General features: G+C 67.7%; 59 protein-coding genes and 1 tRNA gene (1 of these 60 cut by a window edge). 25 read left to right on the top strand and 35 right to left on the bottom strand.

Translation table 11 applies throughout. The features are described 5' to 3' along the window. On the bottom strand, window positions 1-733 hold the 5' portion of the coding sequence (locus AC07U0_RS05735) for a UbiH/UbiF/VisC/COQ6 family ubiquinone biosynthesis hydroxylase (RefSeq protein WP_494719047.1). Its footprint begins 521 nt before the window's first position; 733 of the gene's 1,254 nt are visible here — the first part of the coding sequence; the start codon lies at window positions 731-733; its stop codon lies beyond the left edge, outside the window. Between the two features lie 147 nt (window positions 734-880). Between AC07U0_RS05735 and AC07U0_RS05730 the strand changes: the two genes are divergently transcribed. After that, on the top strand, window positions 881-3,355 hold the full coding sequence (locus AC07U0_RS05730; protein WP_494719046.1) for an FtsK/SpoIIIE family DNA translocase: 2,475 nt from the start codon (window positions 881-883) through the stop codon (window positions 3,353-3,355). An 85-nt stretch (window positions 3,356-3,440) separates the two neighbouring features. Here AC07U0_RS05730 and acnA read toward each other — a convergent pair whose 3' ends face one another. Next, the gene (gene acnA, locus AC07U0_RS05725; protein WP_494719045.1) at window positions 3,441-6,173 is read right to left on the bottom strand and encodes an aconitate hydratase AcnA; all 2,733 of its coding nucleotides are present in this window, start codon (window positions 6,171-6,173) and stop codon (window positions 3,441-3,443) included. A 189-nt stretch (window positions 6,174-6,362) separates the two neighbouring features. Here acnA and ccmA point away from each other — a divergent pair, with 189 nt between their 5' ends. From ccmA to truA, 8 genes are all read left to right on the top strand, one after another. Then, complete coding sequence (gene ccmA / locus AC07U0_RS05720; RefSeq protein ID WP_494719044.1) at window positions 6,363-6,986, top strand: heme ABC exporter ATP-binding protein CcmA; 624 nt, start codon at window positions 6,363-6,365, stop codon at window positions 6,984-6,986. A gap of 80 nt (window positions 6,987-7,066) precedes the next feature. Next, on the top strand, window positions 7,067-7,735 hold the full coding sequence (gene ccmB, locus AC07U0_RS05715) for a heme exporter protein CcmB (RefSeq protein WP_494719192.1): 669 nt from the start codon (window positions 7,067-7,069) through the stop codon (window positions 7,733-7,735). A 73-nt stretch (window positions 7,736-7,808) separates the two neighbouring features. After that, the gene (locus AC07U0_RS05710; protein WP_494719043.1) at window positions 7,809-8,216 is read left to right on the top strand and encodes an acyl-CoA thioesterase; all 408 of its coding nucleotides are present in this window, start codon (window positions 7,809-7,811) and stop codon (window positions 8,214-8,216) included. 46 nt (window positions 8,217-8,262) lie between these two features. Then, complete coding sequence (locus AC07U0_RS05705) at window positions 8,263-8,523, top strand: hypothetical protein (RefSeq protein ID WP_494719042.1); 261 nt, start codon at window positions 8,263-8,265, stop codon at window positions 8,521-8,523. Between the two features lie 68 nt (window positions 8,524-8,591). Then, window positions 8,592-9,182 (top strand): peptide deformylase, encoded by a 591-nt coding sequence (gene def, locus AC07U0_RS05700; RefSeq protein ID WP_494719041.1) that lies wholly within the window; start codon window positions 8,592-8,594, stop codon window positions 9,180-9,182. Next, a complete protein-coding gene (locus AC07U0_RS05695) occupies window positions 9,179-9,397 on the top strand; it encodes a hypothetical protein (RefSeq protein WP_494719040.1) in 219 nt (72 codons plus the stop codon). Before def ends, AC07U0_RS05695 begins: the two co-directional genes overlap by 4 nt. Window positions 9,398-9,531: 134 nt before the next feature. Further along, complete coding sequence (gene fmt, locus AC07U0_RS05690) at window positions 9,532-10,449, top strand: methionyl-tRNA formyltransferase (RefSeq protein WP_494719039.1); 918 nt, start codon at window positions 9,532-9,534, stop codon at window positions 10,447-10,449. Then, the gene (truA, locus tag AC07U0_RS05685) at window positions 10,449-11,189 is read left to right on the top strand and encodes a tRNA pseudouridine(38-40) synthase TruA (RefSeq protein ID WP_494719038.1); all 741 of its coding nucleotides are present in this window, start codon (window positions 10,449-10,451) and stop codon (window positions 11,187-11,189) included. The genes fmt and truA overlap by 1 nt, the downstream gene beginning before the upstream one ends. Window positions 11,190-11,203: 14 nt before the next feature. Here truA and AC07U0_RS05680 read toward each other — a convergent pair whose 3' ends face one another. Together AC07U0_RS05680 and AC07U0_RS05675 are read right to left on the bottom strand one after the other, a co-directional pair. Beyond that, on the bottom strand, window positions 11,204-11,596 hold the full coding sequence (locus tag AC07U0_RS05680) for a YidB family protein (protein ID WP_494719037.1): 393 nt from the start codon (window positions 11,594-11,596) through the stop codon (window positions 11,204-11,206). Between the two features lie 129 nt (window positions 11,597-11,725). Beyond that, on the bottom strand, window positions 11,726-11,863 hold the full coding sequence (locus tag AC07U0_RS05675) for an entericidin A/B family lipoprotein (protein ID WP_494719036.1): 138 nt from the start codon (window positions 11,861-11,863) through the stop codon (window positions 11,726-11,728). A 103-nt stretch (window positions 11,864-11,966) separates the two neighbouring features. On the opposite strand from AC07U0_RS05675, the gene AC07U0_RS05670 reads away from it, so the two are divergent. After that, window positions 11,967-13,637, top strand: coding sequence for a thiamine pyrophosphate-binding protein (locus AC07U0_RS05670; RefSeq protein ID WP_494719035.1), 1,671 nt, complete (start codon window positions 11,967-11,969; stop codon window positions 13,635-13,637). Window positions 13,638-13,653: 16 nt separating this feature from the next. Further along, window positions 13,654-14,121, top strand: a complete 468-nt coding sequence (locus AC07U0_RS05665; protein ID WP_494719034.1) for a hypothetical protein — start codon at window positions 13,654-13,656, stop codon at window positions 14,119-14,121. Here AC07U0_RS05665 and AC07U0_RS05660 read toward each other — a convergent pair. Then, a complete protein-coding gene (locus AC07U0_RS05660) occupies window positions 14,118-14,837 on the bottom strand; it encodes a hypothetical protein (RefSeq protein WP_494719033.1) in 720 nt (239 codons plus the stop codon). The genes AC07U0_RS05665 and AC07U0_RS05660 overlap by 4 nt on opposite strands. Window positions 14,838-14,969: 132 nt before the next feature. Between AC07U0_RS05660 and AC07U0_RS05655 the strand changes: the two genes are divergently transcribed. The 3 genes from AC07U0_RS05655 to rplS all read left to right on the top strand — a co-directional run bounded on the left by AC07U0_RS05655 (window position 14,970) and on the right by rplS (window position 16,717). Continuing rightward, the gene (locus AC07U0_RS05655; RefSeq protein ID WP_494719032.1) at window positions 14,970-15,314 is read left to right on the top strand and encodes a GIY-YIG nuclease family protein; all 345 of its coding nucleotides are present in this window, start codon (window positions 14,970-14,972) and stop codon (window positions 15,312-15,314) included. Between the two features lie 220 nt (window positions 15,315-15,534). Beyond that, window positions 15,535-16,284, top strand: a complete 750-nt coding sequence (trmD, locus tag AC07U0_RS05650) for a tRNA (guanosine(37)-N1)-methyltransferase TrmD (RefSeq protein ID WP_494719031.1) — start codon at window positions 15,535-15,537, stop codon at window positions 16,282-16,284. Window positions 16,285-16,288: 4 nt separating this feature from the next. Then, entirely contained in the window at window positions 16,289-16,717 is a 429-nt protein-coding gene (rplS, locus tag AC07U0_RS05645) for a 50S ribosomal protein L19 (RefSeq protein ID WP_492946334.1), read from the top strand. A gap of 80 nt (window positions 16,718-16,797) precedes the next feature. On the opposite strand, the gene AC07U0_RS05640 is transcribed toward rplS, so the two are convergent. From AC07U0_RS05640 to AC07U0_RS05625, 4 genes are all read right to left on the bottom strand, one after another. After that, window positions 16,798-17,277: a PA2169 family four-helix-bundle protein gene (locus AC07U0_RS05640; RefSeq protein WP_494719030.1), complete on the bottom strand. Its 480-nt coding sequence runs from the start codon at window positions 17,275-17,277 to the stop codon at window positions 16,798-16,800. A gap of 119 nt (window positions 17,278-17,396) precedes the next feature. Further along, on the bottom strand, window positions 17,397-18,191 hold the full coding sequence (locus AC07U0_RS05635; protein ID WP_494719029.1) for a tryptophan 2,3-dioxygenase: 795 nt from the start codon (window positions 18,189-18,191) through the stop codon (window positions 17,397-17,399). 37 nt (window positions 18,192-18,228) lie between these two features. Next, window positions 18,229-19,065, bottom strand: coding sequence for a glutaminyl-peptide cyclotransferase (locus AC07U0_RS05630; RefSeq protein WP_494719028.1), 837 nt, complete (start codon window positions 19,063-19,065; stop codon window positions 18,229-18,231). A 7-nt stretch (window positions 19,066-19,072) separates the two neighbouring features. After that, window positions 19,073-19,915 (bottom strand): TerC family protein, encoded by an 843-nt coding sequence (locus tag AC07U0_RS05625; RefSeq protein ID WP_494719027.1) that lies wholly within the window; start codon window positions 19,913-19,915, stop codon window positions 19,073-19,075. Between the two features lie 278 nt (window positions 19,916-20,193). On the opposite strand from AC07U0_RS05625, the gene AC07U0_RS05620 reads away from it, so the two are divergent. The 6 genes from AC07U0_RS05620 (at window position 20,194) to AC07U0_RS05595 (ending at window position 25,695) form a co-directional block, all read left to right on the top strand. Then, complete coding sequence (locus AC07U0_RS05620; protein WP_494719026.1) at window positions 20,194-20,748, top strand: F0F1 ATP synthase subunit delta; 555 nt, start codon at window positions 20,194-20,196, stop codon at window positions 20,746-20,748. Between the two features lie 103 nt (window positions 20,749-20,851). Beyond that, window positions 20,852-22,387: a F0F1 ATP synthase subunit alpha gene (atpA, locus tag AC07U0_RS05615; protein WP_494719025.1), complete on the top strand. Its 1,536-nt coding sequence runs from the start codon at window positions 20,852-20,854 to the stop codon at window positions 22,385-22,387. Window positions 22,388-22,421: 34 nt separating this feature from the next. Further along, a complete protein-coding gene (locus AC07U0_RS05610; RefSeq protein WP_494719024.1) occupies window positions 22,422-23,300 on the top strand; it encodes a F0F1 ATP synthase subunit gamma in 879 nt (292 codons plus the stop codon). Window positions 23,301-23,343: 43 nt separating this feature from the next. After that, window positions 23,344-24,894 carry a F0F1 ATP synthase subunit beta gene (gene atpD, locus AC07U0_RS05605; protein WP_494719023.1) on the top strand — a complete coding sequence of 517 codons (1,551 nt, stop codon included), beginning with the start codon at window positions 23,344-23,346 and terminating at the stop codon, window positions 24,892-24,894. A 3-nt stretch (window positions 24,895-24,897) separates the two neighbouring features. After that, window positions 24,898-25,167 carry an ATP synthase F1 subunit epsilon gene (locus AC07U0_RS05600; RefSeq protein ID WP_494719022.1) on the top strand — a complete coding sequence of 90 codons (270 nt, stop codon included), beginning with the start codon at window positions 24,898-24,900 and terminating at the stop codon, window positions 25,165-25,167. Window positions 25,168-25,446: 279 nt separating this feature from the next. Next, window positions 25,447-25,695 (top strand): CBU_0592 family membrane protein, encoded by a 249-nt coding sequence (locus tag AC07U0_RS05595; protein WP_494719021.1) that lies wholly within the window; start codon window positions 25,447-25,449, stop codon window positions 25,693-25,695. Between the two features lie 39 nt (window positions 25,696-25,734). Here the strand turns inward: AC07U0_RS05595 and AC07U0_RS05590 are convergent, their stop codons facing one another. Continuing rightward, entirely contained in the window at window positions 25,735-26,223 is a 489-nt protein-coding gene (locus AC07U0_RS05590) for an RNA pyrophosphohydrolase (protein ID WP_494719020.1), read from the bottom strand. 42 nt (window positions 26,224-26,265) lie between these two features. Here AC07U0_RS05590 and AC07U0_RS05585 point away from each other — a divergent pair, with 42 nt between their 5' ends. Beyond that, complete coding sequence (locus AC07U0_RS05585) at window positions 26,266-26,610, top strand: ribonuclease E inhibitor RraB (RefSeq protein ID WP_494719019.1); 345 nt, start codon at window positions 26,266-26,268, stop codon at window positions 26,608-26,610. On the opposite strand, the gene AC07U0_RS05580 is transcribed toward AC07U0_RS05585, so the two are convergent. The 12 genes from AC07U0_RS05580 to AC07U0_RS05525 all read right to left on the bottom strand — a co-directional run bounded on the left by AC07U0_RS05580 (window position 26,607) and on the right by AC07U0_RS05525 (window position 38,689). Next, the gene (locus AC07U0_RS05580; protein WP_494719018.1) at window positions 26,607-27,821 is read right to left on the bottom strand and encodes a divergent polysaccharide deacetylase family protein; all 1,215 of its coding nucleotides are present in this window, start codon (window positions 27,819-27,821) and stop codon (window positions 26,607-26,609) included. The two genes, AC07U0_RS05585 and AC07U0_RS05580, sit on opposite strands and share 4 nt — an antisense overlap. 109 nt (window positions 27,822-27,930) lie before the next feature. Then, a complete protein-coding gene (locus AC07U0_RS05575; protein WP_494719017.1) occupies window positions 27,931-29,352 on the bottom strand; it encodes a S41 family peptidase in 1,422 nt (473 codons plus the stop codon). A gap of 169 nt (window positions 29,353-29,521) precedes the next feature. Then, a complete protein-coding gene (locus tag AC07U0_RS05570; RefSeq protein WP_494719016.1) occupies window positions 29,522-30,610 on the bottom strand; it encodes a murein hydrolase activator EnvC family protein in 1,089 nt (362 codons plus the stop codon). A 26-nt stretch (window positions 30,611-30,636) separates the two neighbouring features. Further along, a complete protein-coding gene (gene rlmH, locus AC07U0_RS05565) occupies window positions 30,637-31,101 on the bottom strand; it encodes a 23S rRNA (pseudouridine(1915)-N(3))-methyltransferase RlmH (protein ID WP_494719015.1) in 465 nt (154 codons plus the stop codon). A gap of 1 nt (window position 31,102) precedes the next feature. Then, on the bottom strand, window positions 31,103-31,531 hold the full coding sequence (gene rsfS / locus AC07U0_RS05560) for a ribosome silencing factor (RefSeq protein ID WP_494719014.1): 429 nt from the start codon (window positions 31,529-31,531) through the stop codon (window positions 31,103-31,105). A 143-nt stretch (window positions 31,532-31,674) separates the two neighbouring features. Further along, entirely contained in the window at window positions 31,675-32,334 is a 660-nt protein-coding gene (locus AC07U0_RS05555) for a nicotinate-nucleotide adenylyltransferase (protein WP_494719013.1), read from the bottom strand. Between the two features lie 92 nt (window positions 32,335-32,426). After that, window positions 32,427-33,479 (bottom strand): GTPase ObgE, encoded by a 1,053-nt coding sequence (gene obgE / locus AC07U0_RS05550; RefSeq protein ID WP_494719012.1) that lies wholly within the window; start codon window positions 33,477-33,479, stop codon window positions 32,427-32,429. 402 nt (window positions 33,480-33,881) lie between these two features. Next, window positions 33,882-35,375: a histidine--tRNA ligase gene (gene hisS, locus AC07U0_RS05545; protein ID WP_494719011.1), complete on the bottom strand. Its 1,494-nt coding sequence runs from the start codon at window positions 35,373-35,375 to the stop codon at window positions 33,882-33,884. 48 nt (window positions 35,376-35,423) lie between these two features. Then, entirely contained in the window at window positions 35,424-36,674 is a 1,251-nt protein-coding gene (locus tag AC07U0_RS05540) for a DUF418 domain-containing protein (protein ID WP_494719010.1), read from the bottom strand. Window positions 36,675-36,780: 106 nt separating this feature from the next. Then, complete coding sequence (locus AC07U0_RS05535) at window positions 36,781-37,350, bottom strand: phthalate transporter (RefSeq protein ID WP_494719009.1); 570 nt, start codon at window positions 37,348-37,350, stop codon at window positions 36,781-36,783. Then, complete coding sequence (locus AC07U0_RS05530; RefSeq protein ID WP_494719008.1) at window positions 37,347-38,225, bottom strand: 3-hydroxybutyryl-CoA dehydrogenase; 879 nt, start codon at window positions 38,223-38,225, stop codon at window positions 37,347-37,349. The genes AC07U0_RS05535 and AC07U0_RS05530 overlap by 4 nt, the downstream gene beginning before the upstream one ends. A gap of 158 nt (window positions 38,226-38,383) precedes the next feature. Continuing rightward, entirely contained in the window at window positions 38,384-38,689 is a 306-nt protein-coding gene (locus tag AC07U0_RS05525) for a YggT family protein (RefSeq protein WP_494719007.1), read from the bottom strand. 178 nt (window positions 38,690-38,867) lie between these two features. Here AC07U0_RS05525 and AC07U0_RS05520 point away from each other — a divergent pair. Continuing rightward, window positions 38,868-38,943 (top strand) — tRNA-Ala (locus tag AC07U0_RS05520). Window positions 38,944-39,066: 123 nt separating this feature from the next. Further along, window positions 39,067-39,552, top strand: coding sequence for a peptidase S1 (locus AC07U0_RS05515; protein WP_494719006.1), 486 nt, complete (start codon window positions 39,067-39,069; stop codon window positions 39,550-39,552). Window positions 39,553-39,626: 74 nt separating this feature from the next. Here the strand turns inward: AC07U0_RS05515 and typA are convergent, their stop codons facing one another. Together typA and AC07U0_RS05505 are read right to left on the bottom strand one after the other, a co-directional pair. Next, entirely contained in the window at window positions 39,627-41,459 is a 1,833-nt protein-coding gene (typA, locus tag AC07U0_RS05510) for a translational GTPase TypA (RefSeq protein WP_494719005.1), read from the bottom strand. Between the two features lie 206 nt (window positions 41,460-41,665). Next, window positions 41,666-41,920: a DUF1674 domain-containing protein gene (locus tag AC07U0_RS05505; RefSeq protein WP_494719004.1), complete on the bottom strand. Its 255-nt coding sequence runs from the start codon at window positions 41,918-41,920 to the stop codon at window positions 41,666-41,668. A 124-nt stretch (window positions 41,921-42,044) separates the two neighbouring features. Between AC07U0_RS05505 and AC07U0_RS05500 the strand changes: the two genes are divergently transcribed. Beyond that, the gene (locus AC07U0_RS05500; RefSeq protein ID WP_494719003.1) at window positions 42,045-43,295 is read left to right on the top strand and encodes an NAD-dependent epimerase/dehydratase family protein; all 1,251 of its coding nucleotides are present in this window, start codon (window positions 42,045-42,047) and stop codon (window positions 43,293-43,295) included. Between the two features lie 13 nt (window positions 43,296-43,308). Next, a complete protein-coding gene (locus AC07U0_RS05495; protein ID WP_494719002.1) occupies window positions 43,309-44,169 on the top strand; it encodes a Rossmann-fold NAD(P)-binding domain-containing protein in 861 nt (286 codons plus the stop codon). Here AC07U0_RS05495 and AC07U0_RS05490 read toward each other — a convergent pair. From AC07U0_RS05490 to infC, 11 genes are all read right to left on the bottom strand, one after another. Beyond that, the gene (locus tag AC07U0_RS05490) at window positions 44,166-44,369 is read right to left on the bottom strand and encodes a hypothetical protein (protein WP_494719001.1); all 204 of its coding nucleotides are present in this window, start codon (window positions 44,367-44,369) and stop codon (window positions 44,166-44,168) included. The two genes, AC07U0_RS05495 and AC07U0_RS05490, sit on opposite strands and share 4 nt — an antisense overlap. A gap of 10 nt (window positions 44,370-44,379) precedes the next feature. Next, window positions 44,380-45,015 carry a DUF1134 domain-containing protein gene (locus AC07U0_RS05485; RefSeq protein ID WP_494719000.1) on the bottom strand — a complete coding sequence of 212 codons (636 nt, stop codon included), beginning with the start codon at window positions 45,013-45,015 and terminating at the stop codon, window positions 44,380-44,382. A gap of 176 nt (window positions 45,016-45,191) precedes the next feature. Continuing rightward, window positions 45,192-47,618: a phenylalanine--tRNA ligase subunit beta gene (gene pheT / locus AC07U0_RS05480; protein WP_494718999.1), complete on the bottom strand. Its 2,427-nt coding sequence runs from the start codon at window positions 47,616-47,618 to the stop codon at window positions 45,192-45,194. Beyond that, window positions 47,615-48,019 (bottom strand): hypothetical protein, encoded by a 405-nt coding sequence (locus tag AC07U0_RS05475; RefSeq protein WP_494718998.1) that lies wholly within the window; start codon window positions 48,017-48,019, stop codon window positions 47,615-47,617. The genes pheT and AC07U0_RS05475 overlap by 4 nt, the downstream gene beginning before the upstream one ends. A 60-nt stretch (window positions 48,020-48,079) precedes the next feature. Further along, on the bottom strand, window positions 48,080-48,490 hold the full coding sequence (locus AC07U0_RS05470) for a hypothetical protein (protein ID WP_494718997.1): 411 nt from the start codon (window positions 48,488-48,490) through the stop codon (window positions 48,080-48,082). Next, entirely contained in the window at window positions 48,490-49,566 is a 1,077-nt protein-coding gene (gene pheS / locus AC07U0_RS05465; RefSeq protein ID WP_494718996.1) for a phenylalanine--tRNA ligase subunit alpha, read from the bottom strand. Before pheS ends, AC07U0_RS05470 begins: the two co-directional genes overlap by 1 nt. A 126-nt stretch (window positions 49,567-49,692) precedes the next feature. Next, window positions 49,693-50,046 carry a 50S ribosomal protein L20 gene (rplT, locus tag AC07U0_RS05460; RefSeq protein ID WP_492946372.1) on the bottom strand — a complete coding sequence of 118 codons (354 nt, stop codon included), beginning with the start codon at window positions 50,044-50,046 and terminating at the stop codon, window positions 49,693-49,695. Window positions 50,047-50,101: 55 nt separating this feature from the next. Further along, a complete protein-coding gene (gene rpmI / locus AC07U0_RS05455; RefSeq protein WP_003166435.1) occupies window positions 50,102-50,299 on the bottom strand; it encodes a 50S ribosomal protein L35 in 198 nt (65 codons plus the stop codon). A 183-nt stretch (window positions 50,300-50,482) separates the two neighbouring features. Continuing rightward, complete coding sequence (locus tag AC07U0_RS05450) at window positions 50,483-52,465, bottom strand: alpha/beta hydrolase family protein (RefSeq protein ID WP_494718995.1); 1,983 nt, start codon at window positions 52,463-52,465, stop codon at window positions 50,483-50,485. A gap of 84 nt (window positions 52,466-52,549) precedes the next feature. Next, entirely contained in the window at window positions 52,550-53,794 is a 1,245-nt protein-coding gene (locus AC07U0_RS05445; protein ID WP_494718994.1) for an MFS transporter, read from the bottom strand. Window positions 53,795-53,932: 138 nt separating this feature from the next. Further along, entirely contained in the window at window positions 53,933-54,454 is a 522-nt protein-coding gene (gene infC, locus AC07U0_RS05440; protein WP_492034557.1) for a translation initiation factor IF-3, read from the bottom strand. Window positions 54,455-54,532 lie beyond the last annotated feature (78 nt).

The following is a 54,532-nucleotide window of genomic DNA, read 5'->3' as shown; positions in this document are numbered from 1 at the left end:
GGCGGGTGGTCTCGGTCCAGACCAGACTGGCGCGCTGGTCGGTCAGGGGCAGGATCGCGAAGGGACCGCCGGGCAGGAAATATTCGTGGGCGACGCCACCGTGGGGCCGGCCCAGACGCACTGTGGCCACGACGCCGCTCTGGCCATAGCCCCAACCGACCGTGCCGATCCCGGCGGCGCGACGCACGACCGAGCCGCGGCCTTCGGCGCCCACGACCAGCGGCGCCTTCAGCACTACGCCGTCGCTAAGGGTCACGGTCGCGCCGAAGCCGTCGGTCTCCACCGAGGCGACGGAAACCGGCGCGCGCACCTCGATCCCGACCTCCGTGACGGCGCGGGCCAGCGCCGTGCGGATCTGCCGGTTCTCGACCATATAGCCGAGCGGTTCATCACCGTTCTGGTCACCGATCTCGGCCGCGTCGAATCGAAGGTAGGCGGGCAGGGGCCTGTGCGAGGCCGCGCCGGGCCGATGGCCGTCAGTCACCAGAATATGGTCCATGCGGCAGGCGTGGGGACGCAGGCCCTCGCCGACGCCCAGCGCATCCCACATGCGGAAGGTGGCGTAGGCGATGGCGGTCGAGCGACCGTCGAAGGTCGGGGCCAGCTGGGCCGAGAAGGGCTGCGGATCGACCAGAACCACCTTCAGTCCGCCCTGTGCCGCCGCCAGCGCGAATGTCGCCCCGGCCAGACCGGCGCCGGCGATGATGACGTCATGCGTAAAGGGCGTACTCATGCCCCGCTTGTCGCGCCGCGAAGGGTCCACGTCCAGAGGTCAGAAGGTCCACAGACCCGCCTCTGCAAGCGACGCTTGGTAAACGCCCCTTAACCACCCTCGGGCGATAACGGCGGAGAGACCGTTTCGTCCGGAGTAAGCCGTTCCATGTCCGCCGTTCTGATTATCGGCAATCGCGCCTGGTCGAGCGCCCGCATCCTGTGGGACGCGCCCTTCGTGGTGCGCTTCCGGGGCGTGCTTCAGGCCCTGCTGGCGGCGCTGCTGCTGGTCGCCCTGATCTCGTGGAATCCGGCCGATCCGAGCCTGAACGCGGCCTCCTCGACGAGCGCGACCAACTGGCTGGGTTCGAACGGCGCCCTGTTCGCCGATCTGGCCATGCAGTCCGTGGGTCTGGCCGCCTGGCCGATGACGGTGCTGCTGATCGCCTTCGGCCTCGCCACGGCCATCGGGGAGGCGATCCAGCAAAGGCTCAAGCCGACGCCGCTGAAGGCCCTGTCCGCCTCGGCGGGCGTGCTCCTGCTGTCCGGGGCCCTGTCGGCCCTCGCCGCGCCCGCCGCATGGCCTCTGGCGACCGGAATGGGCGGTCTGTGGGGCGACGCCTTCACCGGCCTGCTCGCGGGCGGCCTGCATGCGCTGAAATTGCCCGGCGCCCGGGTCATCGTCGGCCTGCTGTTCGCGGGTCTGGGCCTGTGGGCCTGCGCCTATGCCGTGGGCGTGCGCCTGACCGACTTCTCCGAAGCCCTGCACTGGGGTTCGACCCTGCGTCGCCAGCCCGATCCCCAGCCGGTCCCGGCGCCGCGCAAGCCGCGCGCGCCCCGGCCCAAACCGATGACCGAAGCCGCCGCCATCCAGTCCGAACAGCGGATGGCCTCCCCGGGCCCTGAGGTCGCGACCCGCGCCCCCACGGCGCCCGAGCCTGTTCCGGAAGCCGCCTGGGCTCACGACGCGGATACGGATGGCGCCTGGGCAGACGACGGCCCGCCGTGGGACGAGGCGCCGATGGCGCCGACCTCTCTCGCCGCCGCCGTCGAGCCGCGCGTCGCCGCGCCCAAGACACCCAAACCCGCGAAAAGCAACGCCGACCCGGATCAGGGCGCCTTCGTCTTCGACCGGCCGGAAGGCGACTTCGACCTGCCGCCGCTGGGCATGCTGGCCAAGCCCCAGGCCCGCGTCGGTATGATCGACGAGGATTCGCTCAAGCAGAACGCCAAGATGCTGGAAGGCGTGCTGGCCGAGTTCGGGGTCAAGGGCGTCATCGACCAGATCCGCCCGGGTCCGGTCGTCACCCTGTACGAACTGGTGCCCGCCGCCGGGGTCAAGCACGGCCGGGTCGTGGCCCTGTCCGACGACATCGCCCGCTCCATGTCGGCCCGCGCCTGCCGCATCTCGGTGGTCCAGGGCCGCAACGCCATCGGCATCGAACTGCCCAACGCCAAGCGCGAGACCGTCTATCTGCGCGACCTGCTGGCCTCGGGCGAATACGCCAAGCCTTCGCACATCCTGCCCCTGGCGCTCGGCGAAAGCATCGGCGGCGAGCCCTATGTCGCCGATCTGGCGCGCATGCCCCACCTGCTGATCGCGGGCACCACCGGCTCCGGCAAGTCGGTCGGGGTCAACGCCATGATCCTGTCGATCCTCTACCGCCTGACGCCGGCCGAGTGCCGCTTCATCATGATCGACCCCAAGATGCTGGAACTGTCGGTCTATGACGGCATCCCGCACCTGCTGGCCCCCGTCGTCACCGATCCGAAGAAGGCCGTCGTCGCCCTGAAGTGGACGGTGCGCGAGATGGAGGACCGCTATCGCCGCATGTCCAAGCTCGGCGTCCGCAACGTCGCCAGCTACAACGAGCGCGCGGTCGAGGCCCAGAAGAAGGGCGAGCATTTCGAACGCACGGTCCAGACCGGCTTCGACGAACAGGGCCGCCCGATCTACGAGAGCGAGAAGATCCGCCCCGAGCCCATGCCCTATCTGGTCGTGGTCATGGACGAGATGGCCGACCTGATGCTGGTCGCGGGCAAGGACGTCGAGGGCGCCGTCCAGCGTCTGGCCCAGATGGCCCGCGCCGCCGGCATTCATTTGATCATGGCCACGCAGCGCCCGTCGGTCGACGTCATCACCGGCACCATCAAGGCGAACTTCCCGACCCGGATCTCCTTCCAGGTCACCTCCAAGATCGACAGCCGCACCATCCTGGGCGAGCAGGGCGGCGAACAGCTGCTGGGTCAGGGCGACATGCTCTATATGGCCGGCGGCGGCCGCATCACCCGCCTGCACGGCCCGTTCGTGACCGACGGCGAGGTCGAAAGCGTCTGCGCCCATCTGCGCGCCCAGGCCGAGCCCGACTACCTCGACCTGATCACCGACGATCCGGACGGTGACGGCGACAACGCCATGGGCGGCGATGAGGGCGGCTCCTCCGGCGACGACCTCTATGACCGCGCCGTCGCCGTGGTCACCCGCGACCGCAAGGCCTCGACCTCCTACGTCCAGCGCCGCCTGCAGATCGGCTACAACCGCGCCGCCTCCCTGATCGAGCGGATGGAGCAGGAGGGCGTCGTCTCCCCCGCCAACCACTCCGGCAAGCGCGACGTCCTTGCAGGCCCGCCGCCGATGGGGTGACCGCGACCGCGGTCGGATAACGGGCAAACAAAAAGGCCGGTGGATCGCTCCACCGGCCTTTCTCATTTCAAACCGTTGGGGCCGATTACTCGGCCGCGATGGCCTCGGCTTCGGGGGTCGAGCCGCCGCCTGCGAGGTTGCGCAGGACGTAGGGCATGACGCCGCCGGCGCGGAAGTAGTCCAGCTCGGTCTGGTTATCGATGCGGCAGCGGACCGGGAAGCGGGCCATCTTGCCGTCCGACGGACGGAACAGCTCGACCCACAGGTCCTGACGCGGCTTCAGCTTGCCGATGTTGACGTCGGACAGGCCGCGAACCGTGACGATTTCCTCGCCCGTCAGACCCAGCTTCTGCCAGCCGTCAGCCTTGAACTGCAGCGGCACCACGCCCATCCCGACCAGGTTGGAGCGGTGGATGCGCTCGTAGCTTTCGGCGATGACGGCGCGCACGCCCAGCAGCTTGGTGCCCTTGGCCGCCCAGTCGCGCGACGAGCCCGTGCCATATTCCTTGCCGGCGAAGACGACCAGCGGACGGCCTTCCGACTGGTAGCGCATGGCCGCGTCATAGATCGACATGGTGTCGCCCGACGGGAAGTGCTTGGTCACGCCGCCTTCGATGTCCGGGGTGATCTTGTTGCGGATGCGGATGTTGGCGAAGGTGCCGCGCATCATGACCTGGTGGTTGCCGCGGCGGGCGCCGTAGCCGTTGAAGTCCAGCGGGTCGACGCCGTGGTTGATCAGGAAGGCGCCGGCGGGCGACGAGGACTTGATCGAACCGGCCGGGGAGATGTGGTCGGTGGTGATCGAGTCGCCGAAGATGGCCAGGACGCGGCCCTCGACGATGTCGGTGACCGGAGCCGGGTCCATCGACAGGCCCTCGAAGTAGGGCGGGTTCTGGACGTAGGTCGAATCCGCATCCCAGTCATAGGTCTGGCCGCCTTCGATCTTGATCGCCTGCCAGTGCTTGTCGCCCTTGAAGACGTCCTTGTAGCGCTTGGCGAACATGGCCGGGGTGACCGACTTGCGCTGGATGTCGGCGACTTCCTGCGACGTCGGCCAGATGTCCTTGAGGAAGACATCCTTGCCCTTCTTGTCCTGACCGATCGGGTCTTTCGTGATGTCGATGCGCATCGAACCGGCGATGGCGTAGGCCACGACCAGCGGCGGCGAGGCCAGGTAGTTGGCCTGGACGTCGGGGTTCACCCGGCCTTCGAAGTTGCGGTTGCCCGACAGGACCGAGGTGGCGACGATGGCGTTGTCGTTGATCGACTTGGAGATCGCCGGAGCCAGCGGACCCGAGTTGCCGATGCAGGTGGTGCAGCCGTAGCCGACCAGGTTGAAGCCCAGCGCGTCCAGATCCTTCGAAAGGCCGGCGTCGTTGAGATAGTCGGTGACGACCTGCGAACCGGGAGCCAGCGAGGTCTTGACCCAGGGCTTGGCCTTGAGGCCCAGCGCATTGGCCTTGCGCGCCACCAGACCGGCGGCGATCAGCACCGACGGGTTGGAGGTGTTGGTGCACGAGGTGATGGCTGCGATGACCACGTCGCCGTCGCCGACGGTGAATTTCTCACCCTCGACGTCGTAGCGCGGGGCGTCCGACGGACGGCCGAAGGTGCCGGTCAGATGGCCTTCGAATTCGGGGGCGGCGGTGGTCAGTTCGACGCGGTCCTGCGGACGCTTCGGGCCGGCCAGCGACGGGACGACCGAGGCCAGGTCCAGTTCGAGCGTGTCGGTGAAGATCGGGTCTTCGGAGTTCTCGTCGATCCACAGGCCTTGCGCCTTGGCATAGGCTTCGACCAGGGCGACGCGCGCCTTGTCACGACCGGTGGCGGTCAGGAAGTCGATGGTGGCGCGCGAAACGGGGAAGAAGCCGCAGGTGGCGCCGTATTCCGGGGCCATGTTGGCGATGGTCGCCTGGTCTTCCAGGGTCAGGCCGGTCAGGGCGTCGCCGAAGAACTCGACGAACTTGCCGACCACGCCCTTCTTGCGCAGCATCTGGGTGACGGTCAGGACGAGGTCGGTGGCGGTCGCGCCTTCCGGCAGACGGCCGGTCAGTTTGAAGCCGATGACTTCCGGGATCAGCATCGGGATCGGCTGGCCCAGCATGGCGGCTTCAGCCTCGATGCCGCCGACGCCCCAGCCCAGAACGGCCAGGCCGTTGATCATGGTGGTGTGCGAGTCAGTGCCGACGACGGTGTCGGGATAGGCGACGGTCTTCTTGCCCTCTTCGAGGATCCAGACGGTCTGGGCCAGGTTCTCCAGGTTCACCTGGTGGCAGATGCCGGTGCCGGGCGGGACGACGCGGAAGTTCGCGAAGGCCGACGAACCCCAGCGCAGGAAGTTGTAGCGCTCGATGTTGCGCTCATACTCGCGCTCGACGTTCTGGCCGAAGGCTTTGGCGGTGCCGAAATTGTCGACCATGACCGAGTGGTCGATGACCAGGTCGACCGGGTTCAGCGGGTTGATCTTGGAGGCGTCGGCGCCCAGGGCGGTCATGGCGTCGCGCATGGCGGCCAGGTCGACGACGGCGGGAACGCCGGTGAAGTCCTGCATCAGGACGCGGGCCGGGCGGAAAGCGATCTCGTGCTCGACCGAGCCCTTGTTCTCGATCCAGGCGGCGACGGCCTTGAGGTCGTCCTCGGTGACCGAAACGCCGTCTTCGTTGCGCAGCAGGTTCTCGAGAAGCACCTTCATCGAGCGCGGCAGACGGGAAATCCCGGTCAGACCGGCTTCCTCGGCGGCGGGAAGGCTGTAATAGGCGTATTTCTTGCGCCCGACGGTGAGATCCTGACGGGTCTTGAGGCTGTCATTCGACGGCATGGAGAGTCTTCCTCTGGTGTACGCCGCCCGACAATCCGGTTGCGCCTCCGCGCGACAGACGCCGGGTCACACAGGTCCCCGACGCGCGCGGCGAAAGCCTGCTGCGGCACGGGGGGCTATAGCTCCGCAGATGTATACAGTCCATGTATCCACGTCCTCTGTGGGGACATTGAGAACGGGTCGCAAAAAGTGATCCATTCCCTGAGCTTGAGCCGACTTTCCCTCGTCCGCGGCGAACGGGTCCTGTTCCGCGAACTGGACTTCGAACTTCAGGCCGGTGAGGTCTCAGCCCTGACCGGGGCCAATGGCGCGGGCAAGACCAGCCTGTTGCGCGCCGTCGCCGGTCTGATCCGGCCCGAGGCCGGCGAGATCACCTTCCACGACGGCGACCACAACCGGCTCGATCCGCGCGAGGCGCGGGGCAGGGAGATCCATCTGCTGGGCCATCTGGACGGGCTGAAGGGCGCGCGGACGGCGCGCGACGAACTGGCGTTCCAGTGCGACTGGCTGGGCCACACCCAGGACGGGGTCGATGAGGCGATCGACACCTTCGGCCTCAAGCCCCTGCTGGATCTGGAGGTGCGCAAACTGTCGGCGGGCCAGAGGCGCCGACTGGCGCTCGGTCGGCTGGTCGGGTCGCCGCGCGCCCTGTGGCTGCTGGATGAGCCTATGGGGCCGCTCGACGCCCGCTGGCGCGCCGTGTTCGCCGAGGCGATGCAGCGGCATCTGCGGTCCGACGGCCTGATCGTCGCCGCCGTCCACGACGCCCTGCCCATGCCTGTGCGGTCGCTGGATCTCGGAGGGCTGGCGTGAACGAACCCCGCCTGCCCAAATGGGACGACCCGAAACCCGGCAAGCCCGAGCCCGGTGCGCCGGAGCCGCGCGCGCCGGGCCTGCGCGGGGCGACGCGGGTGCTGTTCGAACGCGAGCTGTCGCTGGCCTGGGGCGGGGGAGGGGGTCCGCTGCTGGCCTGCGCCTTCTTCGCCTGTGTGACCGCCATCCTGCCTCTGGCGGCGGGAGGCGAGCTCAAGACCCTCGCTCCGGTCGCGGCAGGCGTCGCCTGGCTGGCCCTGGCCCTGTCGTCCCTGCTGTCGCTGGAGCGGCTGTTCGAGCGCGATCTGGACGACGGGGCGCTGGACCTGCTGGCCACTGGCCATCTGCCGCTGGAGTCCGTCTTCATCATCAAGGCCCTGAGCCAGTGGATCGCCACCGGCCTGCCTCTGGCCTTGACCGCGCCCGTGGCGGCGCTGGCCCTTGGACAACCGATTGGACTGGCGCCCCTGACGGCGCTGGCGGCCGGCCTCGGCGGGCTGGGCTTCGCCTTCACCGGGGCGCTGGGCGCGGCCCTCGCTCTTGGAGCGAAGCGGGGAGGGCTGCTGATCGCCGTCGTCGTCCTGCCCCTGTTCATTCCGCCGGTGGTGTTCGGCTCGGGGGCGCTGGCCCGGGCGGTTCAGGGCCTGCCGCCGGGACCGGCCCTCGCTCTTCTGGCCGCCTACGCCCTGTTCGCCGCCGTCATCGCCCCCTTCGCCGGCGCCGCCGCGATCCGCAACGCTCAGGGGTAGACGTAGGTGATCAGTGATAATCTGAAACTCGAGTTGGCTTGCCGTCCGGACCGGCAGGCGTAAAGCGGATCCCATGACCGACACCGTCCAACCCGAAACTCCGCTTCAGGCCCCCGACCAGCAACCGGTCGTGCGCGTCATCGCCATGCCGGCCGACACCAACCCCGAGGGCGACATCTTCGGCGGCTGGCTGCTGGCCCAGATGGACCTCGCCGGCTCGACCCCGGCCTTCGATCTGGCGCGCGGCCGCTGCGCCACCATCGCCGTCGACGGCATGGTCTTCCACCAGCCCGTCTCGGTGGGCGACGAAATCTCGATCTATGCGAAGGTCCTGCGGGTCGGCCGCACCTCGATCCGCGTCCATGTCGAGGCCTGGAAACGTCCGCGCGCCTCGCACACCGTGATCCGGGTGACCGAAGGCGTCTTCACCTATGTCGCCATCGACGAACACCGCAAGCCGCGCGCCATTCCTGTCGATTGACCGCCGACCGATCAAACTGCGATCCTGTCCTCGGGGGAGATCGCCGATGATCATCTATGCACTCTATCTGGCCGCGCTTTTCCTTCTGCTGAAGGACGGTATTCCGTGGGCCGGCGCCGTCACATCCGGATCCATCAAGACACGAGGGGCGCGACGCGAGGTGGTTCGTCGCGCCGAGGATCCCGACCGCTTCAAGCGGCTTGTGGCCCAGAGATTCAAGGGAATGGCCCCCGGCGCCCTGTGTCTGGCCGCCGCGATCGGCGTTACGCTCTGGACGACCTTTGGCGCGATCATGGCGACCGCCTGAGGCCACGTTGGCTGGGCCAAACCCCCGGAAATCTTGACCCGAAGGGCCTTCGCGCCTACCTGAGCCCCATGGCCGTCAGACGTATCCTCACCATCGACAACCCCGCCGACCTGGCGGTGCTCAAGCAGATCTCCAAGCCAGTGGAGGCTGTCGACGCCGACGTTCGCGCCCTGATGGACGACATGCTGGAGACCATGTACGCCGCCCCGGGCATCGGTCTGGCCGCGGCCCAGATCGGCGATCTGCGTCGCGTGGTGGTCATGGACCTGCACGACGGCGAACCGACCACGGACGCCGAAGTGGTCGACGAAGCCGGCGAGGACGCCGAGCCCAATCTGGCCGCCAATCCGCGCTTCTTCGCCAATCCGGAAATCCTCTGGGCCTCGGACGAGCTGTTCCAGTACGAGGAGGGCTGCCTGTCCCTGCCGGAGTATTTCGACACGGTCTCGCGCCCGGCCCGCATCCGCATCGCCTATCTCAACCGCGACAACCAGCGCATCGAGGAAGAGATCGACGGCCTCTACGCCGTCTGTTTCCAGCACGAACTGGATCATCTCGAGGGCGTTCTGTTCATCGACCACCTGTCGCGCCTGAAGCGCGACCGGGCGGTGACCAAGGTTCGGAAATACATGCGCTCGATGGCGCTGGAGAACGCATGATGGGCCGCAGATCGACGGTGATCGACACCCACGGCCGCCGCCGTCTGACCCGCTCCGAGAAGATCGGCATCGGCAGCCTGGCGACCATCATCGGCGTCGCCGCCATCGGTCTGGTCGCCGGGGTCCTGCTGGACCGCCTGCTCGACTTCGACGACGCGCTCGACGCGGGCGGCGAATGGGACGAAGGCGGCGGCGTGGCCTCGCGCTGGGACTGACGTCCCAGCTTCTTTTTGGGCGCTATGTTCGCGACGCGGTCGCTCACGACTTGAGCGCGGTTTTGGCCTGATCCTTCCGTCCGGACGAATGTCGGGCTAGGGGAGCCCGTCTTTCAACGATCCGAGGGCATTCCATGCGCCTGGCCTTCATGGGCACCCCCGAATTCGCCGTGCCCTCGCTGGCCGAGCTGATCGCCTCGGGCCATGAGATCGTCGCCGTCTATTCCCAGCCGCCGCGCCCCAGGGGGCGGGGCCAGAAGCTGACGCCGTCGCCGGTCCACGCCTTCGCCGAGGCCATGGGCCTGCCGGTGTTCACGCCCGAGTCGATGAAGTCTGCCGAGGCCATCGAGATCTTCCAGAGCCTCGACCTCGATGCGGCCTGCGTCGTCGCCTATGGCCAGATCCTGAAGCCCGCCGTGCTGGAGGCGCCGCGTCTGGGCTGTTTCAACCTGCATGGTTCCCTGCTGCCCCGCTGGCGCGGCGCGGCCCCGATCCAGCGCGCCATCATGGCCGGCGACCGTGAGACCGGCGTCCAGATTATGCGCATGTCCGAAGGCCTCGACGAAGGCGCCATTCTGCTGTCCGAGGTCCTGCCGATCCATCCCGACGACACCGCCGCCAGCCTGTCCGAGCGGATGTCGGTCACCGGCGCCACCCTGTGGACCCGCGCGCTCGCCGCCATCGAACGCGGTGGCGTCACCGAAACGCCCCAGGCGGGCGAACCGACCTATGCGAAGAAGATCACGCCGTCCGAGGCCCGTATCGACTGGACCCGTCCGGCGGCCGAGGTTGACTGCCATATCCGCGGCCTGTCGCCCTTCCCCGGCGCCTGGTTCGCCGCGCCTGACGGCACGCGGGTCAAGGCCCTGATGTCGCGGACCAGCCTGAAGGGAACCGGCGCCCCCGGTGAGGTTCTCGATGACGAGCTTCTGGTCGCCTGTGGGGAGGGCGCCGTCCGCCTGACCCGCGTCCAGCGCGAGGGCAAGGCGGCGCAGCCGGCGTCGGACCTGCTCAAGGGCTTCCCACTGCCCGCCGGGACCGTATTGGGCTGATGCCCCGTTACCGCCTGACCATTGAATACGACGGCTCGACCTATGCCGGGTTCCAGGCCCAGGCGGGCCTGCCGACCGTGCAGGGCGCGATCGAGATGGCGGTGAAGGGTTTCTCGGGTCAGGACGTGCGCATCGCCGCCGCCGGACGCACCGATTCCGGGGTTCACGCCACGGGTCAGGTCGTCCATGTCGATCTCGAAAAGGACTGGCCCGCCGACACCGTCATGAATGCGCTGAACGCCCATCTAGTGAAGGAGGCGGTCGCCGTCCTCGACTCGACGGCCGTCGGCGACGACTGGCACGCGCGCTTCTCGGCGACCGGCCGCCGCTACCTCTACCGCATCCTCAACCGCCCCGGCCGCCCGGCGCTGGAGCGGGGCAAGGTCTGGCATATGAAGAAGGCGCTGGACGCCGCAGCCATGCATGCGGCGGCCCAGGCTCTGGTCGGCCATCACGACTTCACCACCTTCCGCGACCTGGCCTGCCAGTCGAAGTCGCCGGAGAAGACCCTGGACGTCGCCCGCGTCACCCGCGTCGGCGAGGAGGTGCATCTGGTGTTCGAGGCCCGGTCCTTCCTGCACCGTCAGGTCCGCTCCATGACTGGCACCCTCGTCGAGGTCGGCCTCGGTCGCTGGACGGCGCAAGACGTCGCCGAGGCTCTGGCCGCGCGTGACCGCACGGCCTGTGGACCCGTGGCGCCGTCGGACGGGCTTTATCTGACGGGCGTGGCCTACGACTAGGCCAACCAGAAAGCCTACTTCTTCAGAAACCCGCCGATCATCCCGCCCAGACCGCCGGGCAGCTGGTCCAGCAGGGCGCCGGCGTCGTTCGTATGGCCATTGGGCGTCAGCCGGTCGATGGCTTCGGGCAGGAGGCCGGCAAGCGTCTGGCTGGCCTGTTCGGGCGAGACGCCCAGCTTTCCGGCCAGATCGGCGATGGGGCCATGGCCGATGACCGACTGGATCTGTTCCGGGGTGATGTTGAGGTTGCCGCCCTTGCCGATCCAGCTGGCGGCGATCTCGCCCAGACCGTGCTGGCCGAACTTGTCCGCCAGACCCTGAACCCCGCCCTGACCTTTCAGAAGGTCGGCGAGCCCGCCCGCGGCGTCGTCGCCGAGGCCGTGCATGACGTTGTCGAGAAGTCCCATGATCGTTCTCCGGTTTCGCACCCCACGGTGCGCCCGCAAGCCTACGCCTTCGTGACGCCCGACACCGTAAAACAATGCAAAAAGGCCCGCCGGTCAGGGCGGGCCTTTCAGTCGTCAGAGGCTCTGGCCTCAGTTCTTGGCGGTCTCGGCGCCCGAGGTGACGGCCGAACCGGCGGCCGAGACGTCGCGGCCGACGCCCGAGACGGTGTTGCAGGCCGAAACAGCCAGGGCGGCGGCGACGATGGACAGGGCGATGATCTTGCGCATGGGGGTTTCTCCAAGGGGGGAACTGTTGAACCTTCGCCGTAACGCCAAGCGTGACCATAGGGTTGCATGGTCAATTCAGGCTTCGGTCTGCTAGGTCAGCGGCATGACCCAAGCCGTCGCCAACACCGCCCGCCGTCTCGTCGATGTCCTCGTCATGAACGGGGTGGAGCGGATCTTCTGCGTCCCGGGCGAGAGCTATCTGGCCGTGCTGGACGCCCTCGCCGACGTGACCGACCAGATCCAGGTCATCACCTGCCGGCACGAGGCGGGCGCCGCCAACATGGCCGAGGCCTATGGCAAGCTGACCGGCAAGCCGGGCATCTGCATGGTCACGCGGGGTCCGGGCGCGACCCACGCCTCTATCGGGGTGCATACGGCGCATCAGGACTCGACCCCGATGATCCTGTTCGTCGGCCAGATCGCCGTGTCGGACCGGGGCCGCGGCGCCTTCCAGGAGGTCGACTACCGCGAGGTCTTCGGCGGCCTGGCCAAATGGGCGACCGAGCTGGAGACCAGCACCCGCACCGTCGAGGTGGTCGAACGCGCCTTCGCCACCGCCCTTCAGGGTCGGATGGGGCCGGTGGTCATCGCCCTGCCCGAGGATGTGCTGGAGGCAGACGGCGGCCCGGCCCCGGTGCGGCCCGTCGCGCCCGCGCGATCGGCGCTGGACGCCGCCTTCGTCGCCGAGGTCGGCTCCCATCTGGCCAAGGCCGAACGGCCCCTGCTGGTGCTGGGCGGCTCCGGCTGGACGCAGGAGGCCACCACGGCCATGGGCGACTGGGCCGAGCGGATCGGCCTGCCGGTCGCCCTTTCGTTCCGCCGCAAGGACCTGATCTCCAATGACCGACCCAACTATGTCGGCGACCTCGGCCTCGGCCCCAATCCGGTCCTGCTGCAGCGGGTGCGCGAGGCCGACCTGATCATCACCATCGGCGCCCGCCTCGGCGAGAATCCGACGCAAGGCTACACCCTGCTGGACCGGGCCCGGACGCCCGAGACCCTGATCCACATCCACCCCGGCCCCGAGGAGCTTGGTCGCGTGTGGCCGCCGCTGATGAGCGCCTGCGCCGATGTGTCGCTCGCGGCCATGGCCCTGTCGGAGATCGAGCCGGGCTGCACCTGGCATGATCAGGCCGAGGCGGGGCATGCCGCCTATGAGGCCTTCACCACCCCGGTCGCGGTCACCGGCGCGGCCAATATGAGCGAGTGCATGGCCCATCTGCGGTCGGTCCTGCCGCCCGAGGCCATCCTGACCAACGGCGCCGGCAACTACGCCGCCTGGCTGCACCGGTTCCACAAGCACACGGCCATGCACACCCAGCTGGGCCCGACCTCTGGGGCCATGGGCTATGGCTATCCGGCGGCGGTGGCGGCCAAGAGCCTCTATCCCGACCGTGACGTCGTCTGCATCGCCGGCGACGGCGAATATCTGATGACGGGGCAGGAGCTGGCGACGGCGGTCCAGTACGGCATCAACACCGTCACCGTCATCGTCGACAACGGCACCTACGGCACCATCCGCATGCACCAGGAGCGCGACTATCCGCGCCGGGTCATCGCCACCGACCTGAAGAACCCCGACTTCGTCCAGTACGCCCGGGCCTTCGGGGCCTTCGGTGTCCGCTGCGAGACGACGGAAGACTTCCCCGCCGCCTTCGCCGCGGCGCGTGAGGCCGCGTCCGGGAGCCAAGGGGTCCCCGCGATCGTTCATCTGATCACCTCGGCCGAGGACATCGCCCCCGGCCGCACCATCACCGCCCTCAGAGGCGGGTAGTTCCGGGAGACCTGTGATGCGCCTTGCCGTCCTGTCGATCGCGCTCGCGACCACCGCCCTGTCCGCCTGCGCCACGGACCCTTACGGCCCCGGCGGTCCCCCGCCTCCCGGGCAAGGCGCCGACAACGGCAACGACTGCGCCGTCATCGCGGCGGTGGCGAAGGAACACTACGGCTTCAACACCACCGACCGCCTGCCGCCGCCCCTGTGGCTCAAGGACGGCGACCGCGCCTGGAACCTCCGCTGCGACTGGAGCCGCTACGGCCTCAGCTTCCCCCGGACCTATGTCCCGGTCGTCAATCGTAGAGGCCCCGAACGGGTCCAGTGGGTGTCGTTCGAAAAGCCTGTCTACGACGGCCGCGGCGCGACGATCGAGAGCGGCATCCTGCACGGCCCGCTGGCCGGCATGGGCGTCCGCTGCACGGTGGTCTCGGGCTTCGCCGGCTGGACGGTCACCGAGTGCCGGAACACCTGGATTTCCTAGGGAGTCGTCGCACCGGTTCCGGCCGGTCCGGCAGACCCGTTCGCCGTTGGTAAGGCGGGGCAGGTTCGCGGCGGCCACGGAAGCCTTACCGGCTCCCTCCTTACAACGAGAAGCATCGTCTCGCCGGCGACCGGCGTGGTCACCGGATCGGCAGCCGCCACAGCAGCGCGATTGGCCGCAAACAATCGTTCTCGCTGCCGGTGGGTGAGGGTGTCGATCACCGTTTCGTTCCAGAGACGGCCTTCATCGTCTTCAAGTGCGAGGGTGAAGCGCCCGCCGGCAGCAGCGGCGTCAAGAAGGGCCTGCGCCTCAGGACCATCTCCGGCCTGAAACCCGCCGCTGCTCCAGTCCAGCTGACGGTCGGGACCGGCGGGCACGAAGACGCGGCGGACGCTCCATTTTTGCCCAGAAGGTCCGATCAGCACGGACTGAAGCCAGCCCGCCGTGTCGCGGCAATAACCCGTGAACCTCATCTGCCACGATACGGAGCTTGGTGCTCCAAGCGTGGTTCCATCGCTGTCGAAATAGATGCTGAAGAGAAACCTGTCGTCTTCGCTTGTCCCGCCTGCCTCCACGCGGACTTCGCCAAGCCGGGGCAGTTGGCCCTCGTCGCGCAAAATCTTGAGCGGCATGGTTCCCCGGACAATGTCGGTCGAGTCCGCGCTTGCGCAGGCTGACAAGGACAGGGCGGCGAACAACAGCAGAAGATTGCGCATGGGGCCTCGCGGAACGTCGAGCGGAGTTGTGGAGATGCACCGTCACAGGTCAAGGTTCTTCCCTATCCATCCGGTCTATTTACCCGGGTGAAATAAGCGGTTATTTATGTCCGGGCAAAAAGGATGCTCGTCATGACCCCCGCCGCCCGTAAAGCCCTGATCGCTGGCTACAAGGACAGCCCGACTGTCGCGGGCGTCTATGCCGTCATCTGTTCGGCGACGGGGCAGGTCTGGGTCGGCCAGAGCCGTCATATCGACACCCGCTGGAACGGCCTCAGCTTCACCCTGAAGACCGGCTCGGGCCGTGATCCCTCGCTGCAGGCGGCCTGGAACGCCCATGCGCCCGAGGATTTCCGCTTCGAACAGCTGGACCGGCTGCCCACCGACCTGTCGGATCTGCGGCTCAGGGACGAGCTGAAGGAAAGGGCGGCGCGCTGGACATCGCGGCTGCAGGCGGAGACCCTGTTGCCGGGGTGAGGGGCTTCAGACGCGCATCCCCGCCGGGATTTTTCCGCGTTATTTCAGTCTGAAGACCGAAAGTCGGCGACTTCGGCATGGCGCCCTTCGCAACGGGGCTATATTGGGCGCGCGGCCCGCTCCCCTTTCCTGTCTTCGCGATCGTTTGGCAGGATTTGGCAGTCTGTCAGTGTGTTTTTCGGTGGCGCTCACTGCCATCTCCGGACCGACCCGACCCTCCATGCCCTTCACCGCCACCGTCCTGACCATGTTCCCCGAGGCCTTTCCGGGCGCGCTCGGCGTGTCCCTGATCGGCACGGCCTGGCGCGAGAAGGGGCTGTGGAGTCTGGAAACGCTGGACATTCGGGAGTTTTCCGAAGATAAGCGCGGCTTCCTGGACGACACCCCCGCGGGTGGAGGCCCGGGACAGGTACTCAAAGCGGACGTGGTGGCTCGCGCACTCGACAGTGTGCAGGGGCCGTCCCGGCCGCTTTTGTACATGAGCGCACGCGGTCGACCCCTGACGCAGGCGCGGGTGAAGGAATGGGCGAAGGCGGACGGGATCACCGTCCTCTGCGGCCGGTTCGAGGGGGTGGACCAACGGGTGCTCGACGCCCGGGGGTTCGAGGAGGTCTCCGTAGGAGACGCGGTTCTCGCCGGCGGCGAGGCGGCGGCGATGCTGGTGATCGAGGCGTGCGTAAGACTGATCCCCGGAGTGCTCGGCTCAGGCGAAAGCCTGTCGACCGAGAGTTTCGAGGACGGGCTTCTGGAGCATCCGCAGTACACGCGACCGCGGACGTTCGAGGGGCTGGATATCCCCGAGGTGCTGTTGTCGGGCGACCATCGCAGGATGGCCGTGTGGCGTCAGGAACAGCGGGAACTCACTACGCAAGAGCGTCGGCCTGATCTGTGGGCCGCGCATCTGGCGAATAGACCAGCGGAATCCTCCGCCAAATCAAAGCTAAAGGGCAAAAAAGCCCGAGGAGAATAAGACTATGGCCAACATCCTTCAGACCATCGAAGCCGAAGAAAAAGCCCGCCTGATCGCGGTTCGTGAAATCCCGAACTTCCAGCCCGGCGACACCCTGCGCGTCATGGTCAAGATCAAGGAAGGCGAACGCGAACGCATCCAGGCGTTTGAAGGCGTCTGCATCGCCCGTGACGGCGGCGGCGTGAACGAGACCTTCACGGTCCGCAAGATTTCGTTCGGTGAAGGCGTGGAGCGCAAGTTCCCCATCCTGTCGCCGAACATCGACGCTATCGAAGTGAAGCGCCGCGGCGTCGTCCGTCGCGCCAAGCTCTACTACCTGCGCGACCGTCGCGGTAAGTCGGCCCGGATCGCCGAGCGCCAGACGGTTCGTCCGGCCAAGGGCGCCCAGGTGCCGGTCACCGGTTCGGCCGACAAGGCCGGCGACGAAGCATAATATTGGGGCTACCGCCCTTCGGGCTACTTGAGCCCGATATGATAAGGCCCCGGTCGCGAGACCGGGGCCTTTTTCATTTTCTACTGCGGAAACAGACTGTTGGACGCGTCCTTCTGGCCATCCACACTGCGTCTGAGGCTGTGCACCTCGGTGGTCTCGCGGTGGATCGCCGCATGGGCCCGGCGGATGGTCTCGCGCGTGGTCGCCGACAGCTTCTCGTCGGCGACGGCGGCGTGGAACCGCTTGTCCAGCGCGGCCTCGCCCCGGTCGGCGGCGTCGACCAGACCGGCCTCGTCGCGCATCAGGGCATGGCTCATGTCCATGACGGCGCGCTGGGCCTTGGCGAGGATCGAGCCCGAGGTGTCGGGATGGCCGCCCAGGGCGGTGACGGTCGCGGCCATGACGCGGGCCATGTCGCGGCGCTCTTCGGCCAGGCTGCTGAACAGGCTGCCGTGGCCAGAGCTTTCGCTGTCGTCGGCGATCTGGTCCAGCCGCTCTGCGCTGTCGAGCGTGGCGGCGATCAGGCCGTTGAGGACGTGGATATCGTGACGGTTGGGCATGGGAGGTCTCCAAACTTACCCACTGGAACGGCCCAGCCTCGCCCCGGGTTGCGGCGCGATTGCGACCGGCCGATCACCGTCGGATCAGCAAGTCATCACAGCTTCGTGCCCAAACCCTTCTAGAGCTTCGTTCGAAGCGACCAGAGTTCGGGGAAGCAGCGCTTCTCCAGCGTCGTCATCAGATAGGCCGCGCCCTCGGTCCCGCCGGTGCCCCGACGCCGTCCGATGATCCGCTCGATGGTCACCACATGCTTGTGCCGCCAGGTCAGCAGGGCGTCGTCCAGATCGACCAGCTTCTCTGCCAGCTGGTACTGGGCCCACCAGCGGTCGGTGTCGCGATAGACCTCCAGCCAGGCCGCCTCGACGCCCTCGGAGGGTTCGTACGGCTGGCTGACGTCGCGGTTCAGGATGTCGGCGGGGACCGGCAGGCCGGCGGCCGCCAGCTGGGCCAGGGCATCGTCGTAGAGGCTGGGCGCCTCGATCGCGGCCTTGAGCGCCGCGTGGGCCTCGGGCCGGTCTTCCTGGAAGGCGAGGAAGCGGGCGTCCTTGAGCCCCAGCATGGCCTCGAAACGGCGGAACTGGTCGCTCTGGAAGCCCGAGCTGGAGCCCAGCACGTCGCGGAAGCGCAGATAGTCGGCGGGCGTCATGGTCGCCAGGATGTCCCAGCTCTGGGTCATCACCGCCTGGATGCGGCTGACGCGTGCCAGGCTCTTGTAGGCCGGGACCAGATCGCCGTTGCGGACCATCGACTGGGCCAGGGCGACCTCATGCAGGATCTGCTTGAGCCACAGCTCCTTGGTCTGGTGGATGATGACGAACAGCATCTCGTCGTGCTGGTCCGAGATCGGATCCTGCGCCGACAGCAGCCGGTCGAGCCCGAGGTAGCGGGCGTAGGTCATGTTCGAAGCGGTCATGGGCTTCCGATACGGCGATCAGGGTCGAGGGTCGACCCTACTTGATCCGGATCTCGAACAACTGCGGCCAGTTCTTGCCGGTGACGAACAGCCGCTGGCCCGCGGCGTCCCAGGCGATGCCGTTCAGGACGTCGTCGTTGACGTCTTTGCGTTCGCTCTCGGGAAACAGGCCGGTCAGGTCGATCCAGGCCACGACCTTGCCGGTGGTCGGGTCGATGCGGGCGATCCGGTCGGTCTGCCAGATGTTGGCGTAGATATAGCCGCCGCCGGGCGCATCTGCGTCGGCGACCCACTCCAGCTCGTTCAGTTGCTCCACGCCGCGGCCCTCGGCGGTGACCATCAGCCGGCCGGTCACGGTCAGGGTCTGGGGATCGAGGAAGCGCAGGACCGGGGTGCCGTCGCTCATGATGATGCGGTGGTCGTCCTTCGTCAGGGCCCAGCCCTCGCCCGTATAGGAGAACAGCCCCATCGGGCTCAGGTCCGCAGCGTTCCAGATGAAGCCCAGATGGTTACGCCAGGTCAGGCTGATCAGCCGGTCGCCGACCTGGACGATGCCCTCGCCGAAATAGGCGGTGTCCAGCACCCGCTTCTTCAGGATCTCGCCGTCGGCCAGCCGGACGATACGGATGTCCGACGGGAAGCGGCCTGTACTCTCGACCAGTTCGGCGTCCGCGCCCTCGCCGCGATAGAAGAGGCCCTCGGTGAAGGCGTCGGTCGCATGCGGGAAGGTCCGCACGACCTCATAGCCCAGCACCGGGATGGTCGCGATCGCAGCCGTCGCCTGAGCCTGCGCCGGCAAGGGGGCCGAGGCTGCCCCCATCGGGGCGGCGCAGGCGCCGAGCAGCAGGAGGAAGGCAGGAAGGATGGCGCGCATCCTTCGCCTATACCCCGGGTCCCGCCGTTTCGCGCGCGTTCAGTTCGGCCTGATGTGCGTCGAGCGCGGCCTGTTTCTTTTTCGACGAGGCGCGCCCGGCCATGTTCAGACCCTCGACCAGGGCCGAGAAGGCCATGGCGGCGTAGATATAGCCCTTGGGCACATGGACGCCGAAGCCGTCGGCGATCAGGACCGCGCCGATCATCAGCAGGAAGCCCAGGGCCAGCATGACCACGGTCGGGTTCTTGTCGATGAAGTTGGCCAGGGGGTCCGAGGCCAGCAGCATCACGGTCACGGCGACGATCACGGCGGCCATCATGATCGGCACATGATCGGTCATGCCGACGGCGGTCAGGATGGAGTCCACCGAGAAGACCAGATCCAGCAGGATGATCTGGACGATGGCGGCGCCGGCGTTGTTGATGACGACCGCCTTCTTGTCGAGGACGTCGTGGCTGGGCGTCGGATCGACCGTGTGGTGGATTTCCTTGGTCGCCTTCCACAGCAGGAACAGGCCGCCGGCGATCAGGATCAGGTCGCGCCAGCTGAAGGTGGTGTCGAACGACGGCTCGCCGTGGCTGTTCAGCGGGCCGTGGAAGCCCAGGTCGAACACCGGGGCGGTCAAGCCGACGATCCAGCCGATGGTGGCCAGCAAGCCCAGACGCATGATCAGGGCCAGGCCGATGCCCAGCCGTCGCACCTTCTGCCTCTGCTCGGGCGGCAGCTTGTTCGACAGGATCGAGATGAAGACCAGGTTGTCGATCCCCAGCACCACCTCCATCACGATGAGGGTGGTCAGGGCCAGCCAGGCGGCGGGATCGGTCAGCAGAGGGACGATGGCGTCGAACATGGGGGTCCTTGAAAGCGTGGCCGCCTAGATAATGCAGGACTCTGCAATCCCGTCATCCTCATGCCGCGTCGGATTGTCGCTCGCCCGGTTGCGTCAAGGCTCGATCACGACTTGTTGCGACCGGGAAAACCCCATGCTATCAGGCGCCCGGCTTCCTAGGGGCGTTTCTGAGGAAACGGCCCTATGCGTGCTTTCCTTAAGCATTACAGGCCCTTGGCCGGCGTGGGCATCCACCGCCGGTCGCGACCACAAAAGCTTGACCGAACGGGTACGACACCTTGGCAGACGATTTCAGGACGACGGAAGTCGGCGAGCGCTACGCACAGGCGCTGTTCGACCTCGCTCTCGAGACGAAGAAACTCGACGCCGTGCGCGCCGATCTGAAGTCGCTGAAGGCCGCCTGGACCGAAAGCGCCGACCTGCGCCGCCTCGCCACCTCGCCGGTGATCTCGGCCGAGGACCAGGGCAAGGGCCTGATCGCCATCGCGACCAAGGCGAAGTTCGAGACCACCACGAAGAATTTCCTCGGCCTGCTGGCCCAGAACGGCCGCGCCCGTGATCTGGCCGCCGTCATCACCAGTTTCGAGGCTCTGTATTCGAAGCACACGGGCGTCGTCGCCGCCGAGGTCGTCTCGACCCAGGCCCTGAGCGCCGCCCAGCTGAAGACCATCACCACGGCCCTGACGACGGCCCTGGGCAAGAACCCCGAAATCACCACCCGGGTCGATCCGTCGATCCTGGGCGGTCTGAAGGTGAAGGTCGGCTCGAAGCTGTTCGACGCCTCGCTGAAGACCAAGCTCGACCAGATGAAGTTCGCCCTGAAGCGGGCCTGACCCGCTCAGAACCAGAATGCAGCGGGCGTAAGCACGCACCGACCCACACGAATATGGCGCGCTTCACGGCCCGCTGAACGAAGACGAAGACAGAGAGATCCAAATGGACATCCGCGCCGCCGAGATTTCGGCCATCCTCAAGTCGCAGATCGCCTCCTTCGGCGTTGAAGCGGACGTGTCCGACGTCGGCCAGGTGCTGTCGGTCGGCGACGGCATCGCCCGCATCCACGGTCTGGACAACGTCCAGGCCGGCGAGATGATCGAGTTCCCCAAGGCCGGTGTGAAGGGCATGGCCCTGAACCTCGAGCGCGACAACGTCGGTGCGGTTATCTTCGGCGCCGACGCCGCCATTGCTGAAGGCGACGAAGTCCGCCGCCTCGGCGAGATCGTGGACGTTCCGGTCGGCAAGGGCCTGCTGGGCCGTGTCGTCAACCCGCTGGGCGAGCCGATCGACGGCAAGGGCCCGATCCAGTTCACCGAGCGTCGCCGCGTCGACGTCAAGGCGCCGGGCATCATCCCCCGCAAGTCGGTGCACGAGCCGATGCAGACCGGCCTGAAGGCCATCGACACCCTGATCCCCGTCGGCCGCGGCCAGCGCGAGCTGATCATCGGCGACCGTCAGGTCGGCAAGACCGCCGTCGCCATCGACACCATCCTGAACCAGAAGTCGACCAACGCCGCCGCGGCGTCGGAAGGCGAAAAGCTGTACTGCATCTACGTCGCCATCGGTCAGAAGCGCTCGACCGTCGCCCAGATCGTCAAGACGCTCGAAGAGCGCGGCGCCCTGGACTACACCATCGTCGTCGCCGCCACGGCCTCGGAACCGGCCCCGCTGCAGTTCCTGGCCCCGTTCGCCGGCACCGCCATGGGCGAGTTCTTCCGCGACAACGGCATGCACGCCCTGATCGTCTATGACGATCTGTCCAAGCAGGCCGTCGCCTACCGCCAGATGTCCCTGCTGCTGCGCCGCCCGCCGGGCCGTGAAGCCTACCCGGGCGACGTCTTCTACCTGCACTCGCGCCTGCTGGAGCGTTCGGCCAAGCTGAACAGCGACTACGGCTCGGGCTCGATGACCGCCCTGCCGCTGATCGAAACCCAGGCCAACGACGTTTCGGCCTACATCCCGACCAACGTGATCTCGATCACCGACGGCCAGATCTTCCTGGAATCCGACCTGTTCTACCAGGGCATCCGCCCGGCCGTGAACGTCGGCATCTCGGTGTCGCGCGTGGGCTCCTCGGCCCAGACCAAGGCGATGAAGAAGGTCGCCGGCTCGATCAAGGGCGAGCTGGCCCAGTATCGGGAAATGGCCGCCTTCGCCAAATTCGGTTCGGACCTGGACGCCTCGACCCAGAAGCTGCTGGCCCGCGGCGCGCGCCTGACGGAGCTGCTCAAGCAGCCCCAGTACTCGCCGCTGACCATGGAAGAGCAGGTCATCTCGGTCTACGCCGGCACGCGCGGCTATCTGGACGGCATCGCCGTTTCCGACATCGGTCGTTTCGAGAGCGAGCTCCTGGCCCGCGTCCACTCGTCGAACGCCTCGCTGCTGGACGGCATCCGCGCCAAGAAGGACCTCACCGCCGAGCTCGAAGCCGAGCTGAAGTCGGTGCTGGAAGCCTTCGTCAAGACCTTCGCCTAAGCCTGATCACCGGAAGCTGAAAGAGTAGCGCCCGATGGCCAGCCTCAAGGAAATGCGCAATCGGATCGACAGCGTGAAGTCCACGCAGAAGATCACGAAAGCCCTGAACATGGTCGCCGCGGCCAAGCTCAAACGCGCCCAGGATCAGGCCGAAAGCGCGCGTCCCTACGCTCGCAAGATGGCCGCGGTCATCGCCAATCTGGCGGCGGGCGTGTCCGGCGACGGCGCGCCGAAGTTGCTGGCCGGCACGGGTTCGGACAAGAAGCACCTCGTGATCGTCGCCACCGGCGACAAGGGTCTGGCGGGCGGTTTCAACACCAACGTCATCCGGGCCGCCAAGGAACGGATCAACAGCCTGATCGCCTCGGGCAAGGACGTCCGCATCGTCGCCGTGGGCCGCAAGGTTCGTGACGGCCTGTCGCGCCTGTACGGCGACAAGCTGATCCGCACCTTCGAGCTCTCGGACCACAAGGTCATCGGCATGCCGGCGGCCGAGCCGATCGCCGCCCTGATCGCCGAAGAGTTCGAGGCCGGCCACGCCGACGTCGTGACCCTGTTCTACAGCCGCTTCCAGTCGGCCATCTCGCAGGTGCCGACGCCCAAGCAGTTGATCCCGGCGGTGGTGGACGGCGATGCCGCCCCCATCGACCTGAACGGCGCCGTGTACGAGTACGAGCCCTCGGAAGAGGAAATCCTCGACGTCGTCCTGCCGCGCAACATCACGACCCAGGTCCTGGCCGCCCTCTATGAGAACCAGGCCAGCTTCTTTGGCGCCCAGATGGCCGCGATGGACAACGCCACGCGCAACGCGGGCGACCTCATCAACTCGCTGACGCTGCAGTACAACCGCAAGCGCCAGGCCCAGATCACCACCGAACTGATCGAGATCATCGCCGGCGCGGAAGCGCTCTGATCCTCCGATCCTGACAGAACAGACCGAAACGGACCCTCCACCGATGACCGACACCGTCAAGAAACCCGCCGCCCGCAAGCCCGCGGCTCCCAAGGCCCCGAAGGCCGCCGCCGCCACGGGTAACGCCGTCGTCACCGCCGGAACCGGCGTGGGCAAGATCGCCCAGGTCATCGGCGCCGTCGTCGACGTCGAGTTCACCGGCCAGCTGCCGGCGATCCTGAACGCCCTGCACACCCAGAACGTCGACCAGAAGACGGGCGAGCCCTTTACCCTGGTTCTGGAAGTCGCCCAGCACCTCGGCGAGAACATGGTCCGCACCATCGCCATGGACACCTCGGAAGGCCTGACGCGCGGCCAGCCGGTGACCGACACGGGTTCGTCCATCCTGGCGCCGGTCGGCCCGGGCACGCTCGGCCGCATCATGAACGTCGTCGGCGCGCCGATCGACGAACAGGGCCCGATCAAGACCACCATGTACCGCCCGATCCACCGCGAGGCGCCTTCGTTCGAAGAGCAGTCGACCTCGTCGGAAATCCTGGTCACGGGCATCAAGGTCATCGACCTGATGTGCCCCTACACCAAGGGCGGCAAGACCGGCCTGTTCGGCGGCGCCGGCGTCGGCAAGACCGTCACCATGCAGGAACTGATCAACAACATCGCCAAGGCCTACGGCGGTTACTCCGTTCTGGCCGGCGTGGGTGAGCGCACCCGCGAAGGCAACGACCTGTATCACGAGATGATCGAGTCCAACGTGAACGTGGACCCGACCAAGAACAACGGCTCGACCGAAGGCTCCAAATGCGCCCTCGTCTACGGCCAGATGAACGAGCCTCCCGGCGCCCGCGCCCGCGTCGCCCTGACCGGTCTGGCCCAGGCCGAGTACTTCCGCGACGAGGAAGGCAAGGACGTGCTGCTGTTCGTCGACAACATCTTCCGCTTCACGCAAGCCGGTTCGGAAATGTCCGCCCTGCTGGGCCGTATCCCGTCGGCGGTGGGCTATCAGCCGACCCTGGCGACCGAGATGGGCAACCTGCAGGAACGCATCACCTCGACCAAGAAGGGCTCGATCACCTCGATCCAGGCCATCTACGTTCCCGCCGACGACCTGACCGACCCGGCCCCGGCCGCCTCGTTCGCCCACCTTGACGCCCGCACCGTTCTGTCGCGCGACATCGCCGCCCAGGCCATCTTCCCGGCCGTCGACCCGCTGGACTCGTCCTCGCGGATCATGGACCCGCTGGTCATCGGCGAAGAGCACTACAACGTCGCCCGCTCGGTCCAGGAAGTCCTGCAGCAGTACAAGGCGCTGAAGGACATCATCGCCATTCTGGGCATGGACGAGCTGTCGGAAGACGACAAGCTGGTCGTGTCGCGCGCCCGCAAGATCTCGCGCTTCCTGTCGCAGCCCTTCTTCGTCGCCGAGCAGTTCACCGGCGCCGACGGCAAGTTCGTCTCGCTGGAAGACACCATCCGCTCGTTCAAGGGCATCGTGGCCGGCGAATACGACCACCTGCCGGAAGCCGCCTTCTACATGGTCGGCCCGATCGAGGAAGCCGTCGAGAAGGCCGCCAAACTGGCTGCCGAGGCGGCCTGATCCATGGCCGGCAAGCTGCAGTTCTCGCTGGTCGCGCCTGAACGCGAGGTCTTTTCGGGCCTCGTGGATCAGGTTGACGCGCCGGGCGTCGAAGGCGACTTCGGCGTCCTGCCCGACCACGCGCCCTTCATGACCGCCCTGCGCGAAGGCCCGGTCACCGTCTTCGACGGCAATGTGAAGCGCGTCTTCACCGTCCACGGCGGCTTCGCCGACGTGACCCCCGCCGGCCTGACCATCCTGGCCGAACAGGCGACGGAAGTCGTCGCGGGCTAAAGACCTACAGGGCGTCCGCGGACGCCTTGATCCCCTTGCGAACAGCCGATGCGAAAGCGTCGGCTGTTTTGCGTTCAGCCCCGAAGCGGTCGCCAGAGCCGGGCGCCAACTCAACCAAGGCCGGGGCGGCGAAATCACCAATATCGCCAAACTGACCAACACCGCTTGAACGAGCGGTTCGGGGCCCTAGACTGGGCGCCATGGGGCCACGTCCCCACCGCTGGTCAGAGATCGGCGTGAAGCCCGGGACGGCCCGGCTCCTGTACAAGGAGGGCCCCCATGGCCTTGACCCTCATCGACATCGCCGGCGTGTCCGGCGTCCTGCTGATCCTCATCGCCTATGCCGGCGCCACCGCCGGGAAGCTGGATCCGAAACAGTGGCCGGCCCTGACGCTGAACCTCGTCGGCGCCCTCCTGATCCTCTGGTCCCTGTCGGTCGACTTCAACCTGTCGGCGGCCCTGATGGAGGGCGCGTGGGCCCTGGTGGCCGTGGCGGGGCTGGTAAGGCTGGCGCTGAAGCGGAAATAGAGTCCGTCATCCCTGGGACGAGCCCGAGGATGACGGGGACTATCGAGCGAATTTCCCGAACGCCGCGACCACCTGCTCATAGGCGGCGCGTTTGAACGGCACGATCAGCTCGCAGGCTTCCGACAGGTCGCCCCAGCGCCAGGCGTCGAACTCGACCTCCTCGTGCTGGTTCAGGTCGATCTCGCTCTCGTCGCCGGTGAAGCGGAAGGCGAACCAGGTCTGGCGCTGGCCGTTCCAGGGTTTGCGCTTCTCGCGCAGGTGCTGCGCCATCAGTTCGGCCGGGAAGTCATAGAGGATCTCGTTGTCGGTGCGGCCCAGGAGTTCGACCGAGGTCACCCCGGTCTCTTCCTGCAGTTCACGCAGGGCGGCGGCGGCGACGTCCTCGCCCTTGTCCACGCCGCCTTGCGGGAATTGCCAGTTCCAGGGCCCCTCCGTCGCGTGACGGCGGCCGTACCAGACCTTGCCCGCGGCATTGAACAGCACAACGCCGACGTTGGGACGGTAGAGGGAGAGATCGGGCTCTGTCATGGTGTCCAGATACAGCCCGAACCTGCGGGAGGCGAGTGCGCGATGACGACTTCAGATTCCGGCGCTGAAAACGCAGCCGTCCTCCAGCGGCTAAAGGATCGGGGAGTCGATCTGACTCTCTCCAGACAGGTCGAGTTCGTGGTCCTGTTGCCGGATCAGGCGTCGGCCGAGGGATTTCGTGGCGTCATTGAAGACGCGGGCCTGCCGTGTGAGGTCCGTGCGCCCGACGAAGGGTTCGAGGAATGGGATGCGATCGTCACCGTCGAGATGGCGCCGACGGTGGTCGCCATCACCGCCATGGAAGACATGCTGGCGCAGGCCGCCGGTCCGTTTGATGGTCAGAACGACGGGTGGGGGTTCCTCGACAAGCCCGGGGCCCCGGTCTAGCGGCCCGGCCTCTGCGTCATCGCCGACGCCGGGGCCAGCTGCAGGCCGCGGGCGTCCAGACCAGCGGTCCAGCGGGCGGCGGCCTCGACGGTGACCGGATAGCTGAAGCCGGTCCCGAGGGCCGCGCCGGTGGCCTTGGCGCGGGCCTCGAGCGCGTTCAGGCGGCCGACGATGAAGGCCGGGGTCTGGGTCTCGTCAATGATGGAATCGGCGCTGGCCCGGGCCCAGGCGCCCGGCTTGCGGCGGGCCGAGCCGTCGTCGATGAAGGCGACGCCATGCTGGCGCAGCACGCTGAGGAAGGCGGACATGCCGGTGTCCGAGGTCACGAACCGGTCGCCCAGATAGTTGGTCACCGCGAAATAGCCGGTGGCGCGGCCCATGAGCCAATTCATGCGCGCGATGATGTCGTCGGGCGTCGCCGAGGCGAGCAGGGTCTGCGGACCCGGATCGTTATCCGGATAGCCCGAGGGCTCCATGGGGATTTCGATCATGACTTCGTGCCCTTGGGCGCGGGCCAGGTCGATCCAGCCCTGCAGGCCGTCGGCATAGGGGACGAAGCTCAGGGTCACCTCGGCCGGCAGCCGCTCGATGGCGGCGCGGGTGGTGACGGCGTTGAGGCCGAGGCCGCCGACGATCAGGGAGACGCGCGGCTTGCCGTTCGGACGGAAGGGACGGGCATAGGCCTGGGCCGGGACGCGGCCGTCGGCGGCGATGGTCGGCAGGGGGCCGTTCGGACCCGGCTGGCTCAGCCCCGCGATCGGGGCGGAGACCAAGGGCTGGGGCGCCTGTTTGGGCGCGGAGATGGCTCCACCGCCGCCCGCGACGGTCGCGCCGTCGGGCAGGGTGATCAGGGCGTCGCCACCGGCGGCGCCGGACGCGGGATCGGCATTGGGGTCGCCCAGGGTCTGCCAGGCGGCCCAGTCGCCGCCCACGCCGAAGGCTTCCAGTCCTGTGGGGGCCTCGGGTCCGGCGGCGGGGGCGTGGGCTTCGCGGTGCAGGGCGGCGCGGGCGGACGGCGTCCCGGCCGTGGGATCGCCCAGAACCGTCAGGAACAGGGCCACGGTTCCGAGCAGCAGGAAGCCCGCGGCGCCCACGGCGACGGGCGGTCGCTTCAGGGCGTCGACGATCGGGGCCAGGCTCAGGCGCGGCAGCTTGCTCTGCGGCGGAGCGCCGGCGGCGGCGGCGAGGGCGGACTCTCTCTTGGCGAACATACGGCGACAGGACGCTCGGTCAGGGACCACGACGGGCGGTCCTTCTCGGGCGTCACTCTGCCGTGCGGCGGTTAAGAAACCCTAACGGCCCGTTCACCAAGAATCAGGCTTACCGGCGGCGTTGCTGCGGCGTCGGCGTAGCTTCCGGAGCGGCCTCGGGTTTGGCGTCCGGTGCAGGCGCCGCGTCGTCATTGGCCGCCGTTTCCGTCGCGCCGTCCGAGACCACGATCCCGGCCGGGGCCGCAGCCAGTTTCGACAGGTCGCCGCCGGCGCGCAGCACGTCCAGCGCCCGCTCCAACTGATAGTCCTTGGCTTTGTCGAAGTCGGGGCCCGGGGCCTCGTGCGGGGTGTGGGCGCCCTTGCGCTCGGCCCCGATCGAGGCGTCCAGAGCCGTGGCGTAGGCGGCCTCGGAATAGATGAAGCTGGAGCGCGACACGATCCGGCCCTCGGCCTCCGAGCGGGCGACCTCGAGATCCGGCTCGATGCCGATCTTCTGGATCGAGCGGCCGGACGGGGTGTAGTAGCGCGCCGTGGTGATCGACAGGGCGCCGTCCTTGCCCCGGTTCAGCGGGATCACGGTCTGGACCGAACCCTTGCCGAAGCTGGTCAGGCCGACCATCGTCGCCCGCTCCTGATCCTTCAGGGCGCCGGCCACGATTTCGGAGGCCGAGGCCGAGCCGTAGTTGATCAGGACGACCAGCGGCAGGCCGTTGGTCAGGTCGCCGGGCTTGGCGGCGTAGCGGTCGATCTGGTCGGGCTTGCGCCCACGCTGGCTGACGATCTCGCCGCGCTCGAGGAAGGCGTCCGAGACGTCGATCGCCGCCGTCAGCAGACCGCCGCCGTTGTTGCGCAGATCGAGGACGAAGCCCTTGATGCCGGGCTTCTCGGTCTTCAGACGGGTGATGACCTGGGTCAGCTCGCGGCCGGTGTTCTCGTTGAAGGTCGAGATGCGGATATAGCCGAAGTCGCCTTCCAGACGGCCGGTGACGGATTCGACCTTGATCACCTCGCGCACCAGGGTGACCTCGCGGGCCTCCTCGCCGTCGCGCAGCACGGTGACCTTGACCGAGGTGCCCATGGCGCCGCGCAGCTTGTTGGAGACGTCCGAGACGCTCAGGCCCGCGGCGTTCTGGCCGTCGATGGCCGAGATGACGTCGCCGGCCTGGATTCCCGCGCGGCTGGCCGGCGAGTTGTCCATCGGCGAGATGACCTTCACCAGACCGCCTTCGGCCGTGATGGTCAGGCCGACGCCCGAATATTCGCCCGAGGTGCGTTCCTGCAGGTCGCCATAGCCATCCGGCGACAGATAGTTGGAGTGCGGGTCCAGAGCCGACATCATGCCCGCCAGCGCGGCCTCGATCAGCTTCTTGTTGTCGACCGGCACGACATAGGCCTGTTCGACCACGGCGATGACGTCCCCGAACAGCTGCAGCATCCGGAAGGTCTCGTTCCGGGGCGTCTGGGTGGCGACGGTCATGCCGCTCAGGCCCAGGGCCAGCACGGCGCCGCCGGCGAGGAGCAGTTTACGCATTCGGTCTCTTTCGCGGTCGTCTCAAAAGGCTTCGGGTCCGAAGCCTTCAGGCGTCCGGTATCAGGGTCAGGAGCGCCGAAGTCACGACGAAATCGTGGCGCCGACCCTTGCTCCGGATAAAATCAGCGTCGGGGACAGATGGAAAGTGGTTTCACGTTCGTCGAACCGGTCACCGCAGCCACGGCGCCGGATCCACCGGTCGCTCGTCGCGACGCAGTTCGAAATAGACCTCGCCGTCATCGGCGGAGCGACCCAGGGCCTGACCGTCCGCGACCCGGCCGCCCGCCTCGACCGAGACCGTGTCCAGCCCGGCGATGACGGCGCGCCAGCCGGGGCCGAGGTCGAGGATGACCACCTGACCCCAGCCACTCAGCGGACCGGCGTAGTCGACCACGGCATTGGCCGGGGCGGTGATGGTCCGGGCGCCCGTCCGCCAGCGCCAGCCGGAGGAACCCCGGCCGAAGACGGCGTCGGGCTGGCCGGACGTTGGAGGCGACAGGCGCGACCGGCCGCCCGGCAGGCGGGTGACCACGGTCTCGGCGTCGGCCTCGGCGGCGGACAGGGGCTGGATCTCGCCGCCCAGACTGCGGATGCGGGCCTCCAGCACCTTAGCGGCGCGTTCGGACCGTTCGGCGTCGGCCTTGAGCACGGCGACGAGGGCGGCCTTGCGGGCCGACAGGCTCTCGATCTCGCCACGCCGGTCGCCCTGCGCGCTCTCGGTGGTCATAAGCTGTTCGCTGGACAGGACGGCGAGGCGGCGGATGCGGGCGATCTCGGTCTGCTGGTCGACCAGGGCCCGGGTGCGGCGCTGCAGTTCGGGGGTCATGGCCCGCATCAGAATGGCGGCGCGGACCGTGTCGACGGCCTTGTCGGCGGGGATCAGCAGGGGCGGCGGCGGATCGCGGCTCATCATCTGCAGGGCCGAGAGCAACCGCGCCTGCTGGCCCCGGTCCTTGGCCAGAGCGACCAGCAGCACGGATTCGCGCCGGCTCAGCTCATTCAGCCGGGCCCGCTGGGCGGCCATCTGGATGTCGTCATGGCTTTCGGCCTGCCGCAGGGAGGCCAACTGGCGGTCCAGATCGACGATCTCGGCCGCGGCGTCAGCGGCGTCGGCCCTCAGACGGCGCGCCCTGACCTGTTCGTCGCGGTATTCGGACTGAAGGCCCGCCAGCTCACTGTTCTCCTGACGCGCGCGCAGGCTCGCCGCCGGCGTCGCCGCCAGCGCGAAGGCGCAGCCGAGGAGGAGAAGGCGTTTCAAGAGGTCAGGCCGGGGTCGGGAGGGGTTCAGTCCCGATGATAGGGTGATCCGGCCAGGATCGTCACGGCCCGATAGAGCTGTTCGGCCAGCATGGCGCGGGCCAGGGCGTGCGGCCAGGTCTGGGGCCCGAAGGCCAGGGTCGATCCGGCGGCGTCGAGCACCGACTTGTCGAGCCCGTCCGCCCCGCCGATGACGAAGACGAGCTTGCGCTCGCCCCGGTCGCGCAGGATGGCGATATGGTCGGCGAAGGCGCGGCTGGAGTAGGTCTTGCCACGCTCGTCGCAGGCAATCAGGTGTGCGCCCTCGGCCGCCGCCAGCAGCAGTTCGGCCTCGGGGCCCTTGCCCGTCTTCTTCGCGTCGAGATCGACCAGCTCCAGTGGACCCAGACCCAGCGCCCGGCCCGAAAGGGTGGCGCGCTGGGCGTAGTCTGTCGCGAGCGCGGCTTCAGGCCCGCGCCCCGGCTTGCCGATCGCGGCGATCGCCAGCTTCAAATCAGACGGCGGCTTGGGTGCGGTGGGCGCTGTCGACGGCCCAGATTTTCTCGATGTTGTAGAACATCCGCACTTCCGGCCGGAACAGGTGGATGATCACGTCGCCGGAATCGATCAGGACCCAGTCGCAGTGCGGCAGACCTTCGACCTTGGCCTTGCCCAGACCGTGGTCCTTCAGGGTGCGCAGCAGGTGGTCGGCAAGCGCGCCGACGTGGCGGTGCGAACGGCCCGAGGCCACGATCATGGTGTCGGCCATGGGCGACTTGCCCTTGAGGTCGATCAGGACGATGTCCAGCGCCTTGTCGTCGTCCAGCTTGGCGAGGATGGCGTTTTCCAGAGCGGTCGAACCGGCGGGCAGGGCCGCGCGCGGACCGTCAAACCCCGTAGACTCGTCGCCGTCTTCGGAATGGATGGGCTCGAAATCGTCCATCTCATGGGCCGTGTTGGAAACGGCTTCGTCTTGCGTATCGTACGCGGGCGAGGGGGTCAGCGGAGGGCTCCAGGGCGGTGACTAAAGAGGGCTTCTAGCACAGATGGCCCCCGAGGTCACCCGACTCAAGCCGGGCCGCCGAATCAGATCGAATCCCGGGCTTTCGCGCGCAGGGCCGTGGACGAACTGAGGTTCAGCGGCGCGGTCAGATAGGTCCAGGCGGGAGCGGCCATATCGGGCAGGCGGCGGGCCTCGGCCTCGGACACCCTGGCGCCCGCGAACCGTCGTGCGGCGGGCGCCGAGCGGCTTTCCAGCAGCGATCCCGGACGGGCGATGACCGCCATGGGCATCATCCGCATGATGTCGGTCCAGCCCCGCCAGCGATGGAAGCTGGCCAGATTGTCAGACCCCATCAGCCAGACGAAATGCACGCCCGGGTGCCGGGCCTTCAGGGCCCGGAGAGTATCGACCGTCCAGGCGGTGCCGATGCGGGTCTCGAAATCCGAGACGATCATTCCGGGGCCCTTGGCGAAGGCGCGGGCCGAGGCCATGCGACCTTCCAGCGGCGCGGTCTCCTGGCGGCCCTTCAGGGGATTCTGGGGCGAGACCAGCCAGATCACCCGCTCCAGCCCCAGCCGGCTCATGGCCGTCTCGGCGACGTGGGCGTGGCCGTCATGGGCCGGGTTGAACGACCCGCCGAACAGGCCGACCCGCATCCCTCGCGTCAGGGCCAGCCCATCCCTCAGCGCCCCGTGACGGGGCCCGGAGATCCGGGGCGCGGGACCGGCGTGGAAGAAGGACAAGGCGGAGAGGGCTCTGACAGGCTTATGCTCAAGGCTGCGCTATCACGGCGTTACGTGTCTGTCGCGCATCGTTTGACACCCGGAGTGTCTTCTCAGGGACGCCAGGCCTCGGTCAGCTGGACGCGCTCGTCGCCGTCGGCGTCGATCTCGCCGCGGTTCTTGCGGACCTCGGCCCAGGCGGCGCGCAGCAGTTCGGGCACGCCCTCGCCGGAGACGCCCGAGACCAGCATCGGCCGGCGGCCCGCGACGGCCTCCAGCTCGGCGGCCTTTTCCTCGCGGGCTTCCGGGGTCAGGGCGTCGATCTTGTTGAGGGCCAGGATTTCGGCCTTGTCGCCAAGGCCTTCTCCGTAAGCATCCAGCTCGCCGCGAATGATCCGGTAGGCTTCCACGACGTCGTCCTGGGTGCCGTCGATCAGATGGATCAGGGAGGCCGAGCGTTCGACATGGCCGAGGAAGCGCACGCCCAGCCCGGCGCCTTCCGAAGCGCCCTCGATCAGGCCGGGAATGTCGGCGATGACGAAGCGCTCGCCCGGCGACAGGTCGACCATGCCGAGGTTGGGAGCCAGGGTCGTGAACGGGTAGTCGGCGATCTTGGGCCGGGCGGCCGAGGCGGCGGCGAGGAAGGTCGACTTGCCCGCATTGGGCAGGCCCGCCAGGCCGATGTCGGCGATCAGCTTCAGCCGCAGCCAGATCCACATCTCCTGGCCTTCCTGGCCGGGATTGGCGAAGCGCGGCGCCTGGTTCTGCGGGCCCTTGAAGCGGACATTGCCCCAACCGCCGTTGCCGCCGCGCAGCAGGCATTCGGTCTGGCCGACCTCGGTCATGTCGAGGACGACCGTCTCCTTGTCCTCGCCCAGCACCTGGGTGCCGACGGGGACCTTGAGGACCACGTCTTCGCCCTTGCCGCCGTGCATCTGGCGACCCTGGCCGTGGTGGCCGGTGCCGGCCTTGAAATGCTGTTTGTAACGATAGTCGATCAGGGTGTTCAGGCCCTCGACCGCCTCGATCCAGACGTTGCCGCCATTGCCGCCGTCGCCGCCGTCGGGGCCGCCGTTGGGGATGAATTTCTCGCGCCGGAAGGAGACGGAGCCGCCGCCGCCGTTGCCGGAACGAATATAGATCTTGGCCTGGTCGAGAAATTTCATTTTGCTTTGGGCGCTAACGCGCGTCTCGCGGAGACGCGCTGCTTGAGCGCGAGCCCTATAGAGCAAGAGAGCGGCGAATTACAGGCGCGCGGTGATTCCGTTGAGAGGGCTCGCGCTCAAGCAGCGAGCGACCGCGTCGCGAGCGATAGCGCGAACCAGAACTCCAGACGTGAAAAAGCCCGCTGCGGGGGATACATCGCAGCGGGCTTTCACGCTCTCTGTGGAGCGGACGTTTCCTCCCCGAAACGCCTCCGACCGGCAGCTGTGCTTCCGCGTTGCGCCGTTCGAGTGAGGCCAAATGACCCGGATGGCCGGGCGGCGTCAATGAACCGTCACGCAAAAATCGAAACTTTTATGAGTGATCGTCGATAAGTCATCCGCGAGGGCGGATTTTATCGAAACTTATTCGATAATGGCGCGAATGGTTTGCACAAGGTCGGTCCGGGCGACGGTGACCTGCCCCGGACGGGCCGCCTTCCAGGCTTCATTGTCGGCCACGCCGGCAGCCAGGGCCCGACCGGCGTCGAGATCCTTGATGGTCACCTGACCGGCGGCGATCTCGTCCCCGCCCAGCATGACGGCGGCCGGAGCGCCCCGGCGGTCGGCGTATTTCATCTGCGCCTTCATACCGGCCCGACCGAGGTAGAGCTCGGCCGGTATGCCTGCGTTCCGAAGCTCGGAGACGGCGTCGAGATAGGATTGCATGTCGTCCTGAGAGAAGACGATGACCACGACCGGTCCTCGCACCGAACCGTCCTCCCGCCCGGCGGCCTTCAGGGCCGAGGCCAGGCGCGACACCCCGAAGGAGAAGCCCGTCGCCGGGGTCGACTGGCCGGTGAAGCGGGCGACCAGATCGTCATAGCGGCCGCCGCCGCCGATCGAACCGAAACGCATCGGCCGGCCCTTCTCGTCCTTGGTCTCCAGCAACAGTTCGGCCTCGAAGACAGCGCCGGTGTAATATTCCAGACCGCGCACGATGGTCGGGTCAAACTTCACCGAGGCCTGATCGACGCCCATGGCCTTCAGGGCCGCGTCGATCCCGGCCAGTTCCTCCAGCGCGGCCTCGCCGGCGGCGCCCAGCCCGCCGGCGCGGGCGACGGCCTCCAGCGTCTCGGCGCGCGACAGGGTCACGTCTCCGGCCGAAGCCAGAAACGCTTCGATGGTCGCGGCGACGCCCAGCGGCAGCTTCGCCCCCTTGGTGTAGTCGCCGCTCTCGTCCAGACGGCCCTCGCCCAGCAGGGCCGAAACCCCCTCCCAGCCCAGACGGTCGAACTTGTCGACGGCGCGAAGGGCGGTCAGGCGCTGGGCCGGGTCGGTCACGCCGCCGGCGTCGAACAGGCCGTCGAAGAGCTTGCGGTTGGAAACGCGGATCACCGCCTGCCCCTCGGCCAGACCCGCCGCCCTCAGGCCCGAACAGGCCATGGCGATGATCTCGGCGTCGGCCTCGGGCCGGTCCGAGCCCACGGTGTCGGCGTCGCACTGCCAGAATTCCCGGAAGCGGCCGGGGCCGGGCTTCTCGTTGCGCCAGACCGGCCCGAAGGCGTAGCGGCGGAAGGGCTTGGGCAGGGTCTCCCAGTTCTGGGCCGCGAACCGGGCCAGGGGTGCGGTCAGGTCGTAGCGCAGGGCCATCCACTGGTCGTCGTCGTCCTGCAGCGCCAGAACGCCCTCGTTCGGCCGGTCGGTGTCGGGCAGGAATTTGCCGAGCGCGTCGACATATTCGAAGGCCGGGGTCTCCAGCGGCTCGAAGCCCCAGCGCTCATAGACCTCGGACACCTTCGCCACGATGCGGCGCTCGGCGATCAGGTCGCGGCCACGCTTGTCGCCGAAGCCGCGCGGGCTGCGGGCTTCGGGGCGGGCGGGGGTGTTCTCGGCGGCGGTCTCAGGCGTATCGGTCATGGCCGGGCGATTAAGCCATGCGGCCCGCTGCGGCAATGTTTTGAAGGGTCAGCGCTGCTTGAGCAGCGGCACGAACCGCCCATAGGTCAGGCAGCGCCACACCCACTCCAGCGGCCCCATCTCGAACACAGACAGCCACAGCGGCGACCAGATCAGCTGCAGCAGCCAGATCCCGCCGACGATGCCCCACAGCGGCGCCGGCTCGACCTTGCCGTACAGCAGCGGCCCCCAGGGCATGTAGAACAGGCTGGTCATGATCAGGGTCTGGGTCAGATAGTTGGTGAAGGCCATCTTCCCGACCGGCGCCAGCCTGCGCGTCAGCCAGCCCAGACCATGGCGCGTCATCAGCACCAGCAGCCCGACATAGGCGAGCGTGCAGAAGGGGGCGAGAGCGTCCATCCCCGCCCGAAGCAGGGTGACCTCCGCAGGGGCGCGGCCGGGGATCAGGTCGATCCAGTCGTACCAGCCGAAGACTGCCGTGATCGCGATCCCGATCAGGAGCATCAGTCCATAGGCCCAGGCCGGCGACCGGCCCGCCAGATAGCCGGTCTTGAACAGGCCGAGGCCGATCATCATCAACCCCACCGTCGGGAAGACGAACAGGACAACGCTCATCCCCTGAACGAGCGCCCACATCTTCAGGTTCTCGAACAGGGCTCCGCCCCAGCCCGAGCGGACGGTCTCGATCGTCTTCAGGGTGGCGGCGGCATCCCTGGCGAGGTCGGCTGCATGTTTGGCCGCGTCATAGGGCTGGAAGGCCCCGAAGACGTTGCCGCCGAACTCCAGCAGGGGGAACGCGGTCACGATCCCGATCCCGGTCCACAGAAGCCGCTTCGGCGACCACGACCGGCACAGCATCATGAAGACGCCGGACCAGGCGTAGAGCAGCAGGATGTCCCCGAACCACAGGGCGAGGCCGTGGATCAGGCCGAAGACGGCCAGCACCAGCAGCCGCCGCCTGAGAATCGCGCCCCGCGCCTTGTCGCTGCGTTCGCCGCCGACGAGGAAGATCGACACCCCGAACAGCATGGAGAACAGGGTCCGGCACTTGTTGTGCAGAAGCACCTCGACCGCCCAGACCGCCCAGGTGTTGCCGGTGTCCATGTCGTAGGGCGCGGCGGGGGAGGGGGCGTCCATCATCCCCGGCCAGGCGAAGGCCATGGCGTTGACCGCGAGGATGCCGAGCACCGCGAAGCCGCGCAGGATGTCGAGCGTCTCAATCCGGTCGGCGCGGCTGACCGGTCCCGTCTTGAGGGCAGGCTGAGCCTCCGGCGCGATGGCCGTTGCCGCTTCCGTCATGATGATGTCCCCCGGTCCCTGGATGGGCCCGGGCGGAAGGTGCCGAACAGCGGTGTGCGAGGCAATACGCCCGAGGCGCAAAGGCGCGGGAGTGTGGCCCCGCGGCCTATTCGTCGCTCATCAGGCCCAGACGATCGCGGACCTTCTCGGGCGCGGGCTGGAAGGCGAGGAAGGCGGCGCAGAGCCCGGCCCACAGCGCATAGCTGACCCCGACCAGAATACAGACCGGCAGGCCGCCGACCCCGTAGATCAGCAGGATGGTCTCGGTCGAGCCGAGAGCCTGCATGAGGCTGCCCGACGAAATCGCCCCGATCAGGATCTGGATCAGGGCGAACAGGACGGCGAGCGCCGCGCCGAGCAGGCCGCCGTACAGCATGAAGCGCCAGATAATGCCGAGGCGCGAGGCCGGGCGGCCGGTGCGGTCGCGCTCGCGCGCCAGCAACCACAGGCCGGTCGGGGCCGCGATCAGGCCGATGACCAGCACCACCAGACGCCAGTCGAATTCCCGACCGGGAATCCAGTGCGGCGCGCTGGGCGGCCAGATGAAGAAGGTGGCGATCAGCGGCGGCCAGCAGACGGCGGCGAGACTGGCCAGAATCCGCGACCCCGGGGTGCGCCGCCACATGACCCGGGTCTGGCCGGGCAGGCTCTCGGGCGTGTCGAAGCTCGGGATCATCGTGTCGGAACCGGGGTGGGGCCGGAATAGTCGTAGAAGCCGCGGCCCGACTTGCGGCCCAGCCAGCCGGCCTCGACATATTTCACCAGCAGCGGGCAGGGGCGGTATTTCGAGTCCGCCAGACCGTCGTAGAGCACGTTCATGATGGCCAGAACCACGTCCAGACCCATGAAGTCGGCCAGTTCGAGCGGACCCATGGGGTGGTTGGCGCCCAGTTTGAGCGCCTTGTCGATCGAGGCCACGTCGCCGACGCCCTCATAGAGGGTGAAGATCGCCTCGTTCATCATCGGCACCAGGATGCGGTTGACGATGAAGGCCGGGAAATCTTCGGCGTTGGTGGTGGTCTTGCCCAGGCTTTCGGCGAAGGCGACAGCCGTCTCATAGGTGTCGGCCGAGGTGGCGATGCCGCGAATGATCTCGACCAGGCCCATGACCGGCGCCGGCTTCATGAAGTGCAGGCCGATGAAACGATCGGCGCGATCCGTCGCCGAGGCCAGTCGGGTGATCGAGATCGAGGAGGTGTTGGAGGCCAGAAGCGTATGGGCCGCCAGATGCGGGACCAGTTCGGCGTAGAGCGCCTTCTTGACGGCCTCGTCCTCGACCGCGACCTCGATGACCAGATCGGCCGACCCGGCCTCGGTCAGGCTGTCGGTGGTCGTGATCCGCGCCAGCGCCGCGTCGGCCTCGGCCTGGCTGAGTTTGCCCTTGCCGACCTGACGGGCCAGGTTGGCGGCGATCTCGCCCATGGCCACGGGCAGGCGCGCCGCCGCGATGTCGTACAGCCGCACGGAATAGCCGCCCAGAGCCACGGCGTGGGAAATCCCGACGCCCATCTGTCCGGCGCCGATGACGGCGACTGTTCCGATCGTGGTCATTTAGTCGTGGTGTTCAGCGGCCTGTGGCCAGTCGGCGGCACCTTAAGAGGGTCGCCGGACGGTGCAAGGCTGGAATCGTGCAATGCAGCAACAGAGCCGCAGCCGGGGCGGCGCCGGAGACACGGTTTCGCGTCGCGGACGAGCCCCACGGCCCAATCCTAGCCCAGCAGGCCGATCAGGATCGGCGCGGCCATCCGGTTGAACAGGATGCGCGCGAAATTGAGCAGCAACAGCACCACGATCGGCGAGATGTCGATCCCGCCCAGCGACGGAATGATGCGGCGGAAAGGCTCCAGCAGGGGACGGGTCACGGCGTCGAGGAAGCCGGCCAGCTGGTTCACGAACCGGTTCCGGTGGTTGATCACGTCGAAGGCGAACAGCCAGCTCAGGATGGCCGAGGCGATGATGAACAGGATCATCAGGCCGATGATATTGTCGACCAGCCAGACGATGGCGTAACCCATGGAAGCACTCCGAAGCCGTGAGACCGGGGCGGAAACCGGCCCGAACGCCGCTTCTAGCCGAGGTCGCCCAACGCCACAAACGCCGATACGTCGCACGGGCTGGCGGTCGGGGCGGTCAGGCTGTTGACACCACACCCCCGCCCCCCGTATGTCCCGCCCTCGCCTGCACCCTGAGAAGGGGGCCGTAGCTCAGTTGGTAGAGCGCGTCGTTCGCAATGACGAGGTCAGGGGTTCGACTCCCCTCGGCTCCACCAGGCGATTTTGCTTCCGGTTCAGACGGATTCCGTCAGGCCGCGGACGCTTCCTCCGGTTCGCATATCCGTGATAGCGTGACGATGACCGGACCCGCTTCGAGGTCCGTCATCGGGGGGAAGACCATGATCGCAAAACTCATCAAGGGCGTATTCGGAGCGGCCTTGTTCGCCGCCGGATTGGCCGTCAGCGCCCCGGCCCTGGCCCAGGACGCCTCGCTGGATCCGGTGTTTGGCTCCCTGGCGCTGAAATCCGGGTTCAAGCCCGATCCCCGCAGTGTGGATATCGTCGCCGGCGGGACCGAGGACGCCTCGCATCTGGGCGGATCGTGCGTCGGCATGGTGGGCGACGCGCCCGACTATCGGCTGACCTATACGGCCGGCGGCCTGCCGCTCAACATCTGGGTCTATGCGGACGTCGACACGACCCTGGTGGTCAATGATCCCAACGGGAACTGGAACTGCAATGACGACGGCGCCGGCGACGGCGGCAACGTCAATCCGGGCCTGCGCTGGGCCAATCCGCCGAGCGGCGTCTATGACATCTGGATCGGCCGCTACGGCTCGGGCGACGGCGCCCAGGCCCGGCTGGTCTTCACCGAGACCCACTGAGCCGCCGGACAGCAAAAAGGCCGCCCCGTCGCCGGGGCGGCCTTTTCAATTCCGGATCGCTCCGGCGCCAATCCCTACTCGGGACGGGCGCGCTTCTTGCGGAACGAGGGGTTCAGGATCTGCTTGCGCAGACGGATCGACTTGGGCGTGACCTCGACCAGCTCGTCATCCGAGATATAGGCGATGGCCTGTTCCAGCGACATGACGCGCGGCGGGGTCAGGCGAACCGCTTCGTCCTTGCCCGAGGCGCGGACGTTGGTCAGCTGCTTGCCCTTGATCGGGTTGACGTCGAGGTCGTCCCAGCGGGCGTTCTCGCCGATGATCATGCCTTCGTAGGTCTTCTCGCCGGCGCCCACGAACATGATGCCGCGGTCTTCCAGGTTCCACAGGGCGAAGGCCGCCGTGTCGCCGTCCGAGTTGGAGATCAGCACGCCCTTCAGACGGCCGGCGATCTCGCCCTTGTGCGGCTCGTAGTGGCTGAACACGCGGTTCAGCACGCCCGAACCGCGCGTATCGGTCAGGAACTCGCCCTGATAGCCGATCAGCGAGCGCGACGGGGCCTTCAGGCTGATGCGGGTCTTGCCGGCGCCCGACGGGCCCATGTCCGACAGCTCGGCCTTGCGGGCCGACAGCTTCTCGATGACCACGCCGGTGAACTCGTCGTCGACGTCGATCATGACGTCTTCGATCGGCTCCAGACGCTCGCCGTTCTCGCCGGTCTGATAGACCACGCGCGGACGCGAGATCGACACTTCGAAGCCTTCGCGGCGCATGTTCTCGATCAGAACGCCCAGCTGCAGTTCGCCACGGCCGGCCACCTCATAGGCGTCGCCGCCTTCGGTGGTGGTGACGCGAATGGCGACGTTGGCTTCGGCTTCCTTGAGCAGGCGGTCGCGGATGACGCGCGACTGGACCTTGTCGCCTTCGCGGCCGGCCAGCGGGCTGTCGTTGACCGAGACGGTCATGGAGATGGTCGGCGGGTCGATCGGCTGGGCGTCCAGCGGCTCTGTGACTTCCATGGCGCACAGGGTGTCAGCCACGGTCGCCTTGGACATGCCGGCGATGGCGACGATGTCGCCCGCTTCCGAACCCTCGTCGAGGGGCTGACGCTTCAGGCCGCGGAAGGCCAGAACCTTGGTGATTCGGCCGCGCTCGATTTCCTTGCCGTCACGGTCCAGGGCGTGGATCGCCATGCCGGGGATGGCCTTGCCGCTCTCGATCCGGCCGGTCAGGATGCGACCGAGGAACGGGTCGGACTCGATCAGCACGTCCAGCATGCGGAACGGCTTGTCCTTGTTTTCCTGAACCTTGGGCGGCGGCACGTGGCGCACGATCAGGTCGAACAGCGGGGCCAGGGTGTCGTTGGGCTTGTTCAGGTCCAGCGTCGCCCAGCCGGCGCGGCCCGAGGCGTAGATGTGCGGGAAGTCCAGCTGCTCTTCGGTCGCGCCGATGGCGGCGAACAGGTCGAAGGCCTCGTTGTGGACGCGGTCCGGATCGGCGTGGGCGCGGTCGACCTTGTTGATGCACAGGATCGGACGCAGGCCCATCTTCAGGGCCTTGGTCAGCACGAATTTGGTCTGGGGCATGACGCCCTCTTCGGCGTCGACCAGGATGACGCAGCCATCCACCATGCCCAGGATGCGCTCGACCTCGCCGCCGAAGTCGGCGTGGCCGGGGGTGTCGATGATGTTGATGCGGGTTTCGCCGGCTTCACCGTTCCAGAGCACCGAGGTGCACTTGGCCAGGATGGTGATGCCCCGTTCCTTTTCCTGGTCGTTGGAGTCCATGGCGCGTTCGGTCGTGGCCTCATTGGCCCGGAACACGCCCGACTGGGCCAGGAGTTGGTCGACCAGGGTCGTCTTGCCGTGGTCAACGTGGGCGATGATGGCGACGTTGCGAAGGTTCATATCGGATCGTTCAATGCGAAAAGGCGGCCGAAAATCGGGGGCCGCTCTGGGATGTGCGTCTGCGGGGAGCGCGCGCCTCATACAGGGGCGCGACGAAAAAGACCAGTAGCTGGAAAATGAGGCCGAACGGCGATTCCTCTCCACGAAGCGGGGAGCGAGGCTGCAGCGCGTTTGCCGTGGTGGAGGGGCTCGATCCGGATGCGGCGTCAGAAGTCGACCGCCAGACCCTTCTTCTCCCAGTCGCCGTAGCGGGTGGGCTCGGGTCCGGTCGGGCCCCCATGCTCAAGCTCCATGGCGGCGGTCTCGACCGCGCGCCGCTCGGCGGCTTCTTCCAGCGCCCGTCGGGCGGCGGGCGTCAGGGGCCGTTCCCGCGTCGCGCCCGGCACGTCCAGATTGAAGCCGGGATCGTTGGCGGCGTCTTTAAGGGTGGCTTCGGGCGGATTTTCGGGGGTGTCGACCATGGCCGCCATATAGGCTGTGAAAGCCTCTCATCCCAGAGGGCATCGCCCCTGCGACCATCGCCCCGCTTTGCTCCGGCGCCCGACCTGGTCTAGGCAGGCCGGGGAAGGTCAAAGGTGGCGTAAGATGAAAGTACTCATTCTCGGCGGCGACGGCTTCTGCGGCTGGCCCACGGCCCTGCATCTGTCGGCGAAGGGCTGGGACGTCGTGATCGTCGACAACCTCAGCCGCCGCAACATCGACAATGAGCTCGAGGTCCAGTCCCTGACCCCGATCCGGACCATGGGCGAGCGGATCGCCGCCTGGAAGGAACTCACCGGGCGAACGATCGGCTTCGTCAATATGACCGTCGGCAAGGAGTTCGACCGGCTGGTCGCCCTGATCAAGGACGAGAAGCCCGACAGCGTCGTCCATTTCGCCGAACAGCGGGCCGCCCCCTATTCGATGAAGTCGGCGCGGCACAAGCTCTACACCGTCGACAACAACATCAACGCCACCCACCACCTGCTGGCCGCCATCGTCGAGAGCGGTCGCGACGTCCATCTGGCCCATCTGGGCACCATGGGGGTCTATGGCTACGGCACCGCGGGGCTGAAGATCCCCGAGGGCTATCTGAAGGTCACGGTCGAGACCGACAACGGCCCGACCGAGCAGGAGATCCTGTTCCCGCCGAACCCGGGCTCGATCTACCATATGACCAAGACGCAGGACGCCCTGCTGTTCCAGTTCTACGCCCGCAACGACCGGCTGCGGATCACCGACCTGCACCAGGGCATCGTCTGGGGCGCCCAGACCGAGCAGACGCGGATGGATGAGCGGCTGATCAACCGCTTCGACTATGACGGCGACTACGGCACGGTGCTGAACCGCTTCCTGATGCAGGCTGCGGTCGGATACCCCCTCACCGTACACGGCGCCGGCGGCCAGACCCGGGCCTTCATCCACATCCAGGACACGGTCCGCTGCGTCGAACTGGCGCTCGCCAACCCGCCGTCGCGCGGCGACCGGGTCAAGATCCTCAACCAGATGACCGAGAGCCGCCGTGTGCGCGATCTGGCCGCCATGGTCGCCCATATGACGGGCGCCGAGGTCCACAACGTCGCCAATCCGCGTCAGGAGGCCGACGAGAACGAGCTGGTCGTGGCCAATGACCAGTTCAGGGATCTGGGGCTGAAGCCGATCACCCTGGCCGAGGGTCTGATGGCCGACGTCACCGAGGTGGCCCGCCGTTACGCCGACCGCGCCGATCTCGCCCGTATCCCCTGCGTCTCCGCCTGGAACGCCGACCGCGCCGAAGCGCTGGAGATGGCGGCCTGTCCGGTCGATCCGAGACCCTCGGCCGACATCAAGCCCCTGCGGCCCCGGGTGCGGGCCTGAGCCCGAGGTCGAGTTGAGTGATTCCCTGAAGCTTCTGGTGTTCGGCGGCGGCTATCTGGGCCGGGCGGCGGCGCTGGAGGCGATCCGCCGGGGCGGAATCGCCGTCGCGACCTCCCGTGATCCGGCGCGGCGTCTCGCGCTGGAGGCCGAGGGGATCATGGCCGTCGACCCCGCCGACCGTGAGGCTCTGTCGGCCGCTCTCGCCGACGCTACGACCGTCCTGGTCACCGCCCCGCCCGACGCCCAGGGGTGTCCGGCGCTCAGGGCCCTGGCGGTCGCGGAATCGGTCTCGACGGCCTGGCCCGACTGGATCGGCTATGTCTCCTCGACCGCCGTCTATGGCGACCGCAACGGCGGCTGGGCCTTCGAGGACGACGCCCTGAACGCCTCCAGCCTCGAGGGCGGCCGTCGCGTCCGCGCCGAGGCCGACTGGCTGGACGCCGGGCGCGGCATGGGGCTGACGGTGCAGATCTTCCGCCTGCCGGCGATCTACGGCCCCGGCCGGTCGGTGGTGGACCGGCTCAGGGACGGCTCGGCCCGGCTGGTGCGAAAGCCCGGTCAGGTCTTCAACCGGGTCCATGTCGAGGATGCGGTGGCGGGCCTGTTCGCTTCGATGGCCAGGCCCCGGCCCGGCGCGGCCTATAACCTCGCCGACGACGAACCGACGCCTGCGGATGTGGTCATTGCCGGCGCCGCCGACCGCCTCGGCCTGCCGCGCCCGCCCGAGGTGGACTGGCACGACCCCGAGGTCTCGGACGCCATGCGCCGCTTCTATCTGGACAACAAGCGCATCTCCAACGCCCGCGCCAAGGCCGAACTGGGCTGGCGGCCGCAGTACCGGTCGTGGCGGGAGGGGCTGGAGAGTCTGCTCTAGCTGTCGAGCAAGGCGCGACCGGTCTCGGTCCAGACCCCCAGACGGCCGCCGCCGCTTGTTTGCACGAGGCCATGCTTCTCAAGCGTGGAGAGGGCACGCTCACCGGCTGACATGGACTGGTTATCCAGCTCTTCGCGGCCCAGATACTGGAAGCACATCCAGGCGAGCGGGCGGAGAATGTCGCGTTCCTGTTCCGTCACCGGGGGGTTCCTAGAACGGCAGGACGTTGCGCTGGCGGCTGTAGGCCATTGTGCCGACGTTGGCGCCGAGGCGCAGGCCCACGCCGGTGCGGACGGGAGCCAGAACGATGCCGTCGGCGCGCTGGTAGTTCACGCCCAGACCGCCGACCAGATAGGCCGAGCCCTCGACACCCGGGTAGCGGCGGTAGATGGCGTCGGGCGTGTAGAGGCCATAGACGAGGGTGAAGACCCGGCTGGCGTTGCCGCCCAGGTCCCAGCCGATCGAAATTCCCTGCCAGTAGACGTCCTGGGCTGTGCCGAGGTCCTTCATATGCAGGGCGCCGCGGCCGTAGCGGACGCCGAGCGCGACGGCGCCCGCGCCCTCTTCACCGGCGATATAGCCGGTCGGGCTGTCGCCCTGGTCGCGGAAGATGCGCTCGATGGCGCCGCCCATGGCCTCGGCGGCGATGCCGAGCTGGCGCGAGCCGGCGGCGACCAGTTCGTCAGCCGAATAGGCGGGGGCGTTGGCGTCCGAGGCGATCGGATAGGCGGGCTCGGTGCCCTGACGCGGGGCCACGCCGCCGCTGGCGCAGGCGCCCAAGCTCCCGGAAAGGGCGGAGGTGGCGGCGGCGGCGAAACCGGTCTGGATGAGGTGGCGGCGATGCATGGCGAGGTCTCCGGCGGTGAGTCGCCCGTCATGCGAGCGTTGCCGTCAACCTCGCGGGCCTTTGCGGCAGCCTTGCGGCGTCAGGGTTAACAGAAGCTTAGGGCGCTAACGCTCGCGACGCGGTCGCTCGCTGCTTGAGCGCAAGGACAAGCAGCGAGCACCAGACATCTGTTGGATTAGCCTCTGAGCTGGGCGCCCAGTTTCGTCGCGGCCGCCACGACCTTGGCCGACAGGCCCTCGATCTCGGCCTCGGTCAGGGTCGCCTCGCGCGGCTGGATGACGATTTCCAGCGCGACCGACTTGGAGCCCTCGGGGACGCCGGCGCCGCGATAGACGTCGAACACCCGGACCTCCTCGATCAAGGCCTTGTCGGCGCCCGCAACCGCGCGGACCAGATCGCCGGCCGCCTTGTCGTCCTCGACCACGAAGGCGAAGTCGCGGGTCAGGGGCTGGAGCACCGACAGGTCAGCGGCGCCGCGCGTCTTGGCTTTCGCCTTGGGCTCGGGAACGCTTTCCAGCACGATCTCGAAGGCCAGCATCGGTCCGTCGGCGTCCAGCGCCTTGAGCACGCGCGGATGCAGGGCGCCGAACTCGGCGATGACGGTCTTGGGACCCAGCTGCAGCCGCGCCGAACGGCCGGGGTGCCACCAGTCGCGGTTCTGTCCCTGCGTCAGCTGCAGGGAGCCGACCGGGGCGCCGATCTCTTCCAGCAGAGCCAGCAGGTCGCCCTTGAGGCCGAACAGGGCATCGTCGGCCGCATCCTTCCCGGTCCAGTGACGGGCGGCGTGAGGGGCGATCAGGCCGGCGATGACGGTGCGCTGATCCTTCGGACCGTCGCCCGGATAAATCGGGCCGATCTCGAACAGGGCGGCGTCAGCGTGGCCACGTGCGGCGTTGCGGGCGGCGGCCTGGATCAGGTTCGGCAGGGCCGAGGGCCGCATGCAGTCCAGCTCGGACGCGATGGGGTTCTCCAGCACCAGACGCTCGTCTCCGCCGCCGAACAGGGCCGCGGTCTTCTGGCTGGTGAAGGACCAGGTCACGGCCTCGGCATAGCCCATGGCGGCCAGCGCCCGGCGGGCGAGACGGATGCGGGCCTGACGCGGGTTCAGAACGCCCTTCGAGGACGGGTTCTGGTCGGGCAGGGGGGTGTTGGGCAGGTGGTCGAAGCCGACGATGCGGGCGACCTCCTCGACCAGATCCGCCTTGCCCTCGACGTCGCGGCGCCAAGACGGCGGGGTCACGGTCCAGGGCTCGGCCTGACCCGCTTCGCCCGCCTTCACGAGGAAGCCGAGCTGGCCGAGGATGGTCCCGATCCGGTCGTCCTCCAGATCCATGCCCGACAGCCGCTTCACATAGGCGGGGTCGAAGGCAAAGGGCAGGGGATTGGCCGGATGTTCGCCCGTCAGGACGATCTCCGACGGCTCGCCGCCACACAGGTCGAGGATCAGGCGGGTGGCCAGCTCCAGCCCCGGGACGACCGAGGCCGGATCGACGCCGCGCGCGAACCGGTACTGGGCGTCCGAGGAGATGGTCAGGCTGCGGCCGGTCTGGGCCGTGACGATGGGATCGAACCAGGCGCTTTCCAGGAAGACGTCGGTGGTCTCGTCCGAACAGCCGGTCGACTCGCCGCCCATGACGCCGCCGAGGCCGATCGGGCGCTCGCCATTGGCGTCGGCGATGACGCAGACCGAGGCCTCGGCCGGATAGGTCTTTCCGTCGAGCGCGATCAGATGTTCGACCGCCCCGGTCTCGGCCGAATGCAGGCCGCCGCGGACGACGATCTCGTCACCGACAAGCTTGCCGGCGTCATAGACGTGAAGCGGGCGGGCGCGGTCGTAGGCGATCAGGTTGGTGACATCGACCAGACGGTTGATCGAGCGCAGGCCGATGGCTTGCAGCCGCGTCTGCAGCCAGGCCGGCGAGGGGCCGTTCTTCACGCCGCGGATCAGGCGGCCGGCGAAGACCGGGCACATCTCCGGAGCCTCGATCCGCACGGTGATTGGCGAGGCGAAGGCGCCGCGCACCACGGCGATGTCATAGTGCTTGAGCTTGCCCAGACCCGTGGCGGCCAGATCGCGGGCGATGCCGGCGACGCCCAGCCAGTCGGGGCGGTTGGGGGTCACCTCGAAGTCGATGACCGGTTCCAGGGCATAGACGGTCGCGGCCGGGGTCCCGACCGGGATCGAGGGCGGCAGTTCAAGGATGCCGTCGCTCTCGCCGGGCAGCTCCAGTTCTTCCGCCGAGCACAGCATGCCGTTGGACACAACACCGCGCACCGGCTTCTCGACCAGGGTGACGCCGAGGCCGGGTACGTATGCGCCAATGGGGGCGTAGATGGTGGTCAGGCCCGCGCGCGCATTCGGGGCGCCGCAGACGATCTCCTTCATCCCGTCGACGGTCTCGACCTGGCAGACGCGCAGTCGGTCGGCGTTGGGGTGCTGCACCGCCTCGACGATGCGGGCGACGGTGAAGGCCTTGAGAGCGACGGTGGGATCCGAGACGTGTTCGACCTCCAGACCCGCCATGGTCATGGCGTCGGCGACGGCCGCGGCGTCCGCGATCGTCTCCAGATGATCCTTCAGCCAGCCAAGTGTGAATTTCATCGGGCGTTCAGTTCCGCGAGACCGGGTTCGCCCAGGCCCTGGAGGAAGATGTCGAAAAACGCATCGCTGCCGGTGAAGCCGATGGCGTGGAACTGGCAGTCGACGAAGCGGCAGTTCTGGACCGGAATGGCGCCGATGACCTGTTTGGGCCCCACCGGCCTGAGCAGCAGGCTGCGGACATCGCCGCCGTGGGGACCCATGTTGCAGCCCTGGAACTCGACACCGCCCGCCGCGAGGAAGACGGCGGGGCCGGTGATGGTGCAGCGGGTGAAGACCTTGGCCTCGATGACGGACTTTCCGGCCTCGGAGATGTGCTGGAACAGCACCGACAGCGGCAGGTGCATGTCGGTGTAGAGCGCGAGGCGCGCGAGGTTCGCGGGATTGGGGATCGGGGTCAGCATGTCAGGGCTCGGCTCGGTTCACAGGGGTCCGAAAAGGCAGGGTGGCGGTTCGCGCGGACGTCATCGGGCCGGACCGTCGGCGAGTTTCATCATCTCCTGCAGGAAATCCTCGGAGCCGGAGAAGCCGACGCCATAGAATTCGCAGCTGATGAAGGCGCAGTCGCGCAAGGGCACCGAGCCGATCAGCTTGTCGCCCAGGCTGCGCACCAGAAGATTGCCCATGCCGCCGCGATGGTCGCCGAAATTGACGTCGGTGAAGGTCGTTCCGCTGGAGGACAGCAGGATGCCGGGACCCTGGATGCGGCAGCGCTCGATGGTCTTGCCGCTGATCAGGGCCGTATAGGCGCCGCGCGCCGTCGCCGCGAACAGGTCGTGCAGGGTGAAGTCGACGTCGCGGATGACATCGGCGGACAGCTGGTCGAGCGTGGCGACCGTCACGGGGCGGGTGAGGGGCAGGCTGGATCGCAGCATCAGGACAGTCCGCTGGCGGGGTTGGGCGCGGCGAAGGCGGAGAAGCCGTAGTGGGCGAGCCACCGGACGTCGGCCTCGAACATGGGGCGCAGGTCCGGCATGCCGTATTTCAGCATCCCCAGCCGGTCGACGCCCATGCCGAAGGCGAAGCCCTGGTATTCATCCGGGTCGATGCCGCAGGACCGCAGCACGTTCGGATGGACCATGCCGCAGCCCAGGATTTCCAGCCAGTCGGTCCCTTCGTTGAACCGGATCTGGCCGCCGGAGCGATCGCAGCGGATGTCCATCTCGGCCGAAGGCTCGGTGAAGGGGAAGTGGTGCGGGCGGAAGCGGGCGTCGACCGTGTCCAGCTCGAAGAACCGGGCGATGAAGGTCTGAAGCGTCGTCTTCAGATGGCCCATGTGGATGTCGCGGTCGATCACCAGCCCCTCGACCTGATGGAACATCGGGGTGTGGGTGGCGTCGGAATCCTTACGGAAGGTCCGGCCCGGCGCGATGATGCGGATCGGCGGCTGCTGGGACATCATGGTCCGCACCTGCACCGGGGAGGTGTGGGTCCGCAGCACCTTGCGCTCGCCCGTTTCCGGATCGGGCTTCAGGAAGAAGGTGTCGTGCATCTCCCGCGCTGGGTGCTTCGGCGGGAAATTCAGGGCCGTGAAGTTGTGGAAGTCGTCCTCGATGTCCGGGCCTTCGGCGACGGCGAAGCCCATGGAGGCGAAGATGGCGACCATCTCGTCCATGACCTGCATGGTCGGATGGACCCCGCCCTTGCGGCGTGGACGGGCCGGCAGGGTCAGGTCGAGCTTTTCGGACAGCAGGCGGGCGTCGAGCTCGGCGGCTTCGAGTTCGGCCTTCCGGTCGGCGATAGCGGCGGCGACGCGATCGCGCAGGCCGTTGATCATCGGCCCCTGTTCGCGGCGCTCGTCGGGGCTCATCGCGCCCATGCCCTTGAGCAGGCCCGAGATGACGCCCGTCTTGCCCAGGGCGTTGACGCGCACGGCCTCCACCTCGGCGACGGTGGTCGCGCCGCCGATGGCGTTGATCAGATCGAGTTCGAGTTGGGGAAGATCGGTCATTGCCGGGAGCATCTAGCGGCTGGCGAAGCGTTCGTCACCCATGTGACGTCCGATGAGGGCGCCGCAAACGAAAACGCCCGCCCCGGCGACCGGGACGGGCGTTTCAGATCGTCTGAAACCGGAAGACTACGCCAGGGCGGCGCGGACCTTGTCGGCGATTTCCTTGAAGCCCACGCCTTCCATGGCGATCGCGGCCAGGACCTTGCGGTCCAGCTCGATGCCGGCCTTGCCCAGGCCGTGGATGAACTGGGAGTAGGTGAAGCCTTCCTGACGGGCGGCGGCGTTGATGCGCTGGATCCACAGGGCGCGGAAGTTGCGCTTGTTCACGCGACGGTCGCGGTAGGCGTATTGCCCGGCGCGGTCGACGGCGGCCTTGGCCGTGCGGATGGTGTTCTTGCGGCGGCCGGAGAAGCCCTTGGCCTGCTCCAGAACCTTCTTGTGCTTGGCGTGGGACGTTACGCCCCGTTTGACGCGAGCCATGTGTTTAGTCCTTCAAATTCTTTGCGATGAGATCAGTTCAGGATGCGCGCGCCGATCAGGCGTACGGCATGTAGGACTTGATCTTCTTGGCGTCGGCGTCGGCCATGACCGAGGTGCCGCGGTTCTGGCGGATGTATTTGGAGTTGTGGCTGATCAAGCGGTGACGCTTGCCCGCAACACCGGCCTTAACCTTGCCCGTCGCGGTGAATTTGAAGCGCTTCTTGGCGCCCGACTTCGTCTTCAGTTTCGGCATTTTCCACTCTCAGTTTGAGTGGGCTACCGCTCTTCGAGCTACTTGAGCCCGTCGTGGGTAACCCGGTTTCGAAACCGCCAAGGCATGCCATTAGCCCGGCGGTTCGTAGGCGAAGGCGCGGCTAGTAGGGGAACCCGGCCCGAAAGGCAAGCGGAGTCTGGATTCCGGCCCTGGTCTTGCGACTCAGTTCGGCGGGTTGTTGGCTTCCAGGAAGCGGACCGTTTCGATCAGCGTCCGGGTGCGGCTCTCTTCGCGGGACAGCCAGTGGTCCTCGCCTGACAGTTCGATGAGCTCGACCGGCTTGCCCGCCCGGCGCAGGGCGGCGGCCATCTGCCGGCTCTGTGCGATCGGCACCACCGTGTCGTCGCGACCGTGAAGCAGCAGGATCGGGGCATCAGCGCTGTCCGCAAGGCGCGTCGGCGACCGGGCGTCCAGCGACCGATCGCCCGGACCGTCGCCGCCCATGAAGCGGTTCCAGTAGCGGACGGACTCGTTCTGCTTGCGCTCGCCACGCGACGCCGCATAGGCGACCATGCCCCTGAGGTCCGAGACGCCTGCGACGGACACCGCGCAGCGATAGACGCCCGGATCGAGCGTCGGACCGGCCAGGGCCGCATAGCCGCCGTAGCTGGCCCCGACGATACAGACGCGTTTGGGGTCGATGATCCCCTCGTCGGCCAGATAGCGAACCCCGTCCGAGAGGTCGGTCTGCATCTTGCGGCCCCATTCGCCGTAACCGGCCTCGATGAAGTCGCTGCCATAGCCGCTGGAGCCGCGGAAATTGGGCTGCAACACGGCATAGCCACGCGAGGCCATCCCCTGCGCCCACCAGTCGAAACCGCCTTCGTCGCGGCTCTGGGGCCCGCCGTGCGGCAGGACCACCAGAGGCAGGCCCTTCGCGTCCGCCCGGCCCGGCGGCAGGGTCAGATAGCCATGAATTTCCAGACCGTCGGCGGCTTCATAGGTGACGGCCCGAACCGGGGCGACCATCTCCGGCTTGATGGCGGCATAGGCGGCGCCGACCGTGCTGATGCTGCCCTCGTCCATGTCGATGAGATGATAGGTCCCGGAATCTCCGTCGCCGCTGGTGAAGACCACTGCCTGACGCAGGTCATCGCTCCAGCTGATCAGTTCCGGCTTCCTGTCCGGGAGGCCACTCTGGACCGCGGCCCAGAGTTCGCCCGCGCCCTGTTCGACGAAGCTGTAGCGCAGGCCGTCCTCGTCGCGCCGGGTGACGCCCATCAGCCTTCCCGTCACCGGATGGAAGAGCGCCCCCTGGGTAGGGAACTCGAAGCGCAGGGAACGCCAGACCCCGGTCGCCAGATTGACGTCGAACAGGCCTTTCACGCCCTGGCCCTGACGGGTCAGGTCGGGCCGGTCAGCCCAGACGACGACGCTGTCGCCGTTCATGCCCAGGCCCATCAGCTCGGGCCGGTCCAGAAGGGCGTCGACGGTCCAGACCTCGCGGAAATCATCGCCCTGTTTGAGCTGCAGGCTCCAGCGGCCATTGCGTTCGTCGTATTCGGCCTTGGCCAGCGGGTGGCCTTCCGTGTCCAGGACATAGTCCACGACCTTGTCGGACAGGGGCGCGAAGGTGCGGGGACGGCCGCTGTCGGGATCGATGCGATAGAGATCGAGGTGGTTGCGCAGGCCGAGGTCATAGGCGCGGACCAGCACCAGAGGCCGCCCGTTGTTGGGGAGCACGCGCGGCGTGTCCATCAGGGCGGGGAAGATGCCTGCGGAGCCGTCGAGCATCCGGGTGACCCGACGTCGCGCGGGGTCATAGATCTGGCCGAGGAAGAATTCGGTCTTGCTGATGCCGAAGTCGGTCAGGGATTCCGTCGTGGAGGTGGTGACCAGCACCTTTTCATTGCCGATCCACTGGATGTCCCGGACCTTGGTCAGTCCGACCCCCACGGTGCCGAGGGTGGCGTTGGACCTGAGATCGGCGAGCGCCATGGTGCGCTGGTCGCCGACCACGGCGACGAAGGCCATCCGGTCGCCTGAAGGTGAGATCTGCACCAGCTCCAGCGACGGCAGGGCGCCGTAGGCTGAAAGTGGCGCGAGCGTCGGCGCTGTCGCCGGGCCGCCCGAAGAGGCTACTGTCTGGGTGTGCGCCGCGAAAGGCGCGAGAAGAAGCAGGGCGCCCGCGAGCGCCGTCGTCACACTACGATACAAGATTGGCCCCCGCCGATACTGAACGCCGCTACTTTTGCGCGGCAAGGCTGAAGGCTCAAGAGTATTTCACGTTCAGGTCGTCGGAAATTCCCCGGACTGGCGGCGGCGGAAGGCCCGACCCGCATTGACCGCCGCCACGGCGGCCGGGACCGTCAACAGGGCGCCGATCAGCATCGGCCAGTCGTGGCCTACGCCCGAGAAGACGGCGCCAGCGACGATCGGGCCGACGATCCGGGCGCTGGAGCTGGCGGCCATGTTCAGGCCCAGCATGGCGCCCTGTCTGTCGGGTGGGGCGGAACGCGAGATCAGGGCCGAGATATTGGGCATTGTGATCGCCATGCCGAAGGCGCCGACGGCCATCATCACCGGCACGGCCCAGGCGACCGGCGACCAGACCTGCCCGACCAGTCCGACACCGAACAACAGGCAGCCACAGGCCAGGACCCGGCTCTCGCCGAACCGCCTCGCCAGCCGGCCGGTGACCAGGCTCTGGCAGATGACCGAGACCACGCCCACGGCCATGAAGCTGAGCCCCACCTCGCGCGCACCCCAGCCATAGCGGGCCTCCACCCACAGGCCGAAGGTCGATTCCATGCCCGAGAAGCCGGCCATATAGATGAGGGTCACCAGCAGGACGCGCGAGATGACCGGATTGGCCACGGCGTCGCGCACCCCTCCGAGGAAGGGCGGACGTGGGGCGGCCGGATCGGCTTTCGCGCGGCTTTCCTTCAGGAAGATCACCACACCGAGCGCCGCGAGCAGGCACAGGCCCGCCGCCGCGAAGATCGGCAGCTGATAGCCGAGCCGGCCCATGTCAGGATGCACCATCAGTCCGCCCAGACCCGGTCCGACGATGAAGCCCAGGCCGAAGGCGGCCCCGATCATGCCCATGCGTCCGGCGCGGCGCTCGGGCGGGGTGATGTCGGCGACATAGCCCTGAACGGTGGAGATGTTGCCCGCGCCCAGACCGGTGAACAGCCGCACGGCGACGGCCAGCCAGATGTTCGGCACGAAGGCCAGGGCCAGATAGCCGACGGCATTGGCCAGGACGGTGATCAGGAGGACGGGCTTGCGGCCAATCCGGTCAGACAACCGGCCCCAGAAGGGTTCGGCGAAGAACTGTCCCAGCGAATAGGCCGAGAACATCAGGGCGACCTGCCAGGCCTCAGCCTTCAGGCTCTGGCCGAAGAACGGCAGCAGGGGCACCACCAGGCCGAATCCGACCAGATTGATGAACACCACCGCGAACAACACCACCAAGGCCGGAGCCTGGCGTTTCGACGGGACGGCTTCGGAGGGCGGCGGCTGGACGGTCATGACGGGACGCTAGCCTGAGCCGCCCGATCCTGAAACCGGATCCGCAAACGAAAACGCCCCGGCGCGAGGGCCGGGGCATTGTCTTTTGGGCTATGGCGCGGTCGCGCGACTTGAGCCCGACAGGCCGGGTCGCCGCCGTTACTTCGGCGCCAGGATCATGATCATCTGGCGGCCTTCCATACGCGGGGCGTATTCGACCTTGGCGATCTCGTCGAAGTCTTCCTGGACCTTGTTGAGCAGCTTCATGCCCAGTTCCGGGTGAGCCATCTCACGACCGCGGAAGCGCAGGGTCACCTTGACCTTGTCGCCCTCGTCGAAGAAGCGGTGCATGGCCTTGGCCTTCACCTCATAGTCGTGGGTGTCGATGTTCGGACGGAGCTTGATCTCTTTCAGCTCGACGATCTTCTGGCGCTTGCGGGCCTCGGCCTTCTTCTTCTGCTCCTGGAAACGGAACTTGCCGTAGTCGAGGATCTTGGCCACCGGCGGTTCGGAGGTGGACACGATCTGAACCAGGTCCATGCCCGCTTCTTCGGCGGCTTCCAGCGCGGCGGACGTCGGCATGACGCCCTGCTTCTCGCCGTTCTGATCGATCAGCAGAACGCGCGGCGCGCGGATATCGTGGTTCATGGGCGGCCCATCCTTGACGGGCGGCGTTTGCATCGGACGGCGAATGAGCGTCGTTTCCTTGTGTGGACGAAAGTCTTGCAGGCTTGCAGGGGTCAGCGCACGGCTCGGCGC

The sequence above is a fragment of the Brevundimonas sp. GW821-FHT02A10 genome (assembly GCF_059422025.1).
The sequence above is the reverse complement of the archived record's forward strand: the minus strand, read 5'-3'. Positions and strand labels throughout refer to the sequence as shown.

What these genes read in the sequence shown, in the direction of transcription:
- AC07U0_RS05470 (WP_494718997.1), bottom strand. Translation starts at nt 48,490, where the DNA reads ATGCTGCGATCCAGCCTGCCCCTCACCCGCCCCGTGACGGTCGCCACG.
- AC07U0_RS05535 (WP_494719009.1), bottom strand. Translation starts at nt 37,350, where the DNA reads ATGATCCCGAGCTTCGACACGCCCGAGAGCCTGCCCGGCCAGACCCGG.
- def (WP_494719041.1), top strand. Translation starts at nt 8,592, where the DNA reads ATGGCCGTCAGACGTATCCTCACCATCGACAACCCCGCCGACCTGGCG.
- acnA (WP_494719045.1), bottom strand. Translation starts at nt 6,173, where the DNA reads ATGCCGTCGAATGACAGCCTCAAGACCCGTCAGGATCTCACCGTCGGG.
- AC07U0_RS05595 (WP_494719021.1), top strand. Translation starts at nt 25,447, where the DNA reads ATGGCCTTGACCCTCATCGACATCGCCGGCGTGTCCGGCGTCCTGCTG.
- typA (WP_494719005.1), bottom strand. Translation starts at nt 41,459, where the DNA reads ATGAACCTTCGCAACGTCGCCATCATCGCCCACGTTGACCACGGCAAG.
- rplS (WP_492946334.1), top strand. Translation starts at nt 16,289, where the DNA reads ATGGCCAACATCCTTCAGACCATCGAAGCCGAAGAAAAAGCCCGCCTG.
- AC07U0_RS05640 (WP_494719030.1), bottom strand. Translation starts at nt 17,277, where the DNA reads ATGCCCAACCGTCACGATATCCACGTCCTCAACGGCCTGATCGCCGCC.
- AC07U0_RS05625 (WP_494719027.1), bottom strand. Translation starts at nt 19,915, where the DNA reads ATGTTCGACGCCATCGTCCCTCTGCTGACCGATCCCGCCGCCTGGCTG.
- AC07U0_RS05655 (WP_494719032.1), top strand. Translation starts at nt 14,970, where the DNA reads ATGACCCCCGCCGCCCGTAAAGCCCTGATCGCTGGCTACAAGGACAGC.
- AC07U0_RS05710 (WP_494719043.1), top strand. Translation starts at nt 7,809, where the DNA reads ATGACCGACACCGTCCAACCCGAAACTCCGCTTCAGGCCCCCGACCAG.
- trmD (WP_494719031.1), top strand. Translation starts at nt 15,535, where the DNA reads ATGCCCTTCACCGCCACCGTCCTGACCATGTTCCCCGAGGCCTTTCCG.
- AC07U0_RS05730 (WP_494719046.1), top strand. Translation starts at nt 881, where the DNA reads ATGTCCGCCGTTCTGATTATCGGCAATCGCGCCTGGTCGAGCGCCCGC.
- AC07U0_RS05515 (WP_494719006.1), top strand. Translation starts at nt 39,067, where the DNA reads ATGATCGCAAAACTCATCAAGGGCGTATTCGGAGCGGCCTTGTTCGCC.
- hisS (WP_494719011.1), bottom strand. Translation starts at nt 35,375, where the DNA reads ATGACCGATACGCCTGAGACCGCCGCCGAGAACACCCCCGCCCGCCCC.
- AC07U0_RS05580 (WP_494719018.1), bottom strand. Translation starts at nt 27,821, where the DNA reads ATGTTCGCCAAGAGAGAGTCCGCCCTCGCCGCCGCCGCCGGCGCTCCG.
- pheT (WP_494718999.1), bottom strand. Translation starts at nt 47,618, where the DNA reads ATGAAATTCACACTTGGCTGGCTGAAGGATCATCTGGAGACGATCGCG.
- AC07U0_RS05485 (WP_494719000.1), bottom strand. Translation starts at nt 45,015, where the DNA reads ATGCATCGCCGCCACCTCATCCAGACCGGTTTCGCCGCCGCCGCCACC.
- AC07U0_RS05445 (WP_494718994.1), bottom strand. Translation starts at nt 53,794, where the DNA reads ATGACCGTCCAGCCGCCGCCCTCCGAAGCCGTCCCGTCGAAACGCCAG.
- AC07U0_RS05630 (WP_494719028.1), bottom strand. Translation starts at nt 19,065, where the DNA reads ATGCGCGCCATCCTTCCTGCCTTCCTCCTGCTGCTCGGCGCCTGCGCC.
- AC07U0_RS05585 (WP_494719019.1), top strand. Translation starts at nt 26,266, where the DNA reads ATGACGACTTCAGATTCCGGCGCTGAAAACGCAGCCGTCCTCCAGCGG.
- truA (WP_494719038.1), top strand. Translation starts at nt 10,449, where the DNA reads ATGCCCCGTTACCGCCTGACCATTGAATACGACGGCTCGACCTATGCC.
- rpmI (WP_003166435.1), bottom strand. Translation starts at nt 50,299, where the DNA reads ATGCCGAAACTGAAGACGAAGTCGGGCGCCAAGAAGCGCTTCAAATTC.
- AC07U0_RS05530 (WP_494719008.1), bottom strand. Translation starts at nt 38,225, where the DNA reads ATGACCACGATCGGAACAGTCGCCGTCATCGGCGCCGGACAGATGGGC.
- atpA (WP_494719025.1), top strand. Translation starts at nt 20,852, where the DNA reads ATGGACATCCGCGCCGCCGAGATTTCGGCCATCCTCAAGTCGCAGATC.
- infC (WP_492034557.1), bottom strand. Translation starts at nt 54,454, where the DNA reads ATGCAAACGCCGCCCGTCAAGGATGGGCCGCCCATGAACCACGATATC.
- pheS (WP_494718996.1), bottom strand. Translation starts at nt 49,566, where the DNA reads ATGACCGATCTTCCCCAACTCGAACTCGATCTGATCAACGCCATCGGC.
- AC07U0_RS05540 (WP_494719010.1), bottom strand. Translation starts at nt 36,674, where the DNA reads ATGACGGAAGCGGCAACGGCCATCGCGCCGGAGGCTCAGCCTGCCCTC.
- AC07U0_RS05665 (WP_494719034.1), top strand. Translation starts at nt 13,654, where the DNA reads ATGCGCCTTGCCGTCCTGTCGATCGCGCTCGCGACCACCGCCCTGTCC.
- AC07U0_RS05695 (WP_494719040.1), top strand. Translation starts at nt 9,179, where the DNA reads ATGATGGGCCGCAGATCGACGGTGATCGACACCCACGGCCGCCGCCGT.
- AC07U0_RS05670 (WP_494719035.1), top strand. Translation starts at nt 11,967, where the DNA reads ATGACCCAAGCCGTCGCCAACACCGCCCGCCGTCTCGTCGATGTCCTC.
- rsfS (WP_494719014.1), bottom strand. Translation starts at nt 31,531, where the DNA reads ATGGACGATTTCGAGCCCATCCATTCCGAAGACGGCGACGAGTCTACG.
- AC07U0_RS05675 (WP_494719036.1), bottom strand. Translation starts at nt 11,863, where the DNA reads ATGCGCAAGATCATCGCCCTGTCCATCGTCGCCGCCGCCCTGGCTGTT.
- AC07U0_RS05575 (WP_494719017.1), bottom strand. Translation starts at nt 29,352, where the DNA reads ATGCGTAAACTGCTCCTCGCCGGCGGCGCCGTGCTGGCCCTGGGCCTG.
- AC07U0_RS05600 (WP_494719022.1), top strand. Translation starts at nt 24,898, where the DNA reads ATGGCCGGCAAGCTGCAGTTCTCGCTGGTCGCGCCTGAACGCGAGGTC.
- AC07U0_RS05610 (WP_494719024.1), top strand. Translation starts at nt 22,422, where the DNA reads ATGGCCAGCCTCAAGGAAATGCGCAATCGGATCGACAGCGTGAAGTCC.
- AC07U0_RS05660 (WP_494719033.1), bottom strand. Translation starts at nt 14,837, where the DNA reads ATGCGCAATCTTCTGCTGTTGTTCGCCGCCCTGTCCTTGTCAGCCTGC.
- AC07U0_RS05680 (WP_494719037.1), bottom strand. Translation starts at nt 11,596, where the DNA reads ATGGGACTTCTCGACAACGTCATGCACGGCCTCGGCGACGACGCCGCG.
- AC07U0_RS05590 (WP_494719020.1), bottom strand. Translation starts at nt 26,223, where the DNA reads ATGACAGAGCCCGATCTCTCCCTCTACCGTCCCAACGTCGGCGTTGTG.
- AC07U0_RS05500 (WP_494719003.1), top strand. Translation starts at nt 42,045, where the DNA reads ATGAAAGTACTCATTCTCGGCGGCGACGGCTTCTGCGGCTGGCCCACG.
- AC07U0_RS05525 (WP_494719007.1), bottom strand. Translation starts at nt 38,689, where the DNA reads ATGGGTTACGCCATCGTCTGGCTGGTCGACAATATCATCGGCCTGATG.
- AC07U0_RS05475 (WP_494718998.1), bottom strand. Translation starts at nt 48,019, where the DNA reads ATGCTGACCCCGATCCCCAATCCCGCGAACCTCGCGCGCCTCGCGCTC.
- fmt (WP_494719039.1), top strand. Translation starts at nt 9,532, where the DNA reads ATGCGCCTGGCCTTCATGGGCACCCCCGAATTCGCCGTGCCCTCGCTG.
- rplT (WP_492946372.1), bottom strand. Translation starts at nt 50,046, where the DNA reads ATGGCTCGCGTCAAACGGGGCGTAACGTCCCACGCCAAGCACAAGAAG.
- AC07U0_RS05505 (WP_494719004.1), bottom strand. Translation starts at nt 41,920, where the DNA reads ATGGTCGACACCCCCGAAAATCCGCCCGAAGCCACCCTTAAAGACGCC.
- AC07U0_RS05635 (WP_494719029.1), bottom strand. Translation starts at nt 18,191, where the DNA reads ATGACCGCTTCGAACATGACCTACGCCCGCTACCTCGGGCTCGACCGG.
- AC07U0_RS05705 (WP_494719042.1), top strand. Translation starts at nt 8,263, where the DNA reads ATGATCATCTATGCACTCTATCTGGCCGCGCTTTTCCTTCTGCTGAAG.
- atpD (WP_494719023.1), top strand. Translation starts at nt 23,344, where the DNA reads ATGACCGACACCGTCAAGAAACCCGCCGCCCGCAAGCCCGCGGCTCCC.
- obgE (WP_494719012.1), bottom strand. Translation starts at nt 33,479, where the DNA reads ATGAAATTTCTCGACCAGGCCAAGATCTATATTCGTTCCGGCAACGGC.